Annotated in this window: 54 protein-coding genes (2 of these 54 running past the window's edge); 28 read left to right on the forward strand and 26 right to left on the reverse strand. The window is 60.9% G+C overall.

Features of this window, described 5'->3' with window-relative positions; all coding sequences use genetic code 11:
* A protein-coding gene (locus B3229_RS18950; protein WP_286873362.1) for an MDR family MFS transporter crosses the window boundary here: on the forward strand, positions 1-1,079 show its 3' portion. 388 nt of this gene lie to the left of the window's left edge; 1,079 of the gene's 1,467 nt are visible here — the last part of the coding sequence; its start codon lies off the left edge, out of view; it ends in the stop codon at positions 1,077-1,079.
* A 72-nt stretch (positions 1,080-1,151) separates the two neighbouring features.
* Here B3229_RS18950 and B3229_RS18955 read toward each other — a convergent pair whose 3' ends face one another.
* A complete protein-coding gene (locus B3229_RS18955; RefSeq protein WP_033747186.1) occupies positions 1,152-1,448 on the reverse strand; it encodes a DUF1161 domain-containing protein in 297 nt (98 codons plus the stop codon).
* A gap of 55 nt (positions 1,449-1,503) precedes the next feature.
* Positions 1,504-1,839: a DUF1283 family protein gene (locus B3229_RS18960; protein WP_048786846.1), complete on the reverse strand. Its 336-nt coding sequence runs from the start codon at positions 1,837-1,839 to the stop codon at positions 1,504-1,506.
* 131 nt (positions 1,840-1,970) lie between these two features.
* Here B3229_RS18960 and B3229_RS18965 point away from each other — a divergent pair, with 131 nt between their 5' ends.
* Complete coding sequence (locus tag B3229_RS18965; protein ID WP_075203264.1) at positions 1,971-2,300, forward strand: YnfA family protein; 330 nt, start codon at positions 1,971-1,973, stop codon at positions 2,298-2,300.
* Between the two features lie 35 nt (positions 2,301-2,335).
* On the opposite strand, the gene ydfG is transcribed toward B3229_RS18965, so the two are convergent.
* Positions 2,336-3,082, reverse strand: a complete 747-nt coding sequence (ydfG, locus tag B3229_RS18970) for a bifunctional NADP-dependent 3-hydroxy acid dehydrogenase/3-hydroxypropionate dehydrogenase YdfG (RefSeq protein ID WP_033747192.1) — start codon at positions 3,080-3,082, stop codon at positions 2,336-2,338.
* Between the two features lie 363 nt (positions 3,083-3,445).
* Here ydfG and guaD point away from each other — a divergent pair, with 363 nt between their 5' ends.
* Both guaD and dcp read left to right on the forward strand, forming a co-directional pair.
* The gene (guaD, locus tag B3229_RS18975; protein ID WP_286873366.1) at positions 3,446-4,765 is read left to right on the forward strand and encodes a guanine deaminase; all 1,320 of its coding nucleotides are present in this window, start codon (positions 3,446-3,448) and stop codon (positions 4,763-4,765) included.
* Between the two features lie 60 nt (positions 4,766-4,825).
* Positions 4,826-6,874 carry a peptidyl-dipeptidase Dcp gene (gene dcp, locus B3229_RS18980; protein ID WP_286873369.1) on the forward strand — a complete coding sequence of 683 codons (2,049 nt, stop codon included), beginning with the start codon at positions 4,826-4,828 and terminating at the stop codon, positions 6,872-6,874.
* A gap of 27 nt (positions 6,875-6,901) precedes the next feature.
* Here the strand turns inward: dcp and hpxO are convergent, their stop codons facing one another.
* Positions 6,902-8,059 carry an FAD-dependent urate hydroxylase HpxO gene (hpxO, locus tag B3229_RS18985; RefSeq protein ID WP_286873372.1) on the reverse strand — a complete coding sequence of 386 codons (1,158 nt, stop codon included), beginning with the start codon at positions 8,057-8,059 and terminating at the stop codon, positions 6,902-6,904.
* Positions 8,060-8,339: 280 nt separating this feature from the next.
* On the opposite strand from hpxO, the gene B3229_RS18990 reads away from it, so the two are divergent.
* From B3229_RS18990 to B3229_RS19000, 3 genes are all read left to right on the forward strand, one after another.
* A complete protein-coding gene (locus B3229_RS18990) occupies positions 8,340-8,600 on the forward strand; it encodes a hypothetical protein (protein ID WP_048786855.1) in 261 nt (86 codons plus the stop codon).
* Positions 8,601-8,759: 159 nt separating this feature from the next.
* Positions 8,760-9,089, forward strand: a complete 330-nt coding sequence (locus tag B3229_RS18995; RefSeq protein WP_048786856.1) for an SMR family transporter — start codon at positions 8,760-8,762, stop codon at positions 9,087-9,089.
* 36 nt (positions 9,090-9,125) lie between these two features.
* Positions 9,126-9,671 carry an NUDIX domain-containing protein gene (locus B3229_RS19000; protein WP_286873377.1) on the forward strand — a complete coding sequence of 182 codons (546 nt, stop codon included), beginning with the start codon at positions 9,126-9,128 and terminating at the stop codon, positions 9,669-9,671.
* A gap of 18 nt (positions 9,672-9,689) precedes the next feature.
* Here B3229_RS19000 and B3229_RS19005 read toward each other — a convergent pair whose 3' ends face one another.
* The 5 genes from B3229_RS19005 to B3229_RS19025 form a co-directional block, all read right to left on the reverse strand.
* The gene (locus B3229_RS19005; protein WP_286873380.1) at positions 9,690-10,751 is read right to left on the reverse strand and encodes an NAD(P)H-dependent flavin oxidoreductase; all 1,062 of its coding nucleotides are present in this window, start codon (positions 10,749-10,751) and stop codon (positions 9,690-9,692) included.
* A 312-nt stretch (positions 10,752-11,063) separates the two neighbouring features.
* Positions 11,064-12,080 carry a transketolase family protein gene (locus B3229_RS19010; protein ID WP_048786859.1) on the reverse strand — a complete coding sequence of 339 codons (1,017 nt, stop codon included), beginning with the start codon at positions 12,078-12,080 and terminating at the stop codon, positions 11,064-11,066.
* A gap of 1 nt (position 12,081) precedes the next feature.
* On the reverse strand, positions 12,082-12,921 hold the full coding sequence (locus B3229_RS19015) for a transketolase (RefSeq protein ID WP_286873383.1): 840 nt from the start codon (positions 12,919-12,921) through the stop codon (positions 12,082-12,084).
* A gap of 12 nt (positions 12,922-12,933) precedes the next feature.
* A complete protein-coding gene (locus B3229_RS19020; RefSeq protein WP_286873385.1) occupies positions 12,934-14,232 on the reverse strand; it encodes an MFS transporter in 1,299 nt (432 codons plus the stop codon).
* A 55-nt stretch (positions 14,233-14,287) separates the two neighbouring features.
* Positions 14,288-15,037, reverse strand: a complete 750-nt coding sequence (locus B3229_RS19025) for an SDR family NAD(P)-dependent oxidoreductase (RefSeq protein ID WP_216492726.1) — start codon at positions 15,035-15,037, stop codon at positions 14,288-14,290.
* Between the two features lie 196 nt (positions 15,038-15,233).
* Between B3229_RS19025 and B3229_RS19030 the strand changes: the two genes are divergently transcribed.
* The 3 genes from B3229_RS19030 (at position 15,234) to B3229_RS19040 (ending at position 18,753) form a co-directional block, all read left to right on the forward strand.
* Positions 15,234-16,130 carry a LysR substrate-binding domain-containing protein gene (locus tag B3229_RS19030; RefSeq protein ID WP_048786862.1) on the forward strand — a complete coding sequence of 299 codons (897 nt, stop codon included), beginning with the start codon at positions 15,234-15,236 and terminating at the stop codon, positions 16,128-16,130.
* Between the two features lie 98 nt (positions 16,131-16,228).
* Entirely contained in the window at positions 16,229-18,103 is a 1,875-nt protein-coding gene (locus B3229_RS19035; protein ID WP_286873389.1) for a phospholipase effector Tle1 domain-containing protein, read from the forward strand.
* The gene (locus B3229_RS19040; RefSeq protein ID WP_286873392.1) at positions 18,094-18,753 is read left to right on the forward strand and encodes a DUF2931 family protein; all 660 of its coding nucleotides are present in this window, start codon (positions 18,094-18,096) and stop codon (positions 18,751-18,753) included. Before B3229_RS19035 ends, B3229_RS19040 begins: the two co-directional genes overlap by 10 nt.
* A gap of 98 nt (positions 18,754-18,851) precedes the next feature.
* On the opposite strand, the gene B3229_RS19045 is transcribed toward B3229_RS19040, so the two are convergent.
* Entirely contained in the window at positions 18,852-19,730 is an 879-nt protein-coding gene (locus B3229_RS19045) for a LysR family transcriptional regulator (RefSeq protein ID WP_033790027.1), read from the reverse strand.
* A 253-nt stretch (positions 19,731-19,983) separates the two neighbouring features.
* On the opposite strand from B3229_RS19045, the gene B3229_RS19050 reads away from it, so the two are divergent.
* The 6 genes from B3229_RS19050 (at position 19,984) to B3229_RS19075 (ending at position 27,027) form a co-directional block, all read left to right on the forward strand.
* Positions 19,984-20,442 carry a (2Fe-2S)-binding protein gene (locus B3229_RS19050; protein ID WP_286873397.1) on the forward strand — a complete coding sequence of 153 codons (459 nt, stop codon included), beginning with the start codon at positions 19,984-19,986 and terminating at the stop codon, positions 20,440-20,442.
* Positions 20,439-22,673: a xanthine dehydrogenase family protein molybdopterin-binding subunit gene (locus B3229_RS19055; protein ID WP_286873399.1), complete on the forward strand. Its 2,235-nt coding sequence runs from the start codon at positions 20,439-20,441 to the stop codon at positions 22,671-22,673. Before B3229_RS19050 ends, B3229_RS19055 begins: the two co-directional genes overlap by 4 nt.
* A 25-nt stretch (positions 22,674-22,698) precedes the next feature.
* Complete coding sequence (locus B3229_RS19060; protein WP_286873401.1) at positions 22,699-24,033, forward strand: cytochrome c; 1,335 nt, start codon at positions 22,699-22,701, stop codon at positions 24,031-24,033.
* Positions 24,034-24,180: 147 nt separating this feature from the next.
* On the forward strand, positions 24,181-25,377 hold the full coding sequence (locus B3229_RS19065; RefSeq protein WP_286873404.1) for an MFS transporter: 1,197 nt from the start codon (positions 24,181-24,183) through the stop codon (positions 25,375-25,377).
* Between the two features lie 70 nt (positions 25,378-25,447).
* Positions 25,448-26,464 carry an XdhC family protein gene (locus B3229_RS19070; protein ID WP_286873407.1) on the forward strand — a complete coding sequence of 339 codons (1,017 nt, stop codon included), beginning with the start codon at positions 25,448-25,450 and terminating at the stop codon, positions 26,462-26,464.
* Positions 26,461-27,027, forward strand: coding sequence for a nucleotidyltransferase family protein (locus B3229_RS19075; RefSeq protein WP_286873410.1), 567 nt, complete (start codon positions 26,461-26,463; stop codon positions 27,025-27,027). The genes B3229_RS19070 and B3229_RS19075 overlap by 4 nt, the downstream gene beginning before the upstream one ends.
* A 39-nt stretch (positions 27,028-27,066) precedes the next feature.
* Here the strand turns inward: B3229_RS19075 and B3229_RS19080 are convergent, their stop codons facing one another.
* Entirely contained in the window at positions 27,067-27,825 is a 759-nt protein-coding gene (locus tag B3229_RS19080; RefSeq protein WP_286873413.1) for an SDR family NAD(P)-dependent oxidoreductase, read from the reverse strand.
* Between the two features lie 144 nt (positions 27,826-27,969).
* On the opposite strand from B3229_RS19080, the gene B3229_RS19085 reads away from it, so the two are divergent.
* Both B3229_RS19085 and B3229_RS19090 read left to right on the forward strand, forming a co-directional pair.
* The gene (locus B3229_RS19085; protein WP_048786870.1) at positions 27,970-28,551 is read left to right on the forward strand and encodes a TetR/AcrR family transcriptional regulator; all 582 of its coding nucleotides are present in this window, start codon (positions 27,970-27,972) and stop codon (positions 28,549-28,551) included.
* A gap of 330 nt (positions 28,552-28,881) precedes the next feature.
* Positions 28,882-29,769, forward strand: coding sequence for an Rpn family recombination-promoting nuclease/putative transposase (locus B3229_RS19090; RefSeq protein ID WP_286873417.1), 888 nt, complete (start codon positions 28,882-28,884; stop codon positions 29,767-29,769).
* Positions 29,770-29,815: 46 nt separating this feature from the next.
* Here the strand turns inward: B3229_RS19090 and B3229_RS19095 are convergent, their stop codons facing one another.
* Entirely contained in the window at positions 29,816-30,943 is a 1,128-nt protein-coding gene (locus tag B3229_RS19095; RefSeq protein ID WP_286873420.1) for a lactonase family protein, read from the reverse strand.
* 286 nt (positions 30,944-31,229) lie between these two features.
* On the opposite strand from B3229_RS19095, the gene B3229_RS19100 reads away from it, so the two are divergent.
* Both B3229_RS19100 and B3229_RS19105 read left to right on the forward strand, forming a co-directional pair.
* Positions 31,230-31,970 carry a nitroreductase family protein gene (locus tag B3229_RS19100; protein ID WP_033747240.1) on the forward strand — a complete coding sequence of 247 codons (741 nt, stop codon included), beginning with the start codon at positions 31,230-31,232 and terminating at the stop codon, positions 31,968-31,970.
* 161 nt (positions 31,971-32,131) lie between these two features.
* Complete coding sequence (locus B3229_RS19105) at positions 32,132-33,610, forward strand: catalase (RefSeq protein WP_048786873.1); 1,479 nt, start codon at positions 32,132-32,134, stop codon at positions 33,608-33,610.
* Positions 33,611-33,676: 66 nt separating this feature from the next.
* Here B3229_RS19105 and B3229_RS19110 read toward each other — a convergent pair whose 3' ends face one another.
* Positions 33,677-36,031 carry a membrane-bound PQQ-dependent dehydrogenase, glucose/quinate/shikimate family gene (locus B3229_RS19110; protein WP_048786874.1) on the reverse strand — a complete coding sequence of 785 codons (2,355 nt, stop codon included), beginning with the start codon at positions 36,029-36,031 and terminating at the stop codon, positions 33,677-33,679.
* A gap of 475 nt (positions 36,032-36,506) precedes the next feature.
* Here B3229_RS19110 and B3229_RS19115 point away from each other — a divergent pair, with 475 nt between their 5' ends.
* Positions 36,507-37,826, forward strand: a complete 1,320-nt coding sequence (locus tag B3229_RS19115; protein WP_286873425.1) for an MFS transporter — start codon at positions 36,507-36,509, stop codon at positions 37,824-37,826.
* Positions 37,827-37,840: 14 nt separating this feature from the next.
* On the opposite strand, the gene B3229_RS19120 is transcribed toward B3229_RS19115, so the two are convergent.
* From B3229_RS19120 to B3229_RS19145, 6 genes are all read right to left on the reverse strand, one after another.
* Positions 37,841-38,455 carry a glutathione S-transferase family protein gene (locus tag B3229_RS19120; protein ID WP_286873427.1) on the reverse strand — a complete coding sequence of 205 codons (615 nt, stop codon included), beginning with the start codon at positions 38,453-38,455 and terminating at the stop codon, positions 37,841-37,843.
* Between the two features lie 38 nt (positions 38,456-38,493).
* Entirely contained in the window at positions 38,494-39,123 is a 630-nt protein-coding gene (locus tag B3229_RS19125) for a DapH/DapD/GlmU-related protein (protein ID WP_286873430.1), read from the reverse strand.
* A 658-nt stretch (positions 39,124-39,781) separates the two neighbouring features.
* A complete protein-coding gene (locus B3229_RS19130; RefSeq protein WP_286873433.1) occupies positions 39,782-41,074 on the reverse strand; it encodes a PQQ-dependent sugar dehydrogenase in 1,293 nt (430 codons plus the stop codon).
* A 12-nt stretch (positions 41,075-41,086) separates the two neighbouring features.
* Entirely contained in the window at positions 41,087-41,494 is a 408-nt protein-coding gene (locus tag B3229_RS19135) for a DUF2231 domain-containing protein (RefSeq protein ID WP_048786879.1), read from the reverse strand.
* Positions 41,495-41,622: 128 nt separating this feature from the next.
* Positions 41,623-42,738 (reverse strand): ABC transporter substrate-binding protein, encoded by a 1,116-nt coding sequence (locus B3229_RS19140; protein ID WP_286873438.1) that lies wholly within the window; start codon positions 42,736-42,738, stop codon positions 41,623-41,625.
* Positions 42,739-42,836: 98 nt separating this feature from the next.
* Positions 42,837-43,661, reverse strand: coding sequence for an MBL fold metallo-hydrolase (locus B3229_RS19145; RefSeq protein ID WP_286873440.1), 825 nt, complete (start codon positions 43,659-43,661; stop codon positions 42,837-42,839).
* Between the two features lie 324 nt (positions 43,662-43,985).
* Between B3229_RS19145 and B3229_RS19150 the strand changes: the two genes are divergently transcribed.
* Genes B3229_RS19150 through B3229_RS19175 form a run of 6 tightly spaced genes read left to right on the forward strand, consistent with a single transcriptional unit; the run spans position 43,986 to position 50,365 of the window.
* Complete coding sequence (locus B3229_RS19150) at positions 43,986-45,140, forward strand: mandelate racemase family protein (protein WP_286873442.1); 1,155 nt, start codon at positions 43,986-43,988, stop codon at positions 45,138-45,140.
* A 57-nt stretch (positions 45,141-45,197) separates the two neighbouring features.
* Complete coding sequence (locus B3229_RS19155) at positions 45,198-46,829, forward strand: ABC transporter substrate-binding protein (RefSeq protein ID WP_286873445.1); 1,632 nt, start codon at positions 45,198-45,200, stop codon at positions 46,827-46,829.
* A complete protein-coding gene (locus B3229_RS19160; RefSeq protein WP_286873448.1) occupies positions 46,826-47,851 on the forward strand; it encodes an ABC transporter permease in 1,026 nt (341 codons plus the stop codon). Before B3229_RS19155 ends, B3229_RS19160 begins: the two co-directional genes overlap by 4 nt.
* Complete coding sequence (locus tag B3229_RS19165) at positions 47,848-48,753, forward strand: ABC transporter permease (RefSeq protein ID WP_286873449.1); 906 nt, start codon at positions 47,848-47,850, stop codon at positions 48,751-48,753. The genes B3229_RS19160 and B3229_RS19165 overlap by 4 nt, the downstream gene beginning before the upstream one ends.
* Positions 48,725-49,591: an ABC transporter ATP-binding protein gene (locus B3229_RS19170; RefSeq protein WP_048786904.1), complete on the forward strand. Its 867-nt coding sequence runs from the start codon at positions 48,725-48,727 to the stop codon at positions 49,589-49,591. Before B3229_RS19165 ends, B3229_RS19170 begins: the two co-directional genes overlap by 29 nt.
* Before the next feature lie 9 nt (positions 49,592-49,600).
* Positions 49,601-50,365: an ABC transporter ATP-binding protein gene (locus B3229_RS19175; protein ID WP_286873454.1), complete on the forward strand. Its 765-nt coding sequence runs from the start codon at positions 49,601-49,603 to the stop codon at positions 50,363-50,365.
* Positions 50,366-50,407: 42 nt separating this feature from the next.
* Here B3229_RS19175 and B3229_RS19180 read toward each other — a convergent pair whose 3' ends face one another.
* The gene (locus B3229_RS19180; protein ID WP_048786887.1) at positions 50,408-51,046 is read right to left on the reverse strand and encodes an RpiB/LacA/LacB family sugar-phosphate isomerase; all 639 of its coding nucleotides are present in this window, start codon (positions 51,044-51,046) and stop codon (positions 50,408-50,410) included.
* A 137-nt stretch (positions 51,047-51,183) separates the two neighbouring features.
* Here B3229_RS19180 and B3229_RS19185 point away from each other — a divergent pair, with 137 nt between their 5' ends.
* Positions 51,184-51,513, forward strand: coding sequence for a cupin domain-containing protein (locus B3229_RS19185; protein ID WP_048786888.1), 330 nt, complete (start codon positions 51,184-51,186; stop codon positions 51,511-51,513).
* Between the two features lie 5 nt (positions 51,514-51,518).
* Here B3229_RS19185 and B3229_RS19190 read toward each other — a convergent pair whose 3' ends face one another.
* The 6 genes from B3229_RS19190 to pqqC all read right to left on the reverse strand — a co-directional run.
* Entirely contained in the window at positions 51,519-51,947 is a 429-nt protein-coding gene (locus B3229_RS19190) for a thiol-disulfide oxidoreductase DCC family protein (RefSeq protein ID WP_286873458.1), read from the reverse strand.
* Between the two features lie 165 nt (positions 51,948-52,112).
* Positions 52,113-52,697, reverse strand: a complete 585-nt coding sequence (locus B3229_RS19195; protein ID WP_033789986.1) for a YceI family protein — start codon at positions 52,695-52,697, stop codon at positions 52,113-52,115.
* Positions 52,698-52,813: 116 nt separating this feature from the next.
* Positions 52,814-55,111, reverse strand: a complete 2,298-nt coding sequence (pqqF, locus tag B3229_RS19200; protein ID WP_286873461.1) for a pyrroloquinoline quinone biosynthesis protein PqqF — start codon at positions 55,109-55,111, stop codon at positions 52,814-52,816.
* Positions 55,112-55,113: 2 nt separating this feature from the next.
* Positions 55,114-56,256 (reverse strand): pyrroloquinoline quinone biosynthesis protein PqqE, encoded by a 1,143-nt coding sequence (gene pqqE / locus B3229_RS19205; RefSeq protein ID WP_286873463.1) that lies wholly within the window; start codon positions 56,254-56,256, stop codon positions 55,114-55,116.
* Positions 56,243-56,521, reverse strand: a complete 279-nt coding sequence (gene pqqD, locus B3229_RS19210; RefSeq protein ID WP_286873466.1) for a pyrroloquinoline quinone biosynthesis peptide chaperone PqqD — start codon at positions 56,519-56,521, stop codon at positions 56,243-56,245. Before pqqD ends, pqqE begins: the two co-directional genes overlap by 14 nt.
* 3 nt (positions 56,522-56,524) lie before the next feature.
* On the reverse strand, positions 56,525-56,570 hold the 3' end of the coding sequence (gene pqqC / locus B3229_RS19215) for a pyrroloquinoline-quinone synthase PqqC (RefSeq protein ID WP_286873467.1). 710 nt of this gene lie beyond the right edge of the window; only the last 46 of its 756 coding nucleotides appear in the window; its start codon lies off the right edge, out of view; it ends in the stop codon at positions 56,525-56,527.

The raw sequence follows: 56,570 nt of genomic DNA on the forward strand, positions 1-56,570 counted from the left end.
ATTCGCCGCGCGAGCGCGCCAGCGTGCAGGGCTGGCTCTCCAGCGTCTGGGGCGTGGCGGCGATCGTCGGTCCGCTGACCGGCGCCTGGCTGGTGCAGCACTTTAGCTGGTCGCTGATCTTCTGGGTCAATCTGCCGATAGGGTTAATCAGCATGGCGATGCTGGCGCGCTTTCTGCCGGCCCACTGCGTCGACGAAAAGCCGCAGCCGCTGAACGTCACGGGCAGCCTCTGGCTGACCCTCTGCGTCAGCGCGCTGCTGATGGCGCTGCTGCAGGCGGAGTGGCTCGGCTACTGGCTGGTCGCCTTTCTGATTCTGGCGCTGTTCGCCGGCTGGCAGTTAAAAAGGCATGAGCTGCGCGCCGATGCGCCGCTGTTTCCGCTGGAAATCTGGCGTAGCCGTCTGATTATCGCCGGCAACGCCGGAAATCTGATTATCGGCGCGGCCATGATGGGGATCAGCGCCTTTCTGCCTACCTGGATCCAGGGCATCACCGGCGGCACGCCGCTGCAGGCGGGCAGCGCGCTGGCGATGATGTCGATCGGCTGGCCGCTCGCCAGCACGCTGAGCGGACGGCTGATGCTGCGCACCTCTTACCGTTTTACCGCCCAGCTCGGCGCGCTGCTGCTGGTGGCGGGCAGCGCGTTGCTGCTGCTGCTGCGCGCGGAGAGCGCAATCTGGCAGGCGGGCGCGACCGCCTTTGTTATCGGCACCGGCATGGGGATGACCAGCACCACCTTTCTGGTGTCGGTGCAAAACCATGCGCACTACGATATTCGCGGCATCTGCACCGCGTCGATTATGTTCAGCCGCATGATGGGATCGGCTATCGGCACCGCGCTGATGGGCGCCGTGCTAAACCTGAACCTGGCGCAGCGGCTGCCGCACGCCGCCGATCCGGTGCAGCAGGTTATGTCGGGTCCCTCGCGCGAGGCGCTCTCCAGCGAGACGCTGCGGCATATGGTGCAGGCGATCGCCGCCTCGCTGCACTGGGTATTTGTGGTGGCGCTGGTCATCGCGCTGTTTGCGCTGGGGGTGGCGTGGATGATGCCGCGACAGCGGCCGGAGCAGGCAGAATAGAAAAGGGCGACAGCGTCGCCCTTATTGAGTGCCGACGCGGATGAGATGGCCGGCTTCGTCAGCAGAGTAAGCTTACTGCGCAGGCGCATCCTGCGAGCTGCCTGCGCTGTCTGGCACGCTGCCTTCATCGCCGCGTCCCACGCGCTTATAAACAATTTTCTGTGTGTCGTTTTCGCAATGGCCCACCACCTGGCCGCCCGCCTGGTCGACCTGATCGTTAGGCACGATATCCAGCGAAAAACCCGATTCCGGGACGCCGTTCTGAATAATTTTCTGGCTGATGTCCGCTTTAACGGACTCGCAGGAGGCGTGCGCCAGCATCGGCAGCGCCAGTAAAGTTGCGATTAACATTCCGGTCTGTTTCTTCATCATCTTCTCCTTTAGCGTAGTGAACCTTACTGACTATAGCAGTCCGTAGAAAAAATCAGGGCGCGACCGGTCGGCCGGTGCGGCGATCGAGACAGCGCAGGGTATTGGCTTCCCAGTAAGCGTTAACGTTGTAGCTCTTTTCGCAGGCGTCGCGGGTGTCGAAGGCGCGATCCGCTTTATCGAACTCTTTTTCTACGCGGGTGTTCACCTTATGGCGCAGGTGTTGCGTGTCATTCCATTGCTCTTTGCTCTGGCGCGCGGCTTCATTACTGGCGGCGTTGTTGCCGTCTTCAATAATCAGGCGGCTGGTATTGGCGCTGGCCTGCACGGCGGTCAGCATCGCGCCGCCGGCCAGCAGCGCGGCGAACAGGGTCGGAAACAATTTTTTCATCATCTTTTCCTTCGGTTAATGCCTGGCGCGCAGGGATGGTTCAGGGTTGCGGCAGACAGGGCTTAGTATATCATCGCGCTTTATTTGCTCACCAGTGGTGGGCGATCTGTTTATCTTTGCGAGAGGATCCCATGCTGATCAAAACCGCGTTGCTCTTTTTTCTCACCGCCATCGCAGAGATTGTCGGCTGCTTTTTACCCTGGCTCTGGCTGAAAAAGAACGGCTCCGTCTGGCTGTTATTGCCTGCCGCGCTAAGCCTGACGGCCTTCGTCTGGCTGCTGACTCTGCATCCGGCGGCGAGCGGGCGCGTCTATGCGGCCTACGGCGGCGTTTACGTGCTGACCGCGCTGCTGTGGCTGCGCGTGGTGGACGGCGTAAAGCTCAGCGCATGGGACTGGAGCGGGGCGCTGGTGGCGTTTTGCGGCATGTTAATTATCGTGGCGGGCTGGGGGCGCGCCTGAGAGGAGACCAGCCCGACAGGCTGGCCTCCGGGGCGTCAGGGCTTGTGCACTTTCAGGCCGGCCTGCGTCTGGCTCACCGGCATCATCTCCAGGGTGTTGATATTGACGTGCTTCGGCAGCGTCGCAACCCAGTACACCGCCTCGGTGACATCTTCCGCCGTCAGCGCCGTCGCGCCTTCGTAAACCTTATCCGCTTTTTCATCGTCGCCTTTGAAGCGCACGTTAGAGAATTCTGTGCCGCCGACCAGGCCAGGTTCGATATCGGTTACGCGCAGCGCGGTGCCGTGCAGGTCGGTACGCAGGTTGAGGCTGAACTGGCGCACGAAGGCTTTAGTGGCGCCGTAGACGTTGCCGCCCGCGTAAGGCCAGTTGCCGGCGACGGAGCCGATATTGATAATGTGGCCGACGTCGCGCTCCACCATATCCGGCAGCAGGGCGCGGGTCATAAAGACCAGCCCCTTGGTATTGGTGTCGATCATATTTTCCCAGTCTTCGACGCTGGCGCGATGCGCCGGCTCGATGCCGAGCGCCAGGCCGGCGTTATTGACCAGCACGTCAATATTGCGCCATTCGGCGGGCAGCGAGGCGACCGCTTCCTCGATCGCGGCGCGGTTGCGCACGTCAAGCTGTAGGGTGTAGAGGTTCTCGCCCAGCTCCTCTTTCAGCGCCTGCAGGCGCTCGGCGCGGCGGCCGCTGGCAATCACTTTGTGACCTGTTTCGATGAATCGGCGGGTGATACTTTGACCAAAACCGGCCGTCGCGCCGGTAACAAAAATAATCATCTCACTGTTCCTTAACATGTTTTTCAGTTGACCTGGTTTCACCATACCACTTCAGCGGCGCCGCTGCGCGACAAAAGCGCGCGCGAGCTGTAAAGGCATTTTTCAGGCGTTCCGCTGCGCCATTGTGGCGCGCGCTGCACCAAAGACGGGCAGACGCGCGCGCGTCATCCGCGGCATTTTTTAAGCGCAGTTTGCCTGTCAGAGAGGCAACCGGTTGCGCATACGATACCGTTTTTACCGCCGTGGGAAAAATGCCTTTTTCACATAACATATTGAATAGTCATTGTGTTCTGGCATGCAGGTTGCAATTTAACGTTTTCTTCTGATCGCTAACCCTGTCCGTGCGCGGAATAAAGGAAATGTATGTCATCAACCCTTACGGCCATTCGCGCCAGCTTTTTTGACTTTACCGATGTGGCGCGGCAGCCCGAGGAGATTATGGCGCAGGCGCGCTATATCGACGATGGCGTGCTGCTGCTGGAGGCAGGGCGCATCGTCGGGCTGCATGCCTGGGAAACGCTGCCGCATGCGCCAGACGATGTTATCGATCTGCGCGGCCGCCTGATTGTACCGGGCTTTGTCGACACCCATATTCACTATCCGCAGACCGAGATGATCGGCGCCTACGGCGAGCAGCTGCTTCAGTGGCTCAGCCACTATACCTTTCCGGTGGAAAGCCAGTATCACTGCGCCGATCACGCCGCCGCCATGTCCGCTTTTTTTCTGCAGCAGCTGCTGGCGAACGGCACCACCAGCGCGCTGGTGTTCGGTACGGTGCATCCGCAGTCGGTGGAGGCGCTGTTCAGCGCCGCCGACGCGCTCGCGATGCGGCTGATCGCCGGCAAGGTGATGATGGATCGCCACGCGCCGGAGGCGCTGCTGGAGACGCCGGAGCAGAGCTATGCCGACACGCGGGCGCTGATCGAACGCTGGCACGGGCGCGGTCGGCTCAGCTACGCGCTGACGCCGCGCTTTGCCCCCACTTCGACGCCGGCGCTGCTCGAAAAGGTGCGTCAGCTGCGTCAGGAATATCCCGACGTCTGGCTGCATACTCACCTGAGCGAAAATCCGCAGGAGGTCGCCTGGGTGAAGTCGCTGTTTACGCAGCACGACGGCTATCTTGACGTTTATCATCGCTATCAGCTCACAGGACGACGCAGCCTGTTCGCGCACTGTCTGCATCTGGAGGATCATGAGTGGCAGTGTCTGCATGATACCGATTCTGCCATTGCTTTTTGCCCAACCTCGAACCTGTTTCTCGGCAGCGGGCTGTTTAACCTCAAGCGCAGCTGGCAGCAGCAGGTCAGGATCGGCATCGGCACCGACGTCGGCGCGGGCACCACCTTCAATATGCTGCAGACGCTCGGCGAGGCCTACAAGGTCGGGCAGCTGCAGCAGTATCGGCTCAGCGCGGCGGAGGCGTTCTACCACGCCACGCTTGGCGGCGCGCACGCGCTCGATCTGCACCCGCACATCGGCAACTTCACGCCGGGCAAAGAGGCGGATTTCGTGGTGCTGGATCTGGCCGTCTCGCCGCTGCAGCGGCTGCGCATCAGCAACAGTAAGGATATCTGGGAGCGGCTGTTCGTACTGATGACGCTGGGCGACGATCGCAACATCGCCGAGACCTGGGTTAACGGACGCGCGGTATGGCGGCGCGACGAGGCGAAAGCGCAGAGCTGAGTTGTTGCGAGCGCGGCAACCTGCCAGGATAAATCTTTGCACGGTAATCAGGAGCGAGGCATGAACGTCAGACAAAATCCGTTTTTTCAGGTAAGCACGCTGCCCTGGCAGGCGCCGCCGTTTGATCAGATCCAGGAAGCGGACTTTCTGCCCGCGCTGCTGGCGGGCATCGAGGAGAAGCGCAAAGAGGTGCAGGCGATTGCGCAAAATCCCGAGGCGCCCACCTTCGCCAACACCTTTGAGGCGCTGGAGCGCAGCGGACAGCTGCTTGAACGCGTCAATCTGGTTTTCGGCGCCATGACCTCAGCGAATACCAGCGATTATCTGCAGCAGGTTGATGAAGAGATCGCGCCGCAGCTGACCGCGCTTAATGACGAGATCGTCCTGAACAGCGCGCTGTTCGCCCGTCTTGACGCTGTCTACCAGCAGCGTGAGACGCTGGCGCTCGATCCTGAATCGCTGCGGCTGGTGGAGGTGACCTGGCAGCACTATCAGCTGTCGGGCGCCAGTCTGGAGGAAGAGGCCAAACAGCGGCTCAAGGCGCTCAACCAGCAGGCGGCACGCCTCAGCACGCGCTTTACCAATAAGCTGCTGGCCGCGACCAAAGCGGGCGGGCTGGTGGTGCAGCAGGCCGAGGCGCTGGCGGGCCTGAGTCCGGCCGATCTCGCGGTGGCGCAGGCGGCAGCGCAGGCGCGCGGGCTGGAGAACGCCTGGCTGCTGGTGCTGCAAAATACCACCCAGCAGCCGGCGCTGCAGGCATTGGGTTCGCGCGCGACGCGCCAGGCGCTGTTCGCCGCCTCGGTCGGCCGCAGCGAGAAGGGCGACGAAAACGATACCCGCGCGCTGGTGCTGGAGCTGGCCCAGGTGCGGGCGCAGCAGGCGCAGCTGCTCGGCTTCGCCAGCTTCGCTGAATGGCAGCTGCAGGATCAGATGGCGAAAACCCCCGACGCAGCGTTCGCCTTTATGCGCCATATCGTTCCGGCCGCGCGGGCGCGCGCCGAACGCGAAGCGGCCGCCATCCAGCAGACCATCGACCAGCAGCAGGGCGATTTTACTCTGGCCGCCTGGGACTGGAGCTTCTATGCCGAGCAGGTGCGCAAAGCGCAGTACGATCTCGATGAAAGCGAGATCCGTCCCTATTTCGAACTTAACAACGTGCTGGAGAAAGGGGTGTTCTGGGCGGCGAACCAGCTTTACGGCATTCGCGTCAGCGAGCGTCACGATCTGCCGGTCTACCATCCAGACGTGCGCGTCTATGAGATCTTCGATGTCGACGACGCGCCGCTGGCGCTGTTCTATACCGACTACTTTAAGCGCGACAATAAAGGCGGCGGCGCGTGGATGAGCAATCTCGTTAACCAGTCGAGACTGCTGGCGACGCGGCCGGTGATCTACAACGTCTGCAACTACACCCGACCGCCGGAAGGCGAACCGGCGCTGCTCAGCTGGGACGAGGTAATCACCCTGTTCCATGAGTTCGGCCATACGCTGCATGGGCTGTTCGCCACCCAGCGCTATCCGAGCCTTTCGGGCACCGCCACGCCGCGCGACTTCGTCGAGTTTCCCTCGCAGTTCAACGAGCACTGGGCGAGCGAGCCGCTGGTGTTCCTTAACTATGCGCGTCACTACCAGAGCGGCGAGGCGATGCCGGAGGCGCTGCACCAGAAGATCGTGCGCGCCAGCCGCTTCAACAAAGGCTACGACATGAGCGAGCTGCTGGCTGCCGCGCTGTTGGATCTGCACTGGCACAGCATCAACGCTGGCGAGACGCCGCAGTCGGTAGAGGGTTTTGAGCAGCAGGCGCTGCAGAGCGACAACCTGGCGCTGACGGCCGTGCCGCCGCGCTATCGCTCCAGCTATTTCCAGCATATCTGGGGCGGCGGCTACGCGGCCGGTTATTACGCCTATATCTGGACGCAGATGCTGGCGGACGACGGCTATCAGTGGTTTGTAGAGAATGGCGGGCTGTCGCGCGAGAACGGCGACCGCTTCCGCCAGATGATCCTGTCGCGCGGCAACAGCAGCGATTTGAAGCAGCTCTATGAAAACTGGCGCGGCGGCGAACCGCAGCTTGAGCCGATGCTGAAAAATCGCGGCCTGGCCGACTAATTCTCAGCGGGCGCAATGCCCGCTTTTTTATCCCAGCGGACCGCCCTCAATGGTTTCGCACATGCCTGCCAGCACGCGTTCGCCGGTTTCCTGACGCAGTTCCTGATACCAGGCCGCGGTCGCCGCGGGATCTTTGCCGTGGGTCACATCGCAGCGCTTGCGCGCCTTCAGCACCAGATCGCGGGTACGGCTTACGCGTCGCGCCTCATAGCGCCGCAGCGCATCCGCAATGCCCAGCGAGTGGGCGGCGAGAGAGGCGGCCAGCACCAGCGCATCCTCCATCGCCGCGCAGCCGCCCTGACCAATGTCCGGCGTGGTGCTGTGCGCCGCATCGCCCAGCAGCGCGACGCGGCCGCTGACGAAGCGGCTAAAGGGATCGATATCGTGGATTTCGACGCGGTTGGTGGTGGCTGGATCGATGGCGTCGATAAGGCGCTGTACCGGCTGCGCCCAGCCCTGGAAGTAGCGGCGCAGGTCCGCTTTTACCGTGCTGCGGTCTTCCGCGAGGCCTTTCGGCAAAGGCACGTCAAAAAAGAAGTAGAAGCGGTTGCCGCTCACCGGCATCAGCGAGACGCGTTTGCCTTCGCCGACGAAGGTGGTCCACTGATCGTCGGGCGCCAGCGCCGCATCGATTTCCACCAGGCCGTTCCAGTTGACGTAGCCGGCATAGCGGCGTTCGACTTTTTCGCCCAGCACGCTCTGACGGATAACCGAATGCGCGCCGTCGGCGGCGATCAGCAGATCGCCCTGCGCGGTGGTGCCGTCTTCGAAGAGGGCGGTGACGCCGTGCTCATGCTGTTCGACCTGCGCTACGCGTTTACCGAAGCTGACGCGTTCGCGTCCGTAATTGTCGATCAGCATCGCCTGTAGTTCGGCGCGCGCCACCGGCGAGGGATATTCTCCGACCTGGCGCACCAGCGGTTCCATACTGAAACGCGTCAGGGTCGCGCCGCTGGCGAAATCCTGATAGGCCATAAAGGCCATATTGCCGCTCAGGGCGCGCAGCTGCGCTTTCAGTCCCAGCGCGTTCAGGCACTTCACGCCGTTCGGCCAGACCGAGATTGCGGCGCCCACCGGCTTCATCTCTTTTACCGCTTCAAACACTTCTGTTTCGATGCCCGCTTTTTCCAGCGCGAGCGCCGCGCTCATGCCGCCAATGCCGCCGCCAATTACAATCGCTTTCATATCTTTCTCCTTATCGATGCAGTAGAGGCTGCAACTTTTGTACCAACCCGGCAGCGCGCGTCAGCCGGGCCTTTGACACGTTCAGCGCAGCGAGGGCGCGCCAGCAGCAGGCACTGAAGCTATAGAAATGCTTCATTTTGGTGCTTTGGCGGTCAGGTGAATCTTTTATTTCAGGCTGACAGCTGAAGTGTGACCGCCGGGCGCTTTTACGTGCGCGGCGCAGACGTTTGCCCGTTCGCCAGCCATACTTAGCCGGTATCGGATCCGGGGAGAGTTAAAAATGAAAAGTCGTTACATCATACTGTTGCTCACCGCTTTACTGCTGGGACAGAGCGCTAGCGCTCAGCCGACGGCGTCGTCGGCGCTGTTTAGCGGACGGGCGCCCATCGCTCAGCTGACGCCGGTAGCGGCGAAATGCGACCTCGCCAGCTGTCAGCAGAACTGCTACGTCGAGCGCTCGCACTGCAATACGCGCGGCAACGGCTCCTGCAGCAGCCAGACGCAGATCTGCGTGCAGAACTGCGCCAGCCAGTGCAGATAACGCCCTAAACGGCAAATCAACGGGTTTGCCGTTTATTGATTCAGGTCAAACCGGTCTGCCGCCGTTTCCCTTTCCTGTTGGCCATCGCCTAAAATAGCGCTTTTGTGCTGTCTGAACCGGCGCGGCTGCCGGACAATCTTCGCGCCTTTTAGGGATGTTATGACTTACGTTTATCTGTTTATCGCCATCGTGGCGGAAGTGATCGCGACCAGCAGCCTCAAGGCTTCGGAGTCCTTTACCCGGCTCTGGCCCGCGGTGGTAACGCTGGTGGGTTATGTCATCGCTTTCTATTTCCTGACGCTGGTGCTGCGCACCATGCCGACCGGCATCGCCTACGCGATCTGGTCGGGCGTCGGCATCGTGCTGATTTCCGCCGTCGGCTGGGTAGTGTTCAAGCAGAAGCTCGATCTGCCCGCTATCATCGGCCTCGCGCTGATCATCGCCGGCGTGCTGGTAGTGAATCTTTTTTCCAAAACGGTGGGGCACTAAGGTAGTCTGTTTTACCTTTATCGACGGGAGATAAACGTGAAAAAACAGCTCACCGAGTCGGATATTCATGAAGTGCAGACCCTGCTGCAAAACCCCTGGTTTAGCGTGCGTAAAGCGCGTATCGCACTCAGCGAAGGAGAGCCACGGGATTTCTACGCCGTGCATCATGAGCGTCCTGCGGTCGGCATTGTGGCGATGCAGCAGGAGAAGATCCTGCTGATCCGGCACTATCGTTATCTGATCGATCGCGTGGTGTGGGCCATTCCCTCCGGCGGTGTCGACGTCGATGAGACGCCCGCCTGCGCCGCGCGGCGCGAACTGCAGGAAGAGAGCGGCTATCGCGCCAGCTCCATTAGCGAGCTTATCCGCTACAACCCCTCCTACGGCAGCAGCGATCAGCTGTTTATTACCTTTGTCGCCACCGATCTGGAATTCGTCGGCATGGACGACGATCAGGATGAGGTAATGACCACCGGCTGGTTTACCCGCACCGAAATCCGGCAGCTGATCGCTGACGGCGAGATACCCGACGGGCTGTCGCTGGTGCCGCTGCTGATGCTGCTGGCGGAGCCCGCGCGCTAAAAGGGCGACCGACGCGGGCTACTGCGCCGCGCGATACTCCGCGATCAGAGTGTTAACCAGCTCCGTCGCCGCCATTTCCCGCGCGCGCGGTGCGCCCTGGCCTGCCCACTGCGCGCCAAAGCCGTGCTCGCCCTGCGCCGCAGCCGCGGCGGCGAGCGCTTTGCCCAGCGAATAGGCCAGCGGATAGTCCGGGATCGCCTCCCGCGGCGCGTCGCGCGTCGCGTGGCAAAAGGCGTTGCTCAGGCAGCGCGCCGGCCGGCCGGAAATCGCGGCGGTCATTTCGGTCTCCCTGGCCGCGTCGCTTTTCAGCGCCGCGCGCCAGGCGGCGTTGGCGGCCGACTCGGGGCAGAGTAGAAAGGCTGTTCCCAGCTGTACGCCGGCTGCGCCGAGCTTCATCATCGCGGCGATGTCGCTGCCGTCCATCATGCCGCCTGCGGCGATAACGGGAAGATCGCACGCATTGCGGATTGTCTGTACCAGCGTCCGCGTGTTCATCTGCGCATCCGCCTGTTCAGGATCGAAAATGCCGCGATGGCCGCCCGCCTCAAAACCCTGCGCCACCACGAAATCGATGCCTGCGGCGGCGACCAGGCGCGCTTCCTCAACGGAGGTGGCGCTTGCCAGTGTCACCATACCTTGCTTTTTCAGCCGCTCGATAACCGACTGCTCCGGCAGGCCGAAATGAAAACTTACCGCGGCGGGCGCAGCCTCAAGGAGCGGCTCAAGCAGCGGGGAGGCGGCGTCGAACGTCGGATAGATCTCGGTCAGCGCGGGCGGCGGCGGGGCGCCATACTGCGCAAACAGCGGCGCAAAGCGCTCCAGCCAGGCGCGTTCGCGTTCGGCATTGCGCTGCGGCGGGGCATGACAAAAGAGATTCACGTTTACCGGCGCTGCGGTGAGCTGCCGCAATCGGCTCAGCATGGCGCTGGCCTGCTCCTGGTTTGAGGCGCCCAGGCTGATCGAGCCTAGCGCGCCGGCATTGCTCACCGCAGCGGCCAGTTCGGGAGTAGAGACGCCCGCCATTGGGGCCTGAATTAAAGGAAAGGCTATCCTTAACGCACGGCGGAGTGGATTGTCCATCTTCGCTCTCCTGCTGGTGGAATCGACAGCGGGCAGCATCGCGTCGCTGCGACAGAAACGCAACTGCGGCGCTCAACTCTGCGCGTCAGGCTGCAAAAATTCGACTGGCGTAGCAGCCTGTGCACCGTCGATAAGACAGATAACAGACGCTATAGTGAACAGGGAGAAGATAACGTCTAATTTAGTTACAGCATACATAAAGCTTATCTATAATATCCACCATCAGCATCTGTGCAAATACATCTGGCTCTACAGATAAGACGGCGGGCTTATCCGTCCGGAAGCGCAGGGCTTCCGGATAGTTGCCATCTGTCAGATGCCATGCTCCAGCCACGCCGTAATCTGCGTCACCATTGCCTGAGTCGAAATGCCGTAGCGATCGTGCAGCGTTGGCAGCGCGCCCGCGTCGAGAAAGGCATCGGGCAGGGCGATCTGCCGGAAACGGGGCGTCACGCCGTGGCGCAGCAGCGTTGCCGCGATGGCTTCGCCCAGCCCACCGGTAATCGAGTGGTTTTCCGCCGTAATCACCAGCCGTCCCGCGCTGACCGCTTCGCCGGCCTCGCGCAGTATCGTCGCTTCGTCCAGCGGCTTGATCACCGGCGAGTGCACCACGCCGACCTCAATGCCGCGGCTCTCCAGCTGTTCAGCCGCCTCCAGCGCGCGCATCGTCATTAAGCCGCTGCTGATAATCACCGCATGTTTGCCTGAGCGCAGCCGCTGCGCTTTGCCGTGCTGATAGCGATAGTCATACTTATCCAGCACCAGCGGCACCTTGCCGCGCAGCAGGCGCATATAGACCGGCCCCTGATGGTCGGCGATGGCCGGCACCACCTGGCTGATTTCCCGCGAATCGCAGGGATCGATAATCGTCAGGTTAGGCATGCCGCGAAATATCGCCAGATCCTCGGTCGCCTGATGGCTCGGACCGTAGCCGGTGGTGAGCCCGGGCAGGGCGCAGGCGATTTTCACGTTCAGATTCTCTTCGGCGATCGCCATGCAGATAAAGTCATAGGCGCGGCGCGAGGCGAACACCGCGTAGGTGGTGACGAACGGCGTAAAGCCTTCGCGCGCCATGCCGGCGGCTGCGCTCATCAGCAGCTGCTCCGCCATGCCCATCTGAAAGAAACGGTCAGGAAAGGCGTCGGCGAAGAGGTGCAGATCGGTATATTTACTCAGGTCGGCGGTTAAACCGACGATATCCTGCCGCTGGCGCGCCAGCTCGACCAGCGCATGGCCAAAAGGCGCAGCTTCCGTCGGCTGGCCCTCGGCGGCAATCGAGGCGATCATCGCCGAGGTTGTCAGGCGTTTTTTTACCGTTGAAGTACTCATCTTATTCTCCCTGTTCCAGCGCAGTAAGGGCTTTATCCCACTCATCGGCGTCGACGCGGATAAAATGGGTTTTCTCCCGGGTTTCCAGGAAAGGCACGCCTTTGCCCATTCGGGTATCGCAAATAATTACGCGCGGCTGCGCTTGCGACCAGTCGCGCGCGGCGTCAAAGGCGGCGACCAGCGCATCGATATCGTTGCCGTCCACCCGCTGCGCATACCAGCCGAAAGCCTGCCAGCGCTCGACGATGGGCTCAAACGCCAGAATCTCGCTGCTGTGGCCATCCGCCTGCTGGTTATTGACGTCGATAATCGCAATCAGATTATCGAGCCGCCAGTGTGACGCCGACATGGCGGCCTCCCAGGTCGATCCCTCATTCAGCTCCCCGTCGGAAAGCAGGTTATAGACCCACGACCTCGAGCCCTTACGCTTCAGCCCCAGGCAGGCGCCAACCGCAATGCCCAGGCCGTGGCCGAGCGAGCCGCCGGTGATCTCCATACCGGGCGTATAGGCCGCCATGCCCGACATTGGCAGACGGCTCTCGTCGCTGCCGTAGGTTTCACGCTCCGCTTCGGGAATGACGCCCGCCTCTAGCAACGCCGCATAGAGGGCGATAGCGTAGTGGCCGATAGAGAGATAGAAACGATCGCGACCTTCCCATTCGGGATCCCCGGCGCGATAGTTCAGCGCGTGGAAATAGCTCACGGCGAGCAGATCGGCGGCGCCCAGCGCCTGACCGATATAGCCCTGGCCCTGAACCTGGCCCATCAGCAGCGCATGGCGTCGAATGCGCGTGGCGCGCTGTCGTAGGGTCAGCGGCGCCGACGAAGTAAGGGTATGCATAGAACCTCCTGATTAACGATTAACATCCGCTGCCCGAATACGCAGCACGCAGAGCGCGCCGAGCAGCAGAACCGCAGCGATAAAGTACATGCCCGACGCGGGCGAGCCGGTCAGCGTGGTAATCGAGCCGATAAGCCAGGGCGAAAAAAAGCCGGCGAGATTGGCGATGCAGTTCACCGCCGCGATGCCCGCGGCGGCAGAGACGCCGCCCAGCAGATTGGTCGGCAGCATCCAGAACAGCGACGAGGCGGAGAGAATCCCCGCCGCCGCCAGGCAGAGAAAGAGCAGCGACAGCGTGACGCTGTGGCCCAGCAGGGTCGCCATCGTCAGGCCCGCCATGCCGAGCACCATCGGTACGATAAGGTGCCAGCGCCGCTCGCGATGGCGATCGCCGCTGCGGCCCGCCATCAGCATAAACACGATGGCGCACAGATAGGGCAGACTGGTGAGCAGGCCGATATGCAGCGGCTCGCGGATGCCGGCATTTCTTACCAGCGTCGGCAGCCAGAAGGTCAGGGCGTACTGACCCATCACCACGCAAAAGTAGATCGCCGCCAGCGTCCAGAGGCGTTTGTCCGCCACAAACTCTTTAATAGTGCCGTGATGCGACTTTTGCTGGTTATCCTCATCCAGATCGGCGCGCACCATGCGTTTTTCGCCTTCATCGAGCCAGCTCGCCTGTTCGACGCGATCTTTCAGCACCACCAGCACCACAAACCCCATCAGAATGGTCGGGATCGCCTCCAGCATGAACATCCACTGCCAGCCGGCCCAGCCGTGCGATCCGGCGAAGGTTTCCATAATCCAGCCGGAGAGCGGGCCGCCGATCATGCCGGAAAGCGGAATGGCGACGAACCAGAGCACCGTCATGCGCGCCCGGCGGTGAGCGGGAAACCAGTAGGTGAGATAGAGCAGCAACCCGGGCGCCAGTCCGGCTTCGGCCACGCCTAGCAGGAATCGCAGCAGATAGAACTGCCAGGCAGTCTCGACAAAGGCGAAGGCGCCGGAGATCAGGCCCCAGGTGATCATAATGCGGGCGATCCAGCGGCGCGCGCCGACGCGATGCAGGATCAGGTTGCTGGGCACCTCAAAGAAAAAGTAACCGAGAAAAAAGATCCCGGCGCCGAGGCCGTAGACCGTTTCGCTCAGCGAGAGATCGTCCATCATTTGCAGCTTGGCGAAGCCGACGTTGACGCGATCCAGATAGGCGCAGAGGTAACACAACATTAAGAACGGCATCAGGCGCCAGGCGATTTTGCGATAGGCGCCGTCGCGCGCAGCGACCGCCGCACCGATATTCAGCGTTGTCATGATTATCACTCCGGGAGTGAACCAGCAGCCTGGCTGCTGGAGAAAAGGGGGACGATCAGTGGATCAGCATGCCGCCGTTCACGTCTAAGGTGACGCCGGTGAGGTAGCTGGAGAGATCGCTGGCGAGAAACAGCGCGGCGTGCGCCACGTCGTCAGCGGCGCCGAGACGTCCGAGGGGAATCGAATCAATAATGGCGTGACGGCGCTCGTCGTGCAGCAGTCCGCCGGTGATATCGGTCTGGATCAGGCCGGGCGTCAGGGCGTTGACGCGGATCTGATCCGGCCCGAACTCGCGCGCCATCGCTTTGGTCAGGCCCAGGACGCCCGCCTTCGCGGCGCTGTAGTGCGGACCGCCGAAGATGCCGCCGCCGCGCTGCGCCGATACCGACGAGAGACAGACGATGCTGCCGCCGCCCTGACGCTGCATCACAGGGATCACCGCCTGCGACATCAGCAGCGTGCCGCGCAGGTTGACATCCAGTATACGGTTGTAGTCTTCGAGGCCGATTTCCAACGTTTTCACCGGCTGCGTAATGCCGGCGTTATTCACCAGTACGTCGATGCGGCCATACTCCTTCAGGACCTCAGCGACGGCGCGCTGAATCGCCTCGGCGTCGGTGACGTTGGCCGCAAGGCCCAGATGGCCGGATCCCAGCTCCAGCGCGGTGCGCTGCGCTGCCGCTTCATCAAGATCGAGCACTACCACGCGCGCGCCGTGGTGAGCGAAACAGGCGGCCGTAGCGCGTCCAATACCGCGCTGAGACGCGGCGCCCGTAATAATCGCAACTTTCTCTTTCAGCAACATAACTGACTCCAGATTCTTTTTTTATAGGGTTCGGTATCGCTACCGGCAGGGTTCATCCTCAGCATCAGAAATAGCGCGCAAAGTGGCAATGCAAAAAAATTCATTTGATGCTGAATGAAATTGTTGGTTTGATGCAGTTAACAATTTTCAATGTTTAAAACGGACATAAATCACAAAACCGTGAGCGGGAATAGTTATGGAAAAGCCAGTCAGCCAACTTCCTTCATTAAAATCGCTGCGCGTCTTTGAGGAAGTGGCGCAATCAGGAAACGTGGCGCGCGCGGCGGAAAAATTAAATATCACCCCCTCGGCGGCGAGCCACCAGCTGGCGAAACTGGAAAAAGAGCTGGGCTCGATTCTGTTTCACCGCTCGGCGAAAGGGGTAGCGTTAACCCTGGCGGGCGAGCGCTATTTAGCGGAGATTCGGCCGCTGATCCTCAGCCTGACGCAGGCGACAGCGCGGCTGCGCAATGAGAAAGATCGCAGCGCGCTGCGCATTCACTGCGCGCCCAGTTTTGGGCTGTTATGGCTGCTGCCGCGTATTCATCAGTTTCGCGAAGCGCACCCGGACATACAGGTTTCGCTCTCCTGCTCCTATGAGAACTTATCCTTCAGCCGCGATAATATCGATATTGCGGTGCGCCATGGATTTCCGGAATGGAAGGCGTTTGAAATAAAAACAATTCGCCATGAAAAAATGTCGGTGCTGGCGTCGCCCGACTATCTGGATAAATATCCGCTGCGCTCGCCGGACGAATTAAATAACCACGCGCTGATCCTTTCCGAATCGCCGTTAATTCAGTGGCCGCAGTGGTTCGCCACGCAGCAATTGCCGCAGCCGACTCAGGAGTGGCTGTTTCGCTTCGACCGATCCTATATGAGCCTGGAGGCGGCGATGCTCGGCCACGGGCTGATCTTCGAAAGCGAACTGCTGGCCGCCGACTATCTTCGCAGCGGCAAACTGGTCAGGGTATTTGACGACGCCATGAGCCTGCCGGTCAGCGCCCATCACCTGGTTTATCCGCGCGGCTATGCGCAGTTCCCGCGCGTCAGTTACTTTTTGCAGTGGATTCAGGCGCAGCTGGACGCCTGAGAGATGTGCTATAGCGACAACCAGATGTGTAGATTTTGGTTAAGTCAGCATTAAGGTATGATGCGATGGTTTTATAACCATAGAGTTCATGAGGGATTATGACAACGGGATTTTTTCTGTATCACCTGGATAAAACTACCTGTGGGGGGCGCATACTTTCCGGCGCACCTGACGACACCTATGAAACGGGCGGTGTCGTCAGGCAGCAAGTCAGGGAAGGCGACCCGGTCACCTGTGGGAAACATGAAGGGCGGTTTCGCATATGCGGTGGAATGGGGGATACTTATTCAGTCAATGGTGCAACAAAGGAGTGGGCAGGCTCATTAGATAGCTATAGTTCTTGCCCATGTCGCGCACGGTTCATCCCGTCAGTCCAGACACACACCTACGAAAGCGATTGTAACGCCGGTCGTGTAGCTGAACGGGCAGACACTGCGAAGCGAAAAGCACGGCAGTCAGAACCGGAACAGCGTGCTCAGGCGGCGAAGAAGAAACGGGAAATAACCTTGACCATCGGCGTTTTTTTTGACGGTACAGGAAACAATGCAGCGAATACCGCCGCTCGCCAGGGTGCCTGTACTGGTGAGCATTTCGGGATGAATGATGCAGAGTCTACGTCTGCATTAGAACAGTGTATCCAGCAAAATCACGGGGTAAGCGGTACCGCAGCGGGAAGCTATCTGGGGTATTACAGCAACGTTCACTGGCTCAATACGCTTTACTCTACTGATTTTCCTTCACATGCTGAACAGGGACAGCAAACAATTTATATAGAAGGTATTGGTACGGAAACCAATGCAGGCGACAGCACTTACGGGATGAGCATAGGCCGGGGTGATACTGGCGTGGTGAGAAAAACGGACAAAGCTATTGCGGCATTGGCTTCGGCGATTAAAGACTATTTAGCCAAGCCATCCGAAACTAACGTTATGGTCGTCAGGGAATTACAGTTTGATATTTTTGGCTTCAGCCGCGGTGCAGCGGCGGCACGCCATTTTGCCAACCGAATATTCAGTCAGGATAGCGCTATAGTCACTGCGATTAATGCTGGACTGGATGGCATTGCATTTTCCGGTACGCCTGGCGGTAAAACCCGCTTTCTGGGTATATTCGATACGGTGGCGGCCATCGGCACGCCGGTTAACGGCCTTAATCCCCACAGCGCAGATAGCGGCGATGTCAATCTGGCGCTGCGTCCGGGCGTCGCGGAAAGGGTGTTTCATATCACCGCGCAGCACGAATGCCGGTTCAACTTCGCCCTGAACAGCGTAAAACCGGCGTGGCCGGAGCTGGCTCTGCCCGGCGCGCACTCCGATATCGGCGGCGGTTACAACCCCGACGAGCACGAAGCCTGTTTCCTTACCCGCCCTGTGTTCGAAACGGTGTCGCTTTCTACCCCCGATACGGAAACGCGGGTTTACCAACAGACGTGTGAGCAACTTGAGGTGATGGAGGGCTATCCGGCGATAGCGCCGCTGCTTAATGCGGTGGAGGTGAATATTGATACCTGGCATGACGACAGGATGCCCGCTGACCGTTACGGGGCTTTGCAGAAACGCAGCGCCGCCGCGCTGGTTATCGATCGGCCCACCCGTAACGACTGGTCGAAGGTGGCATTACGGGTCATGCTGGATGCGGCGCAGGATGCAGGCGTCATCTTCGATCCCATTTTGCCAAAAGACAACAATCTGTCGCTTCCGCCTGAACTGAACAGCCTGTGTGAAAAAGCGATAGTAATGGGCCGAGCCGCCCGAAGCGGTCGGCCTGCCATCGGCTTTACTACCCCGGAAATTCTGATGCTGGCTGAAAAATATATCCACTGCTCGGCTAACTGGAACAGCGTGGTAAGAGATGAACAGAAGAGGATCAGCGGCGCGGTCAGGCCGGCAAAACTGGTAATGTTCACCAACCGGCCAGACGAGCGCTGGCAGCGTACGGTTTACGATATGGACGGAAATAAAATATGGAAATAATCCGCGCAGCCTTGCTTCTGCCGTTACTGGCTCTGACTGCCTGCCAGGGAAAATCTTTGCCTGGTAACGTTGCTCAAACCGACACGCCCAAAGAGTGGTGGTTTAATTTTTTTACCCCAAAAGCTTTACCAGCAGTGGTGACGTACGCTGTTGTTCAGGACGCAGATGGTCAGGTTTATGAGTTCAATACGCTCGACAGTACAAGAACGCTTAATGGAGTCGTCGGTGAGTGGAACGATAGCGCACGGACACTTAACGGCCACTGGAATTACGTTAAACGTCCACCCAGGCATATTATTTTTTGTTGGGATTCGATTATCGATAAAAAAGTATATGAGACGGTGCTGACTCTTCCAAAAACCATTGTGGACAAAATGCTCATACCGAGCGACAGGGATTACCAGAAGAGGGATGAGTATTATCATGCTGTGCAAATTGGCCTGGCTCCGGAGGGAAAAGCGGCCGTTTGGGTAAGTGGCGTTGCTCGGGGAGAGCCTAATTATCGCATCATCCCTTCAGTCCAGAAAACCGTATCAGGGGATAAACTGGTTATTTGCAAAGGAATAACGCGATTTTCTCACGGCTATGAGTACGGCAAAGATACGGAGAATTTTATTAAAGGTAAAAAATATCCGTACGGCCTTTGGTGACCCATTTGCTGAACCCAATGGGGTTTTCCTGAGGTCCTTTGCCGCTCATTCGTCGATAGTGAGCTTTACGCGCAATACTTTCTCTTTTTAAGGCAGCGTCAGCCGCGGTATCGGATAGCCTCTACAAAAGCGGCGAAGGCGGAAGAGGTGTTGCGTCGGTTGGGATAGTAAAGGTGATAGCCTTCGAACAGTGGGCTCCAGTCGGCGAGCACTTCAATCAGGCGGCCCGCCTCAATATGGGGCCGCGCCATATGCTCCGGCACACAGGCCAGGCCAATGCCGTCCAGTGCGCCGTTCAGCACATGGATAATGCTGTTGGATAGCAGCGGACCGTTTACCCGAATCGTTAACTTGCGGCCCGCTTTTTCAAACTCCCACGCGTAGACGCTGCCGCCCGGCGAGTGGCGAATATTGATGCAGCGGTGCGCCGTAAGATCCTGCGGAACCACCGGAACCGGATGCGCCTGAAAATAGGCGGGGGTGCCGACCACCGCGAGCCGCCAGTCGGGCCCGAGGCGCACCGCAATCATATCGCGGCTGATCGACTCTCCCAGCCGAATGCCGGCATCGAAACGTTCGGTGACGATATTGGTAAAGCCGTAGTCGATGCAGATTTCCACGCTGATATCGGGATAGCTGGCAAAAAAGGCGGGCAGCGCAGGGCGCAACAGGATCTCGGCGGCATCGTCGGAACAGGTAATGCGTATATTGCCAGCCGGGGTATTGCGTAATTCGCCAATGCGCGCAATTTCGCTGTTGATCTGTTCGAATAACGGCGCCACGGACTGCAATAAACGTTCGCCCGCTTCGGTCGGCGCGACGTTGCGTGTGGTGCGCGCCAGCAGGCGCACGCCGATACGCTCTTCCAGATTGCGAATGGTATGGCTGAGCGCAGACGGACTCACACCCAGGCCTGCCGCTGCTTTGGTAAAACTCTGCTCGCGCGCCACAGCAATAAATGCCTGAATATCATTCATCTTATCCCGTCCTTATTTATGATTTTAATTCACAGAGACTGGAAAATTAGCCTGGTCAGGAGAGGGAATCCAACGCCATTTCGCTAATCGCACAGATCATTAAAACCCGCAATGCGCTGTTAAATGGCGCTGTGCGGGCGTTTCATTAATTAATGAATTTTATTCAGCAGCGTATGCGGTGAGAGCCGGTTAATCATTCCACTCTTCTCTGTAAGGATAGGGCGAAAGCAAAAGCGATTAAGACCGGAGCGTTATGGATATTCAGATAAATAATAAGACCGTTCAGGTCGATGCCGAAGGGGACACGCCGTTACTCTGGGTAATACGCGACGACCTGGGCATGACGGGAACGAAATATGGCTGCGGTCTGGCGCAGTGCGGCGCCTGTTCGGTGATGATCGACGGGCAGGTAGTACGATCCTGCGTGACCCCGATCGATAAAGTCGCCGGAAAGCAGATCACCACCATTGAAGCGATTGAGAGCGACGATGTGGGTAAGCGCGTGGTGGCGGCCTGGGTGAAGCATCAGGTGCCGCAGTGCGGCTACTGCCAGTCGGGACAGGTGATGGCGGCAACCGCGCTGCTCAGGCAGAACGCGCATCCCTCAGACCAGGAGATCGCAGCGGCCATGGTAAATCTTTGCCGCTGCGGCACTTATAACGCCATTAGCGCGGCCATCCACGAGGTGGCGGGCCAGGGAGGCGATCGGTGAGAGAACAGTCCGCATCATCCGAATTTCCCCGCGGCGAAGACCCCGCCAACCTGTCGCGCCGCCGCTTTTTACTGGCGTCGGGCAGCGTAGCGGGGGCGCTGGTGCTGGGCATTGGCCTGCCATTAGGCCAGCCGCGCGCCCAGGCGGCGCAGCAGAGCCTGCCGCCCGGCACGCGCGTGCCCGCCTTTCTTGAGATCCGTCCAGACAGCAGCGTGCGTTTTCTATCACCGTTTATCGAAGGCGGACAGGGGATTTTTACCGCTATGGCGCAGATCGTCGGCGAAGAGCTGGATGCCGATCCCGCCACCTTTATCGTTGAGAACGCACCGGCCGGCGACGAGTACAAGGTCATGGACAGCGGCATGCGCATCACCGGCGGCAGTCAGTCGGTGCGTACCAGCTACACCACCATGCGCCGCCTCGGCGCGCTGGCGCGCCATATGCTGCTGCAGGCGGCGGCAAGCGCGCTGTCAGTGCCGCTCGCCTCGCTGCGCACCGAGCCGGGGAAGGTGATACACGACGCTTCAGGACGGACGCTGACCTACGGCGAGCTGGCCAGCCGCGCGCGCGATCTGCCGGTTCCGCCTGCGGACGCGGTCAGCCTGAAAGATCCCGCGCAGTTCCGCTGGATCGGCAAGCCCGTCAAGCGCCTGGATGCCTGGGAGAAATCAACCGGGCAGGCGGTTTACACCATCGACTGCCGCGTCGACGATATGCTGCATGCGGCGGTGCAGCACGCGCCGCGTTTTGGCATGACGCCGGGCGCATGGCGCAACGAGCCGCAGGTCAGGGCGATGAAGGGCGTGCACTCGGTGCACCGGCTGCCGGACGCGGTGGCGGTGGTCGCCGAGCGTTGGTGGCAGGCGAAACGCGCGGTTGAGGCGCTCCAGGTCGAATGGCTGGCGCCTGCCGACGCTGAGTTAATGCCGCCGGATTTTTCCTCCGACGATTTCGCCCGCACGCTGGCGAACGAACCGGGCGACGGCCAGGAGGCGGAGGTCAAAGGCGACCTGGCTGCGGGCATGTCCGCAGCCAAAACCACTCTCAGCGCCACCTACCACAGTCAGTATCTTAATCATGCTCAGCTGGAGCCGCCTTCGGCGCTGGCGCGCTTTAACGGCGACGGCACGCTGGATCTGTGGATCCCTAACCAGGCGCCGGAGATGTTTCAGGGCGAGGTGGCGAAGCGCACCGGGCTCGACGCCAGCAAAATCCTGATTCACTCCCCGTTGCTGGGCGGATTTTTCGGGCGACACTTTGTTTATGACGGCGCGATGGCCTGGCCGCAGGCGGTTGAGCTGGCAAAGGCGGTCGGCCGTCCGGTTAAGCTGATCTGGAGCCGCGAAGAGGAGTTTCTGCGCGACACCCATCGCCCGATGGCGGCGGTGCGCTTCCGCGCCGGACTGGATAACGAGGGCTATCCGCTGGCGCTGGAAGCGGTCAGCATCTGCGAAGGCCCGACCGAAGGCATCTCCGGCAAACAGGGCGATAAGCTCGATCCCACCGCCACCGAGGGGTTGACCGGCAAATCCTATGACATTCCTCACCTGCGCATCGCGCAGATCTATAAAAAAGGGCCGGTGAAGCTGGGCTATTGGCGTTCGGTCGGCAACTCGATGAACGACTTCCTCTACGAGAGCTTTCTCGACGAGATCGCGGACCACGGCAGGCTCGATCCCTTTGAGCTGCGTCTGCGGCTGCTGAAGGGCAATGCGCGTCTGACGACGCTGCTTCACGCGGTGGCCGATCTCTCTGGCGGCTGGAAACCGGGCCCCTATACCGCCGAAGATGGCAGCCGGCGCGCCCGCGGCGTGGCGATGGCGTCGCCGTTCGGCACCGAGGCGGCGGCGATTGCGGAAGTCTCAATTGAGAACGGGCAGGTTAGGGTGCACCGGATCTGGGAAGCGATTGATCCCGGCAGCATCGTTAATCCGGCCATCGTCGAGGCTCAGGTCAACGGCGCGGTCGCGCTGGGGCTGTCGCAGGTTCTGCTGGAAGAGGCGCAGTTTGAGAAGGGGCAGCCCGTAGCGCGTAATTTCGATCTCTATCCGATCCTGCCAGCGTCGCGCATGGCGCAGGTCGAGGTACGCATTATCGAGAGCGGCGCCCAAATGGGTGGCATCGGCGAACCGCCGCTGCCCGCCGTGCCGCCCGCGGTGGCGAATGCGGTCTCCAGACTGACCGGTCAGCGTATCCGCTCTATGCCGCTTTCACGCTACAACTTTACCTGAGCCGCAGGTTCGTAAGGAAAACATCATGACCAGGAAAAGGCTCTGCCTGCTGCTGATTACAGCGCTCACTATCGTGGTGGGCGCGCTGCTGTGGATGCTGCGTACGCCAGCGTCGCCTTTCGACAATGAAGCGAACGCCGGGACCGCCGTGCCGCCGGATCTTATTCAGCGCGGCGAATATGTCGCGCGTCTGAGCGACTGCGTCGCCTGCCACACTACGCCGGAGAATGCGCCGTTTTCCGGCGGTCTGGCGATGGCGACGCCGGTCGGGAAAATCTATACCACCAATATTACGCCCGACCGTGAGAGCGGTATTGGCCGCTATTCGCTGGCTGACTTCGATCGCGCGGTGCGTCAGGGCGTGGCGCAGGACGGACATCGGCTCTATCCGGCTATGCCGTTTCCCTCTTATCAGAAGCTGAGCGATGAGGATATCCGGGCGCTCTATGCTTTTATGATGCACGGCGTGCAGCCCGCTTCACGGCAAAATCAGCCGTCAGAGATCCCCTGGCCGCTCAATATGCGCTGGCCGCTGGCGCTGTGGCGCGCCGCCTTCGCCAGCGGCGAACCCTGGCAGATGGTGGCGAACCGCGACGCGCTCTGGAACCGCGGCGCCTACCTGGTGGAGGGCCCCGGCCACTGCGGCAGTTGCCATACGCCGCGCGGCCTGGCCTTCAACGAAAAAGCGCTGGATGCGCGCAGCCCGGACTATCTGGCGGGCGCGCTGCTTGACGGCTGGTATGCGCCCAGCCTGCGCGGCGATGCCAGCACCGGGATAAGCCGCTGGAGCGAAGAGGAGGTGGTAACCTTCCTGAAAACCGGACGCAACGCCCACGGCGTGGTGTTCGGCTCGATGACGGATGCGTTCAACAACTCCACCCAGTTTATGCGTGACGACGATCTGCGCGCCATCGCGCACTACCTCAAGTCGCTGCCGCCGGGCAGCAACGACAGCGGCAACGGCTGGCATTACGCGGCGAGAAGCGAACAGGGCGCGCGCCACCCCGGCGAGCAGACCTTTATCGCGCGCTGCAGTAGCTGCCATGGCGCCGACGGACGCGGGCAGGCGCCCTGGATCCCGCCGCTGGCAGGCGCCACCTCGATGCAGGTCGATGCCGCTTCGGCGATCAATATCGTGCTGAACGGCTCCGCCCGCGTGGTCGCCAACGGCGTGCCGGACGCCTATCGGATGCCGCCATACCGCAAACAGCTTTCCGATCGTGAGGCAGCGGACGTGCTCAACTATATTCGCTCTTCCTGGGGCAACAGCGGGGCGCAGACAGAGACGAAAGCGGTAGCGGAGATGCGTCAGCACACCGATCCCGCCAGCAGCAACCCCATTATTTTGCAGATGCGTTAGGCCATACCGAGGGGCGCTACCTGGTTTTAGCACGGCGCTCCTCGTCTATTACTGAATTTTATTCACAATTACATCCCGTTTATCCAGGTTAATTCATGCCGGCAGTTTGGGTAGCATCTTACGGCATTGAAACTTATGGATTAACGTATGACGACTATGACAACACACTCCGCCTCGCGTCACCACGCTGCCTGGGGCGCTATCTTCTCTATGGCGCTTGGCGTGGTGGTGCTGATCGCCTCGGAATTTATGCCCGTCAGTCTGTTGACGCCGGTGGCGCAGGATCTGGGCATCAGCCAGGGGCAGGCGGGCCAGGCGATCTCCGTCAGCGGTTTTTTCGCGGTGCTGACCAGCCTGCTTAATACGCCGTTAACCGGTCGTTTCGACCGTAAAAAAGTGCTGATCGCCTTTACGCTTTTACTGACAATTTCCGGCCTGACTGTCACATTCGCGCCAGACGGACTAGTTTTTATTGTCGGACGCGCGCTGCTCGGCGTGGCGATCGGCGGATTCTGGTCGATGTCGACGGCGACCATTATGCGCCTCGCGCCGCCGCATGCCGTGGCGAAAGGGTTGGCGCTGATTAACGGCGGCAACGCGCTGGCGGCCACCGTCGCCGCGCCGCTGGGGAGTTTTCTCGGCCAGTATATCGGCTGGCGCGGGGCGTTTTTTATCGTCGTGCCGCTGGCCGTCGGCGCCTTTATCTGGCAGTGGCGCGCGATTCCGTCGCTGCCTGCGCAGGGCGACAACCACACCGCGAATCCGCTGCGTCTGCTTGGCTTGCCGCACGTCGCGGCAGGCATGGCCGCGCTGCTGACGCTGTTTATGGGGCAGTTTGCGATTTTCACCTATCTGCGCCCGTTTATGGAGTCGGTCACGGGAGCCAGCGTCAGCGAGCTTTCGTGTATGTTGCTGCTGTTGGGCGCAGCGGGTCTGCTGGGAACCTGGTCGGTTGGCCTGCTGCTGCAGCGACATCTGTTTCGCTGGCTGATCCTGATCCCGCTGGCGATGGCAGCGCTGGCTGCGCTGCTGATCTGGCAGGGACATTCGCTGCTGATAACGGGCGCGCTGTTAGCCGCGTGGGGCCTGATCTCCACGCCTGCGCCAGTCGCATGGGGGCTATGGCTGAGCAGGGCGCTGCCGGAAAACGCGGAGGCGGGCGGCGGCCTGATGGTAGCGGTGATCCAGCTGGCGATCACCCTGGGCGCGGCGCTGGGCGGCGAACTGTTTGACGCAGTGGGTTGGTGGAGTCCCTTCGCCTTTGGCCTGGCGCTGCTAATTATCTCGGCTATCTTTGCCGTGCTGGCGAGCCGCCGCGATCGTCACCGACATGCCGTACGCTAAGGCGGCATTGTCGACTTAATTACCGCCAGGGCAAGCGCTCTGGCTTAACCGTTGCCGGAGGCACCAGGTCATGCACAACCTTGATATGCAGGTATTAAAAGCAGGATTGCAGTGGGTTGACGCGCATGAGGTATGGCTCTGTACGGTGCTCTCTACCTATGGATCGTCGCCGCGTCCGCCCGGCGCGATGATGATGATCCGCAAAGGGGGGCATCACTGCGGTTCGCTTTCAGGCGGCTGCGTTGAAGAGAGTTTTATCGAACGCATCGATCGCAACGCCTTCCCGGCCGCCAGCCAGGTGGTGCGCTACGGCGAAGGCGGATTTGAGCCGGACAGGGCGCTGCCGTGCGGCGGCGTACTCGATATTCTGGTGGAAAAGCTGTCGCCTGGCGCTGAGAGTCGCGCCTATTTGCAGAAAATGCACGATGCGCTGGTCGCCGCCACGGCGGTGAAAAAGAAAATTATTCTGCCGCATCCCTGTCATGCGCTGGAGCCGGCTGCCTATACCAACAGCACGCTGACGTACCGCGACGGCGCCGCCATTACCCTGACGCTCTCCACCGCGCCCAGGCTGGTTATCGGCGGGCTTTCCAGCGTCGCGGTGTTCTGCGCCAATTTTGCCGTCGCGCTCGGCTTCGAAACCATCGTGTGCGAACACCGGGACGACGCGCTGGCGAATATGGCCGCTCTGCTGGACGCGAACGTCAGGCTGATTAAGCAGTTTCCCGCCGTTTATCTGGAGCGGGAAGGTTGCCATGCCGGGACAGCGATCCTGTCGCTTACCCACGATCCGCGCATTGACGATCTCACCATGATGGAAGCGGTCAATCTGCCGGCGTTCTATATCGGCGCGATGGGATCGAAAAAGAACAGCCTGAGAAGAAAAGCGCGGCTGGGAGAGTATGGCGATTTGCTGCCTGAGCAGATTAGCCGCATTCACGCCCCAGTCGGGCTCGATATCGGCAGTAAAACGCCGTCGGAGATCGCGCTGTCGGTGATGGCGGACATCGTGCGCTACAAAAACGGCTGCGTAGCGGCGGTTGAGCCGACTCAGGCAGAGCCGTGGGAGCAGGGAAGTTTGATATGAGAATCGCCATTCTGGTGATGGCGGCCGGCTTCAGCCGCCGCTTTAAAGCGAGCGGCGGAGAGCATAAGCTGCTCGCCTCGCTGAACGGCAAGCCGGTTTTGCAGCACACGCTGGATCATGCCGTTGCCACAGGGCTCGACGTTTTCGTGGTGACGCGGCCGGAAGATACGGCAATCCATGCCCTGATTCCCGCTGGCCGAGCGGTTATCTGCCGCAGCGCGGGCATCGGGGATTCGATCGCCGCGGGCGTAAGCGCCACAGCAGAGTACGACGGCTGGCTGATTACGCTGGGCGATATGCCGTTTTTAAGCGTGGAAAGCCTGCTGGCCGTGGCGGATGCGCTGCATCGCGCGCCGCTGGTTCGCGCAGAAGTCGAAGGCGTGCCTGGACATCCGGTGGGGTTTCAGCGCGCGTTCTTTTCCGCGCTCGCCAGTCTGAGCGGTGACAGCGGCGCACGCGCGGTGCTCAACAGCGCGCCGTGTCAGGCGGTGATGTTGGCGGATAAGGGGTGCGTGCTGGATATTGATACCCGTTCAGATCTTCAGCGCGGCTTAGGGCTGTAACGCATCAGCCGGAGAGTTTTCCGGCTGAGAAGGGGGTTATTAAATACTCAGGCCGCCCGCAATATCTATAACGCCGCCGGTGATATAGCCGCCTTGCGGACCCGCCAGGAAAGTGACCATAGCGGCGACTTCTTCCAGCGTGGCGATACGGCGAATAGGATGGAGATCCATCAGCGATTCCGGCACCGTTTCTCCAAGCGCCTCACGCGACATTTCCGTCGGCATCACGCCGGGCTGAATAACGTTGACCGTAATGTTTTTTGCGCCAAGATCCCGCGCCACGCCTTTTGCATAGCCCACAATAGCCGCTTTGGTACCGGCATAGTCGGCGACGCCAGCAAAGGGAACATGGCCGCCCAGCAGCGAGCCGATAAAGATAATCCTGCCTTCCGGCGACAGTACCTGCGCAGCGGCGCGGGTTACGGCAACAGGCCCCATGACGTTAGTGCGCCATTGCCGATCGAGATTTTCGGTATCAAGCTCCGGATCGTCCACTGTTTTGCCCTGAACCGCGATAGCCGCGTTATTCACCAGAATATCGAGCTGGCCGAGCTGAGCAAGCACCTCCTTGATCAGCGGTTGAGCGGCGCCCGTGTCGGCCTGATCGCTCTGAATAGCGACGGCGCGTACCCCTTTAGCCCGCAATTTTCCCACCACGGCCTCTGCTTTTGCGCTGGACGCCACATAGGTAATCGCCACATCCGCACCCTGATCGGCCAGCTGCCCGGCGATTTCCGCGCCCAGACCGCGCGATCCGCCGGTCACCAGCGCCACTTTACCCGTTAACGATTGCTGCATGACAACACTCCTTCCTTAAATAAGTTGCCCGGTTAGGGGGAGTTTGATATTTCATAACGACCATTACGTAATGAACGTTATGTAATTAGACTTATGCCGTCAAGAGATTTAATATCGATCGTTATGAAATTTTGAGGTCAGGTAATGGGACGTCATCGCGAATTCGATGTAGATAAGGCGCTGGATGCAGCGCTGGGCGTGTTCTGGAGCAAAGGGTATGAGGGCACGTCCTACTCAGATTTAACCAAAGCAACCGGCGTGGAGCGTCCGGCGCTGTATTCCGCCTTCGGTAATAAAGAGGCGCTGTTTCTGCGTGCGCTGGATCGTTACTACGCTCATTATCTCGATTTCTTGCCCGCCGCGCTGGCGCAGCCATCCGCGAAAGCAGCAGCGGCCTACGTGCTGCGCGCCGCAGCGGATTTGCATACCCGGTATCCGGAGCACACCGGCTGTTTGGGCATCAACGGTGCGCTGGCGTGTTCCGACGATGCGCAGTCGATACAGCGAGCGCTGATTGCTGCGCGCGAAGAGGGAGAAACAAAGCTGCGCGAACGGTTCGAGCGGGCGAAAGAGGAAGGCGATTTGCCGCCGGACGCAGACAGCGCGGCGTTAGCTGCCTATGTGTGCGCCGTATTGCACGGCATGGCTATCCAGGCCAAAGCGGGATTCGGCCGCGAGAAGCTTGAAGGGATCATTAATCAGGTGTTAGCTGGCTGGCCAGCGTAAAAGGAAGCGTTTCTCGGATAAGGCAAAATCAGGCTGTAACCCGGGATTATAGGCATGATGGTTTAGGTGCACATAATGTATATTATGTTAAATAAGATATCACTGATGGTCAGGGCTACGGTTGCTCTCCCTCCCTTTTCTCTTCTTATAACTTAAACACCGCAATCTGCCACAGCGCCATTCGGCATGTCGACTATTGTCCTGATAAAGCGCCAAACCCTGTCGGCGCGTAGATTTTGCGAGACGCCTCGGCTGCTGCGCTTTTCCCACTTTCGCACGCTAAAGGCGACTGCTAAGGTCTGGCAGACCAAAAGCTGTCGAGACTTCAGGATGAAGCGAACTTGCACGCCGCATGATGCGGTCTTTAAAACCTTTCTGGCGCACCCGAGAACCGCTCGCGACTTTTTAACCCTGCATCTGCCGCCTGAGCTGCTGGCGATATGTGACCTGTCGACGCTGAAGCTGGAGTCCGGCAGCTTTGTCGAAGATGATTTGCGTCCTTACTACAGCGATGTGCTTTACTCCCTGAAAACGCGCGCCGGCGATGGCTATTTGCAGGTGGTAATCGAGCATCAAAGCTCTCCGGATAAGCATATGGCCTTTCGCCTGATGCGCTACGCTATTGCCGCGATGCAGCGCCATCTTGATGCCGGACATAGCAAATTGCCGCTGGTGATCCCTGTTCTTTTCTACCAAGGCAAACGCAGCCCATATCCCTACTCTTTGCGCTGGCTCGATCTCTTCCGGGAAGCTGAACACGCTGCTGCGCTCTATAATGGTCATTTTCCATTGGTTGATGTAACTATTATCCCCGATGAGGAGATTATGCAGCACCGCAGCATGGCGGCGCTTACCCTGCTGCAAAAGCATATTCGCCAGCGCGATTTAACAAGCCTGATCGCGCGTCTGGCAACCCTGATGCAGACCGAATTTATGACCGGACAGCAAGCAACGTCGCTGGTAAACTATATGCTTCAGGTCGGCGAAACGCCGGATATGGAACTCACGCTTAGCGAACTGGCGCGTCATGCGCCGCAGCATAAGGAGACATTCGTGACCATTGCAGAACAGCTTGAACAGCGAGGCATGGAGAAAGGCAAGCGTGAAGCCTGCCTGGAAATGGCCAGAAACATGCTTAAAAACGGTCTGGATCGCGCTTTAGTGATGAAAATTACCGGCCTGACCGAAAAAGATTTACAGCAAATCCAGCGCGGCTAACCGTCAATAAGAACCGCCGCTTTAGGCGGTTCTTATTGTGTGCCCGCTACTGCTTAAAGCTGACGATACTCACCCAGTTTGCATCCTTGCCGACCGGCGCTTCGGCGACCCTTTGCAGCTCCCCGCTCTCTTTAGCAATGCCATAGCTGCCAATCACCGCGCTCTTCTCGCCGCTGGCGATCAGCCAGCGCCCGTCCGGCGTAATCGCTATGCCGCGCGGCTGCTTCTCAACCGGCCAGCTGTTGATCAGCTGCAGCTTTCCATCCTGCTGGCTGATGCGATAGCCCGTTACCGTGCTGCTGGTCCGCTCCGTGACGTAGAGAAAGCGCCCGTCAGGCGTAATTTTGATATCGGCCGCCCAGATGCGCGGCGTGGTGTCGCTGTAGCTGGCGGTGCGCTCCACGCCGTGCTGCAGCTGATATTTCTGCGCGACCGCGCTGGGATAGTCAGCGACCTTTGTCAGCGCGCCATCCGGCTGCCGCGCGAACTGCACGATGGCGCCGCTCATTTCGCCAACGTTATAAAGGAAGCGGTTATCCGGCGAAAGCGCCGAGTGCCGCGGTCCATTTTTCTCCGCCGTGGCGACGAAACCGTCGCCCAGCGGCGTCAGCTGGCCATCCTGGTGCAGCGCCAGCTGCAGAACGCGATCGGTGCCCAGCACGCCAACGTAGGCAGAGCGATTCGTCGCATCAACAATCACCGAATGCGCAGCGTGACCGGCCTCTACCTCAGATACGAAAGGCGTTGCCACCTTCCCGCCTGCGCCGAGGCGATAAACATGCACAAGGCCGCTATCATAGGAAGCCGCCAGCAAAAAGCGCCCTTGCCTGTCCAGGCTGATATAGGGATAGCTTGCGGCGGCGGCGCTCTCTGACGCTGGCGTCAGCGCCCCGGTTTTGCCGTTGATGGACCAGCTGACCAGCCGCATCGGCTTGCTGCGCACGGCGGCGAAAAGCGTCTGTTGATCCGGGCTAATCGCCATCGGCATCACCTTGCCGCCCGCCGACGTTTCGCCGAGGCGCTTCAGCGCGCCGGTTCGATCGTTTAAAACATAGCGCGCGATAGTGCCATCTTCCGCCGCCGACACGTAGACAAAGGTCTGCGCCAGCAGCGGACCGCTAAAGGCCATACCCAGCAGGAGGATCGACCGGCGCAGCGCCAGAGTAGTATTCATTTGTCACCTCAGTAGGTTGAGAGTTGCCGCTTCAGGTATACGCAGCCGGACGCGGCGTGGTTATGTGTAGCTGCCTGAGGCCTGTTGTGGGCTTGCCCAAAACACCAGCGCATTCATATTGTTACATGGTTGTTATGTTTTACCATTTATTCAGAAATGTGTGCTGGCTCACTGCCGGTTCGCCCGCTAATCCTCTGAAGAACCACAGGTTGCCGCGAATGACCAATGCGGTTAAATCTGGCCCTGCCCGAACCTGCTACTCTTAGCCTCCACATCTGGAGGATCCATGAATTCACTAATTGACATTTTTACCAGCCATAAAAGCGAACGTAGCTTTACCGAGCAGCCGATTGACGACGCGATTCTGGATCGCATTATCAGCACCGCCTACCGCGCGCCGACCTCGGTCAACTCGCAGCAGGTTTCTGTGGTGGTGACCCGCGATGCGGCGAAGCGTAAGGAGATCTCCCAAATCGCTGGCGGCCAGCCGTGGATCGCCAAAGCGCCGGTGTTTCTGACCTTCGTTCTGGATATGCATAAATCGCGCGTGGCGATGGAGGCGATTGGCCGCGAGCAGATCGCGCAGCAGAGTATCGAGAGTATCGTTTCCGGCGCCACCGATGTGGGCATCGCGCTGGGCTCGGTGATGGCCGCCGCACGCGCGGAAGGTCTCGGCATCGTGCCGATTGGCGGTATCCGCCGCGATCCTGAGGCGCTGATTAGCCTGCTGGAGCTGCCGGAATATACCTTCCCGGTCGCCGGCGTGGTGATTGGCTATGTCGATGAGCCGTCGCACCAGAAACCGCGCCTGCCGCTGGAAACCTTCCGCCATGAAGAGGCCTACCGCACCGCCGGGCTGGAGGAGAAAATCGCCGCCTACAATCAGGAGATGGTGCAGCACTGGCAGAACATCGGCCGTTCCGACGGCGAAAGCTGGAGCGAAAGCGTCAGCGGCTATTACCAGAACATCTACTTCCCGCACGTGCTGGGCGCGCTGAAAAAACAGGGCTTCGGCAACGACAAGTAACACCCGCCGCGCTCAGGCAGCTTGCCTGAGCGTCGCCCTCTTCTTCGCTCACTCTTTTTTTGCCCTCCGCCTTTCACAATCATCAGCATTCTGCTACGGCAGACGCGCGATTCTTAACTACGCTTAATGGTTGCTATATCCCTATAAAAATGGAGAGAACCATGAGCAATGATGAGCGTAAACCGACAACTACGGATGCCGGGATTCCCGTTGCCAGCGACGAGCATTCGCTGTCGGTCGGCCCCGACGGCCCGCTGGTATTGCACGATCACTATCTCATTGAGCAGATGGCGAATTTCAACCGTGAACGCATCCCGGAGCGTCAGCCGCACGCTAAAGGCAGCGGCGCGTTCGGCTACTTTATCGTGACCGATGACGTCAGCAAATATACCAAAGCCGCGGTGTTCCAGCCCGGCACGCGCACCGACGTGCTGCTGCGCTTCTCAACCGTGGCGGGCGAACGCGGCAGCCCAGATACCTGGCGCGATCCGCGCGGTTTCGCCCTGAAGTTCTACACCACCGAAGGCAACTACGACATGGTGGGCAATAACACGCCGGTCTTCTTTATTCGCGATCCGATGAAGTTCCAGCACTTTATCCGCTCGCAAAAACGCCGCGCCGACAACAACCTGCGCGATAACGATATGCAGTGGGACTTCTGGACGCTGTCGCCGGAATCGTCGCATCAGGTCACCTGGCTGATGGGCGATCGCGGCATCCCGAAAACCTGGCGCCATATGAACGGCTATTCCAGCCACACCTATATGTGGGTGAACGCCGAGGGCGAGAAATTCTGGGTGAAATATCATTTTCACACCGACCAGGGCATCGAGTTCCTGACGCAGGAAGAGGCCGATACCCTTGCCGGGAAAGATATCGACCACCATACGCGCGATCTCTACTTCTCTATCAAGGAAGGCAACTTCCCGAGCTGGACGCTCTATATGCAGATCATGCCGTTCGCCGAGGCGGAAACCTACCGCTATAACCCGTTCGATCTGACCAAAGTGTGGCCGCACGGCGACTATCCGCTGATTAAAGTGGGCAAGCTGGTGCTGGACCGCAACCCGACCGACAACCATGCGCAGATCGAACAGGCGGCCTTCGAGCCGAACAACCTGGTGCCGGGCATCGGCCTTAGCCCGGACAAGATGCTGCTGGGACGCGTCTTCTCCTATGCGGACGCGCACCGCCACCGCCTTGGCGTCAACTACAAGCAGATCCCGGTCAACGCGCCGCAGTCGCCGGTCAACAGCTACAGCAAAGATGGCGCGATGCGTATTCACCCGGTTTCCGATCCGGTCTATGCGCCGAACAGCAAAGGCGGCCCGGCGGCGGACGGCGAGCGTTACCCGACCGACTCCACCTGGCAGGCCAGCGGCGAGATGGTGCGCGCGCCCTATACGCTGCGCGAGGATGACGACGATTTCGGCCAGGCGAATACGCTGATCAATAAAGTGATGGACGATGCGGCGCGCGAGCGGCTGGTCGGCAACGTGAGCGGCCATCTGCTTAACGGCGTAGAGGAGCCGGTGCTGTCGCGCGCGTTTGAGTACTGGCGCAATATCGATCAGGCGATTGGCGACCGAATCGCGCTGCGGGTGCTGGAAGAGCGTTCGAAACGGCAGGCTCAGCCGTAATTCAGCGCAAAAAAAAGCGCCCAACCGGGCGCTTTATCTTTTTCTGCGCGAAACGCATGGGTTCCGTTATTTCAGACGGAACGCCACCACGCTGTCGCCGCTCTTGGTGCCGAGCGAACCGTGGCCGCCCGCGGCAATCACCACATACTGCTTGCCATCTTTACCCATAAAGGTCGACGGCGTGGCCTGCGCGCCCGCGCTCAGCTCGGTCTGCCACAGCAGCGCGCCGGTAGTGCTGTCATAGGCGCGGAAGAAGTTATCCGCCGTCGCGCCGTGGAACACTACGTCGCCCGCCGTCACCAGCGGACCGCCGTGCGCCACCATCCCCATCGGGAAGCCAATCGGGAAGCGGCCCGGCAGGAATGAGGTATTGAGGTTTTTGGTGGTGCCGATGCGGCGCAGCCATTCGGTCTTGCCGGTTTTCAGATCGACGCCCACCATACGGCCCCACGGCGGCGCGATACAGGGTATGCCCAGCTCTGACGCGAACTGCTGAATATGGATGGCGTAATCGCCGTGGAAGTTTTCATTCCAGTAAGGCGAGCCATCTTTGGTGAACATGCGCTCGGTCGCGGTCGCTGGCGTACGCTTGATCAGGTTATACTTATAGGCCAGACGCACCGGCGCGGCGATCAGCAGCTGACGTTCCGGATCAACCGCCACCGACCCCCAGTTAAATACGCCGATATTGCCCGGGAAAATCAGCGAGCCCTTCTCGGTCGCCGGCGTCCACGGATTGCCGTCGTAGCGCAGCTCGCGGAAGCCGATACGGCAGCTCATCTGGTCGAACGGCGAAATGCCCCACATCGCTTTTTCCGTCAGCGGCTGCGGAATAAAGTTCAGGCTGGAGACCGGCTGCGTAGCGGCGAACTTCTCGCCCGCGACGCCGCCTTCGGTCGAGACCTTCACCTGATTAACCGGATAGATCGGCTGGCCGGTCAGGCGATTGAGCACGAACAGGTTGCCGGTTTTGGTCGGCAGGATCACTGCCGGCTGCTGGCTGCCCTGATAGTCAATATCCACCAGCGACGGCTGAGACGGGTTATCGCGGTCCCAGAGATCGTGGTTGGCGCTCTGATAACGCCATTTAAAGGCGCCAGTTTTCAGATCCAGCGCCACCAGCGCATCGCGGAATTTCTCCGTGTTGCTGTTGGGATCGCGCTCGATGCCCACTTCATCCGGCGAGGCGTTGCCGAACGGCACATAGACCAGGCCGTTTTTCAGGTCGGCGCTCAGCGTCGCCCAGGCCACCGGGGTGTCCTGCGGATAGGTCGCATCCGCCGCAATCGGCTGGGTCGCCTCCGGCTGAGCCGGATCGAAGTTCCACACCAGACGGCCGGTAACGGCGTCGTAGGCGCGGATGACGCCGGACGGGTTGCCGCGGTTAAAGCCGTTGTCCATCACCGAGCCGCCGACAATCACCAGATTGCCCGCTACCAGCGGCGCAGAGGTTTGCATCAGCGCATGCGGACGCACTTCGCCCATATTGGCATGCAGATCGACCACGCCGTTCTGACCGAAATCAGCGCACGGCTTGCCGCTGTCGGCATCCAGCGCCACCAGCTTCGCATCGGTGGTCGCGTTGTAGATACGCTTGCGGCAGAGCGCAGGCTGCGCTGCGCTGCTGTCAGCCGCCGGATTACCGGCGTCATAGAAGCTGACGCCGCGACAGGTCTGGTGCTGCTGCATATAGGAGCGATCCTGCGGCGGCGCATATTTCCATTTCACCGCGCCGGTTTCCGGATCGAGCGCGTGCACCTCGTTATGCGGCGTACAGAAGTAGAGCATGCCGTTCGCCTTCAGCGGCGTCGCCTCAAAGGTGTATTCGGTCGCGTCGTCGCTCTGACGCAGATCGCCGGTGTGGTAGGTCCAGGCGACCTCAAGATCTTTCACGTTATCTTTGGTGATCTGATTCAGCGAAGAGAAGCGCAGCGCATTGGTGGAGCCGCCGTAGGCTGTCCAGTCGTTGCCCGCGCCGGTCGAGGCGGACGGCGTGCGCGCATTGGTAATGGTTCCCTGCTGCGGCAACGGATCGTAAAAGCAGAGGCCGATCACCAGGGCGATCATCACCACCACCGTGGTGCCGAGGAAAGGATGGAACGTGCGCTGGGTCAGCGGGCGCACCACCCAGGGCAGCGCCAGCCAGACGCCGAACAGACCGAACAGGTCGCCGCGCGGGATCCACTGCCATTTGTCAAAGCCCGCTTCCCAGATAATCCAGAACAGCGTGATCCACATCAGCAGCGCGTAAAGCGTCAAGGCACTGCGTTTATTCAGAAACAGCAGTATCGCGGTGAGCAGTAAGCCTGCGGCCATCAGCGCATAGAACGCGCTGCCCCCCAGCAGCAATAGCTTCCCGCCCATATACAGCATCGCCACGGCGACAATCGCCATCACGATACTGGTTAGCTTATTAACCATGATCCTTCTTTTCCTCATTCAAGGGACGAAATAAAATAAATACACATAACTTCAACGTTATTTTAACTTAGGTAAATTTTTGGTAAAAACACAATATCTTGCGAGTCTTTAGCCTGGCTAACGGATTTACGACGGCCAAAAGCGAAGCAGGCTCACTGTGTAGAGACCCTGTCGGGTGCAACAGGACGCGATGGTACGATACGGCTAATCAGTTACCTGGCTTTACCGCATCTTTTGTTCAAACCGCTGACAAATAACACACATAAATTTAACGTGGCGGCGCTTTATCAGGCTGACTTTCCCTCTGTTGTCGCAGTCGTCGTCGCTTTACTGCACCTTAATGATGCGCAGGCGAACCATTAGCCTGTTAATTTGATGCCTGCCGCGCGTACAACGCCCGGTTAACGCGCCAGTTCACATTCCGGCACCGATCTTGCTTCTCCCTTGCAGACCCTATTTATGCAGGAGAGGCATTATGCAGCCGAGTCGCTATCGTTACGTTATCTTTTCCATGCTGTTCTTTGTCGCGTTGATCAACTACATCGATCGCGGCGCGCTGTCGTTTGCCGCTAACGCCATCTCTCAGGAGTATCAGTTCAGTAAAGTGCAGCTGGGCGCGGTGCTGGGCTATTTCGGTTTCGGCTATCTGTTCGGATCGCTGTGCGGCGGATTCCTTGCGGACCGGCTCGGCACGCGCAAGGTCTGGCTGATGGCGGGCATACTCTGGTCGCTGCTGGAGATCGCCACCGCCTGGGCTGGCGATCTGGGCATGGCGCTGTTTGGCGGTTCGGCGATTATGGGCTTCGCCGCCCTGCGCATCTTATTCGGCTTCTCTGAAGGCCCGGCTTACGCGCTGATGAACAAAGCCATCGCCCACTGGGCGCCGGATAACGAGCGTGGCTTCGCGCTGAGCATCGGCCTGCTCTCCACGCAGGTAGGATCGCTGCTGACCGCGCCAATTGCAGTCGGCCTGCTGCTGCTGACCCATGACTGGCGTATGATGTTTATTCTGCTGGGCCTCTTCTCGCTGCTGGCGATGCTGCTGTTTGCGCGCACCTTCGGCGACGCCCCGGAACAGCACCCTGCGGCGAACGCGGCGGAGCGCGCGCTGATCCGCGACGGTCAGCGTCAGGAGGCGCACGCCGATACGCCGCTGCCCTGGTGGCGCTTCTTCACCAGCCGCACCCTGGTGTGCAATGCCCTCGGCTACTTCTCCTTTCTCTATATCACCTTTACGCTGGTGACCTGGCTGCCGAAATATCTGCAGGACAGCTTCCATTACGATCTCCATTCGCTCTGGTACGTAGCGATGATCCCCTGGAGCGGCGCCTGCCTTACCGTGCTGCTCGGCGGCCGACTCGCCGATCGCCTGCTGGCGCGCTTCAATAATCTGCGCGTGGCGCGCAACCTGTTCGCCGCCGTGACGCTGCTGGGCACCGCCTGTTGTTTTATGGCCATTCCGTACGCCGGCTCGGCAACGGCGATTATTGCGCTGATGACGCTGGGCAACGCGCTCAACGCCATGGTGAACAACGTTTACTGGTCTGTGGTGATCGACGTGACGCCGAAAGCCTCAGTCGGCGCCTTTAGCGGCATGACGCTGGCGATCGCCAACCTTGCCGCCATCGTCTCGCCAATGCTGTGCGGCTGGCTGGCGGAGTACTACGGCTACAATGCGATGTTTACCGTCACCGCCGTTATTGCGCTGGGCAGCATGCTGGCGATGACCCTGCTGCAGCCGGAGAAACCGCTTCAGCCGCACCGCGCCGCCGGCGTGGCGCAGCAGGCGCTGTAACCTCTGGCGGCGCGCTACAGCTGGTTGCGCGCCACCACGCTCTGCAGCGCTTTCTGCGCCTTAACGCGCTGCGCAATCCCCCACAGCTTCGGCGCGCAGGCCTGGAACCAGGCCTCGCGCGGCTGCCAGCGCACCAGCAACGGCAGATAGGCATCAAGCAGCGTGATGTTATCCCCCAGCAGAAAGGCGCTGTCGCCGAGTTGCGATTCGAGCCAGCGATAGGCCGCTTCGCGGTGGGCGTCGGTGCTCTGTTTTAGCTCCTGCGCCCCTGCGGCGGTCCAGCGCTGCGGATAGTCGCCGTAGGTAAAGGTGGGATAGACGGCAGCGACCAGCCACACCAGCCAGTGGTAAAAACGCATGCGCTGCGGATCGCCGGGCGGCGGGATCAGCGCAGGATGGCGATCCGCCAGCATCAGCGCAATGGCGGCGCTCTCCGTCAGCACCGCGCCATCCTCGCTTTGTAAGGTCGGCACCTGCCCCAGCGGGTTAAGCGCCAGCAGCCGATCGCGCGCCTCGCCCGGCTGGTCGAAGCCGGAGACATCTACCCAATGATAGGGTTCGCCGCAGAGCTCAAACATCAGCTCGCTGATGGCCGAGCCCCAGCCCGGTGCGCCATAGAGCGTGAACATAGCGCTCTCCTTTCATGGTTGCGATGCGGTAAGTGTAGTCAGCCGTGACGATCGCAGAAGCGCGCGATGTCGCCGGACTGAAAATCAGCCAGGTTCGCCATCAGCTTCTCCAGCGGCCACTCCCACCAGGCGATCTGCCGCAGGCGCGTGGCGATAGCGGGCGTAAAGCGCATACGGATCGGTTTCGCCGGCACGCCGCCCACGATGCTGTAGGGCGCGACATCTTTCGTCACCACCGCGCCCGCCGCCAGCACCGCGCCGTCGCCGACCGTAACGCCCGGCAGCACAATTACGCCGTGGCCAATCCAGACGTCGTGGCCGATGATAACGCGCGCGGCGCGGCGGTCGGCGAAAAAGCCGCTGTCGCGCGCCGCGCTGGCGTCGTAATACTCCGGGCAGTAGGTAAAGCGATGCTGCGAAGCGCGATCCATCGGGTGATTGGGCGCGCCAAGGCGCACATGGTTGGCGATAGCGGTAAAGCGGCCGATCTGCGTGTCCGCCACGTGGCACTGTTCGCCGATATAGGAGAAGTCGCCCAGGGTGCTGTATTCGAGGTAGCTGTGCGCCAGGATTTCGCACTGCTGCCCGATGGTGGTGTCGCGCAGGCGTACGCTGCTGTCGATAAAGGTCTGCTGCAGTCGGGCGGAAGAGAGAGCATGCAAAGACATAGTAGCCTCGTCTGGTCGGATGTCTGGATAAGCAGCGCGCGCGGCGCGGCGGAAACAGCGCTGACGGTAACGGGCGAAGATGACAGGCGGAAGACAGCAAGGTTGCGGCGAGCGTGTCATGGCGGCGGGAGGACGCGACGAAAAAGGCGGAGTGGTCAGCTCCGCCTTTATTCAAGTTCCGGCTAGTGATCCTGGCCGGTCAGTTGCAAAAGGGCAACGATGATCTGCAAGATGATCCGGATAAGATCCAGAATCAATCTAATCAGTTCCATCACTTTCCTTCTCCTTCAACAGGAGCGCGCTATTCGGCTACCGAGGCTTTGACTCTACCCGCCGGGCGCCTAAGCACATCTTGTGGAGAGCGCTGAGCGGCACTCATTGCTAAAGCCACAGGCCAGCACCACCTGATGCCTGCCGGGATTTTCAAAACCGTGCCCCTGGGAGCGGCCAGTCAGCAAGTCGGCTCTGCTTCGCGCTCAACACCTGTATAACCATACAGTATTTTGGCGAAACTTGAAATATTTCTCCGCGCTATTTAGAATCGCAGGTGTGGAGAGTGCTGAGCACCTCGTTCGCGGCGCGGTCACCAGCCGTTAAGCGAACAAAAAAGAAAGGATTTGGCCGTGACGCCAAATCCTTTTTTTATGCCTGTGAAAAACTACTTCGCGCTGACGCGCCACACCGTGTTGCCGGCGTCATCCGCAATCAGCAGCCCGCCCTGGCGATCGGCGGCCAGTCCGACCGGCAAACCTCTTACCTGCTTCTGATCGTCGGTCAGGAATCCCGTCACCACCGGCTGCGGCAATCCGACCGGCTTGCCGTTTTCAAATTTCACCCACACCACCTGATAGCCGTTAAGCGGCGTACGGTTCCAGCTGCCGTGCTCGCTGACGAAGGCGCCGCCGCGATACTGCGGCATATTGTCCGCCTGGTAGAAGAACAGCCCCAGCGGCGCGACGTGCGAGCTGAGCGCATAGTCCGGCTTAATCGCCTTCTCCACCAGATCGGGACGCTGCGGCTGCGCGCGCGTATCCACATGCTGACCGAAATAGCTGTAAGGCCAGCCGTAAAAGCCGTTCTCCTGCACCGACGTCATATAGTCAGGCACCAGATCGGAGCCGATCTCGTCGCGCTCGTTGACGATGGCCCACAGCCGGTTGCTCTGCGGCTCCCACTGCAGGCCGGTCGGGTTACGCAGCCCGGTGGCGTAAACGCGCGTCGCGCCGCTGGCGGCGTCCACTTCCAGCACCGCGGCGCGATGGTATTCCGCGCCGATGCCGTTCTCGGTGATGTTGCTGTTAGAACCGATGCCGACATAGAGTTTGCTGCCGTCCGGGCTGGCGACCAGCGCTTTGGTCCAGTGGTGGTTAATTGGCCCGCCGGGCAGATCGGTCACCAGCTGAGGCGGCGTGCGGATCTCGGTTTGCCCTTCCTGATAGGGAAATTTCACCAGGCTGTCGGCGTTGGCGACATAAAGCGTATTGCCGATCAGCTGCATGCCGAACGGCGAAAAAAGGTTCTCGATAAAGACGTGCTGCTCCCATTTGCCGTTCACGTTGCGCAGCAGCGTGATGCGGTTGCCGCCCTCGCCGCCTTTGCCTGAGGCTTTCTGCACGATGCCCATAATCAGCTGCTTGGGACGCGTGGTGGGTTTGGCCGGACCGTTAGACTCCGCCACCAGCACGTCGCCGTTCGGCAGCGTCAGCACCTGACGCGGATGTTTGAGATTTTCCGCGATCTTCTCGATTTTCAGCCCCTGCGCCACTTTCGGCATCTCGCCCTGCTTCCACGGCACTCCTTCCGGCACCTGCATCGGCGGCATAAAGAAGTTTTTCGCCTCAGGCAGCTCCGGATTCGGCCCGGTCTGCTTCTGCGGATCGAGCTGCGCGCCGCTGTCGCAGCCTGCGAGCAGCGCGGTCAGCGCCATCGCGATAAGCGTTTGCTTTTTCATCGGTGCTTCTCCTTAAGCCGTGCGCTGACGCAGCGCGAGTTGAACATTGGCGATCAGCATCAGCGCCACCACGAGGGTCGACAGGATAACGCCGGACGGCACCACGGCGTAAGCGTCGCGGCTGTGAACGAAGGCGTTAACGATCGCCAGCAGGATCGCCACCAGTGTAAGCCAGAAATGCACCTTTTCCGCGCGGCGGCTGCCGCGGAACAGATCAATCAGGGCGATAAGACGCGGAAGAATGGCGATGACCAGCCCGATGGCGATAAGCCAGCTGGCGGCGTGCGTCCACTCCACGACGTAACTGTTAAGGTAAATAATGTCGAAAATCCATGCCGCCACGAAAAAGCCGAGCGGCACAGGTTCGAACAGCGTGTAAAGCGCCACGGCGAAAGCCGATCGTCCCGAAGTTCTGGTCATTATCCTCTCCCTATCATTGAGCGTTACAGCGCGTAAAACGCGCTGCGCCTGTAAAATATTAGTAAATATGAAGAAAGATGACGGAAAGATTCAGGCGATAACGCGGCGTCCCTGCCGCGCTGCGGCGACTAACGCTTGTCGGCAGGCAGGGTTACCCAGTAACCAGGCTGGTAAGGCAGCGGTAAAAATTTCTCATGAAAGGCACGGAACGTCGCGTCCGGATCGAGATCGGCGAAGAGATCGGGATGCAGCCACTTCGCCAGCGCCTGAATAGCGACGAACTGATAAGGACTGTCATAGAACTGATGCCAGATGGCGTGCGCGTGGCCGTTATGCGCCACCGGCAGGGTTTTAAAGGCGTCGCGCATCATCAGCATCTGCAGGCGCTTTTCCGCCTCCTTTACGTCGGCGCCCGGCCCGACCCCGACCCACTTGCCGACGGTGTTGTAGTTTTTCCAGTTCGCGCCGGTCACCACCACCACGTCAGGACGGCTGGCGATAATTTGCTCGGGGTTGAGGGTGCCGAAGGTGCCGGGAATAAGATCTTTCGCGATGTTGCTGCCGCCCGCAATCTCCACCATCTGCCCAAAGTTTTCATTGCCGAACGACATGCAGCACTCGTCGGTGTAGCCGCCAGCGCGGTCGATCATCACTTTGGGACGCGCGCCGTGAAACTCTTTCAGCCGCGCGGTGACTCGCTCAATCTGCTGACGGCGAAAATCGATAATCGCCTGCGCGCGTTCCGGCTTATTCAGCAGCTCGCCCATGATGCGAATGCTTTTTTCCGCGTTGACCATCGGCGCTTCGCGGAAGTCAATAAACACCACCGGGATGCCGACCGCCTGTAGCTTCTCAATCAGCTTGCCTTCGTCGGTCGCCGCTTTTGATTCCAGGTTCATCAGCACCAGATCGGGCTTCAGCGTCAGCGCCTGCTCGACGTTGAAGGTGCCGTCTTTGGCGCCGCCGAAGGTCGGCAGCGTTTTAATCTGCGGATAGCGCTTTTCATACGCCTGATAGCCGTCCCAGTCGGCCTTATGAAAATCGTCACGCCAGCCCACCACCCGCTGAAAGGGCGCGTCAGTGTCGAAGGCCGCCAGCAGATAGATCTGCCGTCCCTCGCCCAGAATAATGCGTTTCGACTCGGCGGCGACTTCAACCTGACGCCCCGCCACATCGGTGATGGTTTTGGCCGCAGCCGTTCCCGCGATGCACAACAACCCCAGCGCTAACATCCATTTTTTCATTGAATTAACCCATTCAAACGATAATGATAATTATTTATGTAAAGCGCCGTTACTATTACGCAAAATGGGTTGCAGGAAAAGAGGCTGAGAAAAATCTTTTACCGGCTGTCGAGCAGGCCCAGCTCGCGCCGGTCATGGCTGCAGAACAGCGTCACCTGCGCGTCGGTTTGCAGGGAGAGCGCGCGCAGCCGCTGCTGGTTGGTGCGCCAGGCGTCGCGATCGCTGCACATCATCCACTGGTAGAAGCGCAGGCCTGGCGTGCAGTGCCGCTCTGCCTGCCGCATCTCCTCGCGGTAGAACCAGGCGTCGCCGCCGTGCAGCAGCCAGCCGTCGCCCTGCCGCACCGCGATGCCCGCATGGCCCAGCGTGTGCCCGGGCAGCGGCACCAGCAGCACCTCGTCGTTGAGATCGTCAAGCGCCCTCACCGCATCGAAGCCGAACCAGCGTTCGCCGCCGGCGGCGTAGCCGCGCCAGCCGCTGTGGTTGCCCCACTGCTGCGGCCGGAAGCGCTGCCGCTGCAGCCAGCTCTGGCGCTGCGGCGCGGTATCCAGCTCCCGCTGCAGCAGATGCACGCGCGCCTGCGGAAAGTCGCTGATGCCGCCCGCGTGATCGAAGTCGAGGTGCGTCAGGATGATATGGCGCACATCCTCCGGCTTAAAGCCGAGATCGACGATCTGCTGCCAGGCGCTGAGCCTGCGGTCGAACTGAATATTGTTGAACAGCCGGAAAAAGCCCGACAGCCGGCCGCGATGCGCCATATCCTGCAGGCCGATGCCGGTATCCACCAGCACCAGCCCGTGCGCGTCGGTTTCCAGCGGCAGACAGTGACAGCTGAGGTGCGCCAGCGGCGAGCGGCTGAATCCGTCGTAGAGCGCGCCGCCGAAGGGACACATACAGCCGCAGTTGAGGTGATGAACGCGCATGGTTTCCTCCTTGCCTTTCGCCGTAGCGGTCAAAAAGCCGGTTAATGATGAACGGGTTAATTAAACAATAATGGTCAGCCCTGCCGCATCTGCAAGCGTGAGCGGCACAATCAGCCGCGCATTTTCCGGTGCGGCCTTGCTCACAAAGTGGCCAGGCTTCGTGAATCTGTTCACATCAGCCTGTGCGGCTGCCCTAATTTACGGCTGCATTTACCTCGCTTTGGCTAATGCGTAAACAATCTGTGAACGCTAGATTACGAAATGAAACGCCGTTTTACTTTTATTTCACATTCAGCGAGAGCCGTCGCATAAGGAGCCTGTGCCGTGAAGATCAGCGCCATTGAAGTCACCCAGTTTACTTATCCCAGCAGGCGTCATGCCGACAGCGCCGGACACTCTCATCCCGGCGACGAAACCGAGGCGCAGATGGCGCTGCTGACGCTGACCACCGAGGACGGCCACAGCGGCTACGCCTTCGCGCCGCCGGAGGTGATCCGCCCGCACGTGGTCAACGCCTTCTTCCGCAAGGTGCTGATCGGACAGAACGCCATGGATCGCGAACGGCTGTGGCAGGATCTGGCGCACTGGCAGCGCGGCAGCGCGCATCAGCTTACCGAGCGCGCTCTTTCCGCCGTCGAGCAGGCGCTGTGGGATCTTATCGGCCGCCGGCTGCAGCAGCCGGTGCACAAACTGCTCGGCGGCTATCGCGAACGGGTGCCCGCCTACGGCAGCACCATGTGCGGCGACGAGCTGCCTGGCGGGCTGGCGACGCCGGACGACTATGCGCGCTTCGCCGAAACGCTCGTGGCGCGCGGCTATAAAGCGATCAAGCTTCACACCTGGATGCCGCCGGTGGCGTTCGCTCCCAGCCCGCAGATGGATATAAACGCCTGCGCCGCGGTGCGCGAAGCGGTCGGCCCGGATATCGCCCTGATGCTGGACGGCTACCACTGGTACAGCCGCAGCGAGGCGCTCACTATCGGCAAGGCGCTGGAGAAGCTCAACTTCAGCTGGTTCGAAGAGCCGATGGAAGAAGAGAGCATGGCCTCCTACGCCTGGCTGGCGGAAAACCTCAGCATCGACGTGCTGGGGCCGGAGAGCCTCGGCGGCAAGCATCACAGCCGCGCCGACTGGGTGCGCGCCGGCGCTTGCGACATTTTGCGCGCCGGCGCCAACGGCGTCGGCGGCATCGCCGCCACCATGAAGGTCGCCAGCCTGGCGGAGGCATTCGGCATGGACTGCGAGGTGCACGGCAACGGCGCGGCCAGCCTGGCGGTGGTCGGGGCGATCCGCAACTGCCGCTGGTACGAGCGCGGCCTGCTGCACCCTTTTCTCGACTATGAGCAGCCGCCGGCTTACCTCAACAGCCTGATCGATCCGATGGATGATGACGGTTATGTGCAGCTGCCGACCCGGCCTGGCCTGGGCGAAGACATTAACTTCAGCTGGATTGAGACCCATACGCTGAACCGCTGGTAACGCTGAGAGAGAAGTACAGCAAACAACTATAAACCTCTGACCTGCTGGACTTACTTTATGACTATTCGCACCCGCTGCGGCGCGTGGCTCGCCACGCTGCTGCTGCTGGCGGGCAGCGCATCGCTTCAGGCGAATACGCCTGACGACCAGCTGATCGTCGGCATGAATATGAACAATCTGCTTACGCTCGATCCCGCCGCTATGACCGGCAACGAAGTGGTCGGCATCGTGGTTAACCTCTATGACGGGCTGGTGGAGCTCGATCCGCAGCAGCTGACGCGCGTGCGCCCGGCGCTGGCGGAGAGCTGGCGCATCAGCCCGGACAACAGCACGCTGACCTTTCGGCTGCGCGACGGCGTGCGCTTTCACTCCGGCAATGCGCTGACCAGCGCCGACGCCGTCTGGTCGATGCGTCGCGTGCTGCACCTCAACCTGGCGCAGGCGTCGGTGTGGAAATCCTACGGCTTCAGCAGGGCCAACGTCGACGAGATGATCGCCGCCCCTGACGCGCGCACCCTGGTTATCCGTTTGCCAAAGCCCAACGATCCTTTGCTGGTGCTCTACTCGCTCGCCGCGCTCGGCAGCATGGTGGTGCTCGACAGCAAAACCGTGCAGGCGCATGCCGTCAACAACGACTGGGGCAATCGCTGGCTTACCACCCATGAGGCGGGATCCGGCCCGTTCCGGCTGGACGGCTGGCAGGCGAAAGATGTGCTGACCATGAGCCGCGCGCCGGACTACTGGCGCGGTACCGCGAAGATGCAGCGCGTGGTGTTTCGTCACCTGCAGGAGTCGCAGACCCTGCGCCTGATGATGGAGAAAGGCGATCTCGATATCGCCAGCAATATGGCGATCCCGGACGTGCGCGCCCTGCGTAACGATCCCGATCTCAGCATCGACAGCGTGCAGCGCGGCACCCTCTACTACCTGGCGATGAGCATGAAAGACGCCCATTTCGCCAACCCGAAGGTGCGCGAGGCGCTGCGCTATCTGGTGGACTATCAGGGGATCAATAAAACGCTGATGGCAGGCTACGGCGTGCTGCATCAGCGGCCTATCCAGGCCGGCATGCCCGCGACGCTGCCCGATCCCGGCTACCGGCTGGATATTGCGCGCGCCCGGACGCTGCTGGCGGAGGCGGGTTACCCCGACGGCTTCGACACCACGCTGCGCGTGCTGGCGGATCAGCCCTTTCTTAACGTTGCTATCGCCATCCAGTCGACGCTGATGCAGGCGGGGATCCGCGCGCGCATTATCACCGGCACCGGCAACCAGATCTATGGCGCGATGCGCGACCGGCAGTTCGGGCTGCTGGTAGGACGCGGCGGCAGCGGCGTCGAGCCGCATCCCCACTCCAGCCTGCGCTCGCTGGTCTACAACCCGGACAACGCCGACAGCGCGCGGCTGACCAACTTTCAGGGCTGGCGCACCAGCTTCTACGACGCGCAGCTCAACAGCATGATCGATCGGGCGCTGACGGAGCGCGACGCCGCGAAACAGCAACAGGCCTATTTCGCCATCCAGCAGCGCTATGACCAGCTGATCCCGGCGCTGATGCCGATTTCCCAGATGGTCGACTCGGTGGTGGTCAACAACCGCGTGCAGGCTTATCAGCCGCACCCGTCCGCCACTACCTTTTTACGCGACGTCTGGAAAACGCCAGAGAGCCTGGCAGGAGGCACGCCATGATCGCCGCTCTTCCGCAGCTGCGCCGCGTCAGCAAACGCGCGACGCAGGTTTTTATCACCCTGTTCGGCCTGCTGCTGCTGACTTTTTTTATCGGCCGCGTGATGCCGCTCGATCCGGTGCTGGCGATCGTCGGCCCGGACGCCGATCACGCCACCTGGCAGCAGGTCTACCACCAGCTCGGCTTCGACAAGCCGCTGTGGGCGCAGTTCGGCATTTATCTGAACGGGCTGCTGCACGGCGATCTCGGCCATGCGCTGCTGACCGGCCAGCCCGTCAGCCAGGATATTCTGCGCGTCTTTCCCGCTACGCTGGAGCTGGCGACCCTGGCGATCGTGATCGGCGCCGGACTCGGCGTGCCGCTTGGCGTTATCGCCGCGGCGCGGCGCAACGGCGCGATTGATTATGCGGTGCGCGTGGTGAGCCTTGCGGGCTACTCCACGCCAATCTTCTGGGTCGGCATGATCGGTCTGCTGCTCTTCTATGCCCATCTGGGCTGGGTCGGCGGCGCGGGCCGCGTCGATTTCAGTCTCGACGGCGTGGTGCCGCGTCGCACCGGCCTGATGCTGGTGGACGCGCTGCTGGCGGGCAACGCCACGGTTTTCTGGAACGCGCTGAACCATCTGGTGCTGCCCGCGTCGCTGCTCGGCTTTCACTCCCTCGCCTATATCAGCCGCATGACGCGCAGCTTTATGCTGGCGCAGCTGTCGCAGGAGTTTATTCTCACGGCGCGCGTTAAGGGGCTGACGGAGTGGCAGGTGATCTGGCAGCACGCCTTTCGCAATATTCTGGTGCAGCTGCTGACGGTGGTGGCGCTCGCCTACGGTTCGCTGCTGGAGGGCGCGGTGCTGATCGAAACGGTCTTCTCCTGGCCAGGCTTCGGCTCCTATCTGACCGGCAGTCTGATGCTGGGCGATATGAACGCGGTAATGGGCTGCGTGCTGGTGGTCGGGCTGATTTTCGTGCTGCTTAATCTGCTCTCCGACCTGCTCTATCAGGTATTTGATCCGAGGACCAAAGTATGACGCTATCGATCGAGACGCCGCCGGTCGGCAGAGCGCGCGAACGGCTGGCGCGCTGTCAGCGCTCCGCCCTGCGCGCCGGCCATTTTCTGCTGCGCATGGCCTGCAATCCGCTGACCGCTATCGGCGGCGGCATCGTGCTGCTGCTCTGCCTGACGGCGCTGTTCGCGCCCTGGATCGCCCCTTATCATCCGCTGGTGCAGGATCTCGACAACGCCCTCAGCCCGCCGGGCGCGCAGCACTGGTTCGGCACCGATGAGTTTGGCCGCGATATCTTTAGCCGCCTGGTATGGGGCGCACGCATTACGCTCTATATCGTGCTGCTGGTGTCGGTCACCGTCGGTCCGCTCGGGCTGCTGCTGGGCGTCGCCGCCGGCTACTTCGGCGGCAAGGTGGACGCGGCGCTGATGCGCATTACCGATATTTTTATCTCTTTTCCCAGCCTGGTGCTGGCCCTGGCGTTCGTCGCCGCGCTCGGCCCCGGCCTGGAGCATGTGGTGATCGCCATTACCCTTACCGCCTGGCCGCCCATCGCGCGGCTGGCGCGCGCCGAGACCCTGTCGCTGCGCCAGGCGGACTTTATCTCCGCGGTGCGGCTGCAGGGCGCGTCGCCGCTGCGCGTGCTGTGGCACCATATCGTGCCGCTCTGTCTGCCGTCGGTGATTATCCGCATCACCATGAATATGGCGGGCATTATCCTCACCGCCGCCGGGCTCGGCTTTCTCGGCCTCGGCTCGCAGCCGCCCGCGCCGGAATGGGGCGCGATGATCGCCAGCGGCCGTACCTACATGCTGGAGTGCTGGTGGGTGGTGACCGTGCCGGGCCTGGCGATCCTGATTAACAGCCTGGCGTTCAACTTCTTAGGAGATGGCCTACGTGACCTGCTCGATCCCCGCAGTGAGTAACGGCGCGCCGTTGCTGGACGTGCACGATCTGCGCGTCGATTTTGTTAACGGACGTCACAGCACCCCGGCGGTGCGCGGCGTCTCCTTTCAGCTCGGTCGGGAAAAACTGGCCATCGTCGGCGAGTCTGGCTCAGGCAAATCCACCGTGGGCCGCGCCCTGCTGCAGCTGCATCCGGCGAAGGCGCGCATCGAGGCGGCGCGCATGCAGTTCGGCGAGATCGATCTGCTGCGCGCCAGCCCGGCGCAGATGCGCGCCATCCGCGGCAGGCGCATCTCGATGATTATGCAGGACCCGAAATATTCCCTTAATCCGGTGGTGCGCGTCGGCGAGCAGATCGCCGAGGCCTGGCGCAGCCACCATCGCGGCCAGCACGCCGCCGCGAAAAAGCGCGCGCTGGAGATGCTGGAGGTGGTGCGCATTCGCGAGCCTGAACGCCTTTATCAGCGCTATCCCCATGAGATTTCCGGCGGCCAGGGCCAGCGCGTGATGATCGCCATGATGCTGATCACCGAGCCGGAGCTGGTCATCGCCGATGAGCCGACCTCCGCGCTCGACGTCTCGGTTCGCCTGCAAATTCTGGCGCTGCTGGATGAGCTGGTGAAGGCGCGCGGGCTGGGGCTGATCTTTATCAGCCACGACATTAGCCTGGTGCGCAGCTTCTGCGACCGCGTGCTGGTGATGTACGCCGGGCGCGTGGTGGAATCGCTGGCGGCGGGCGATCTCGATCGCGCGCGCCATCCCTATACGCAGGGCCTGCTGGCGGCGCTGCCGGATATCGACCAGCGCCGCAGCCGTCTGCCGGTGCTGCAACGCCAGGCCAGCTGGCTGAACGATTAAGGAGCGCGCATGATCGCTGTTGAGAATCTTAACCTGAGTTTCGGCGAAGAGACGGCCCGAACTCAGGTGCTGTTCGACGTCTCGTTGAAGATTAACGAAGGGGAAATCTTCGGCCTGGTGGGCGAGTCCGGCTCGGGTAAAACCACGGTGCTGAAGTGCCTGGCGGGGCTGATTACCCACTGGCATGGCGCGCTGGCGATAGACGGAGAGCCTCTCGGGCGCCGCATCGACCGTGCGCGCTGCAGACAGGTGCAGATGGTGTTTCAGGATCCTTACGGCTCGCTGCATCCGCGCCACTCCATCGGCGATATTCTGGAGGAGCCGCTGCTGATCCATGGCATCGGCCAGCGGCAGGCGCGCGTGGTGGCGATGCTGGAGAAGGTCGGGCTGAATCGCGCCTGGCTGACGCGCTATCCGCATCAGCTTTCCGGCGGTCAGCGCCAGCGCGTCGCCATCGCGCGCGCCCTGATTCTGGAGCCGCGCGTGCTGCTGCTGGATGAGCCGACCTCGGCGCTCGACGTCTCGGTGCAGGCGGAAATTCTTAACCTGCTGAGCGATCTGCAGCAGCAGGCGAATCTCACCTACCTGATGGTCACGCATGATTTAGGCGTGGTGGCGCATCTCTGCCATCGCGTGGCGGTGATGCAGCAAGGACGCGTGCTGGAGACGCTCGACGTGCCGACGCTGGTGGCCGATTGCGCGGCGATGCCCTATACGCGCATGCTGGTAGAGGCGAGCCGTCACTACAATCCGGCGCTGGCGAGAGAGATGTAGGAGAAGAGAGACGCGCGGCGAAGGCCGCGCGCCAGGAAGGCGTTACTGCGTAATCTGACGCACGAAGTCGGCGATTTCCGGCACCTGGCCATGCTCGAACAGGCAGTGCTGCAGACGCGGGCCGCTGAGCGCGGTGCGCACCAGCTCCGGATCGAGCGCGCGCAGCGTATCGAGATAGTTCTCTTTCAGCATTGCCGCTTTGACCTGATTCAGAATGCCGGCGTTACGCACCTGCGGCTCTTTACGCTCAGGCGGATAGCCCAGTCCTTTTTCGCCGGTGAAGGCTTTTTCAAAAATAAAGCGCAAATTCAGCTCCGCGCCCCAGCCAAAGCCTTTGGCGAACGGCAGCGACAGCGCGTTGCCGTTGTTGATCTGGGCGAACAGATAGGCGTCCGCCGGATCGATGCAGTAGCCGCACACCACGCCCGGATGCAGGTTAAGGGACATTAAGGCGCCCTGTCCGGTGCCGCAGCCGGCGATAACGAAGTCGACCGCTTTGCTGTTAAGCAGCACGCTGGCCATGATGCCGAGGTGAATATAGGTCAGATGGTGATCCTGTTCGTCGCTCATGCCGACGTTAAAGACCTGATGGCCCAACGGCTGCGCCACGTTTTCCAGCTCCTTGTGCACGACGGCATTTTTAGCGGCCTGGCTGTTTTCCATCATTAATGCGATTTTCATGATCTGCCCTTAAGTATTTATGAAACACCGTTTCATTTTAATCAAAAGCGGCTAAAGTGCATGAATTAATCACGCGCTATGGCGTGAGGCATATCACAAAAACGGCAGTCGAAGCCTGATTCAAATGAGGAGACAACATGTTTGTATATCGATCGCAGACGCAGCCTGAAACAGCAGGCAATGGCGTAACGCGGCGCGTGCTGGCGCACGGCGGCACCATGATGGCGGTGGAAGTGACCTTTGAACAGGGGGCGGTCGGTCCCCTGCATCATCATCCTCACGAGCAGCTGACCTGGGTGCTCAGCGGACGTTTCGCCTTTACCATCGACGGCGTCACCCAGGAGGTCGGCGCAGGCGACACGCTCTATAAAGGGCCCAACGTAGTGCACGGCTGCATCTGCCTCGAGGCGGGCACGCTGCTGGATACCTTTACCCCGCAGCGTGAAGATTTTTTGTCGCCAGGCTAAGCGCTTCAGGCGTGCAGGAAACGTCCCGGGAAATCAGAGGGGACGGGATGCTGCTTTTCGTAGCGGCCAAACAGCCGGTAGCGATTTAGCGCAATGCGGTTATAGAAAAAGTCGCTGATAAAATGGGGGATCAGCAGGCCTGGCAGCGACAGCACTCCCCATGGAAAAGGCAGCAGCCGCATTACGCGTAAAATGGCCTGCGCGCGGATCCAGTGACGATCGCCGTCAATCAGCACAATGGTGCGGATATTTTCATCGGGCAGGCCGGCAAAGCGCAGCAGCGCCTTGCCCTCTTCGCTCTGTACTGCCGCAAACCGGATGCGTCGGGAGAGCTTCAGGCGCAGCAAGAGATTGACCCAGCTGTTACAAATTTTGCAGACGCCGTCATAAAGCACGACCTTTTCGCCGGGTTTAAGAAAGGGTGGCTGTGGCATAATTTCTCCTTAATTTAATGACGGACAGGATAGTTAAGTACGGTCATTAATTGCGCAGGCGTCAAGCAAAAAGCGGATATAAAAAAACCGGCCTGGTGGCCGGTTTAGTTTTAACTCTGCTAATACAGGAAGTTAATTAATATATCGTATCGGAAAGGCTGCGGATTATTTCGCGTAAGCTTCGGTTGAAATCGTCAGCGTCACGTCGTCACCGACGGCCGGCACATATTTATCCAGCTTAAAGTCAGAACGCTTGATGGTGCCGGTGGCATCAAAGCCGATCGCCTGCTTCTTCACCATCGGATGCTCGCCCTGCTTGTTCAGCGTGGCGTGCAGCGTTACCGGTTTAGTGATGCCTTTCAGCGTCAGGTTGCCTTCCACGTCGAATTTATTATCGCCCTTCGCGGTCACTTTGGTGCTGTGGAAAGTCGCGGTGGGATATTTCGCTGTATCAAAGTACTCCGCGCCCTTGAACTCTTTGGTCAGCGCAGGAACATGGCTGTCGATGCCGGTAATCGGCAGGGTCACGTTAACGCGCGAAGCGGCTGGGTTTTCACTGTCGAACACCAGCGTTCCTTTTGTGTCAGGAATGTCAGCGGTGGGATGTGAAAAACCGAAGTGGGTCCAGGTAACAATCACTGAAGTATGCGCAGGGTCAAGCTCATACTGTTGAGCGGCAGCCTGAGAAAGCGGTACATAGAGGGCAGTAGCGGCCAGCAGCGGCAGCGCGAGACGTTTGATATTTTTCACTTTAGGTTCCTTTTAAAACAGCCGAATCCATTTGAGTGTCCCCTAAACGACCCCGCAGATATAGTGAAGAGTTTTGGTCTTAATTTTCAAATAAATTCAGCAATATCCTGGCGTGATTATTGCGAAACAGCGTGACGCGACTCCACGACGACCCCGCGCGGCCAGCAGTGAAGAAGCTGAGCCTGCGCCTGTTGCAGCTGCGTCGGCGTCAGCGCGGCAAGCGACGCCCTTTCGAGATCGCGTAGTCCGCCCTCCTGACGCAGCCCAAGCTGCAGCGCCGCCGTCGCGTCGGGCACGGCGTCAAGCTGGGCGCAAAGGCGCGCGCGCAACGCGTCAAGCGCGGCGGCATCATCGGGGATCTGCAGCTGCTGCAGGAAAAGGCGGCACGCTTCCAGCAGCGCGGCGGGCGCCACGTCCGGCGACTGCAGGGCAAACAGCACGCCGTCGCGATCGACGCAGCGGTGATAGCGGCAGCTGACGACGTAGCCGATCTGCTGCTCAACGCGCAGGCGCTGGAAAAAGCGCGGCTCCATCAGCAGCGCCAGCGCGCGCAGCGCCGCCAGCGAGATCGCCGGCGGGCAAGGCAAAAACAGCAGCAGCGCGCCGTCGCGGCTCTGATGCGCCACCGTCAGCCGTTTGCCCTGCTCTGGCTCTGCGCCATCGACGTGGGCCACGCCCGCCAGCGGCGCCAGCCATCGCGCGATAACAGCATGCTGCTGCGGCGAACCGCCGTAGAGCGCCGCGCGCCAGCCGCCCGCCCAGGCAGAAGCGGCAACCGCCTGCGGCAGCCGACGCAGCAGTTCGCGGATCGCCACATCATCCGGCGGCGGCTCGTCTTGCAGGTTTTCGTCAAGGCGTAACGCATCGGGCAGCGACGCCAGCCAGGCCTCGCCGCCCGGCGGCAGCTGCGCCTCCAGCAGCCAGACGCCCTGACTCTCCCGCCAGCTTGCCGCGCCGCCCTGATGACGCAGCAGCGCAAAAAGCGGGCGCAGACGGCGTTCGATAGCCGCCGCCTGCGCGAGGGTGAGCGTGGTGAAAAAAGCCGGGCGCAGCATCAGGGTGGCCGGCGGCTCGCCGGGCGCCAGATGCAGCAGCGGCGCGGACGCCGCGGGCGGTGCCAGGTCGGCAGGCGGCTGCGCCAGCGGGTAAAACTGCAGGGGCGGCAGCGACTCGTCAACGCGCGCGGGCGTCCAGGGCTGTAGCTCCAGGTTAAACCCCTGCGTCCCGGTCGCCGTGCCCTGCACGTCGGCCGCGCTCCACAGCCGCGCCTGCGGCGCCTCTGTAAGCTGGTGCAGCAGCGGCGTAAAACCGGCTGTTTCTGCGGGCGGCGGGAATCCAAATGCCCGCTCGCGCAGCTGATCGAGCGGCGTCAACGCGTTAAAGCGCCGCTGCGCCTGGCGCAGGTAATGGTGCTGCTGCTCCGGCGAGCTCTGCGCCAGCGCGCGCAGCACCTGCGGATACCAGGCGCAGATGGCGTCGGGCCGATCCGTTTCTATCTGCAGCGCCAGCCAGCCGCCTGCGCTATCGAGATTCAGCCAGGCAAACTCAAGCCGCTGCGCCCAGCCGTGCTGGCGCAGGCTGTGCATCGCGCCGCCCGGCGCCTCATCCTGTAGAAATTCGCGAATCAAAGTGACGTTGTCACGAATGGCCGCTATCTCACCGCGTAGCGCGACGGCGATCCACAGCTCTCCCGCGCCCTGCGTCTTCAGCGCAATATCCGCCTCTGCGGCGAAGCGCATTTCAGTGGGCTGCGGCGCGCTTTCGCCTGCGGGCAACGCTTCGCCGAACGCATGCGCGATCTGCGCCAGCGCCTCCAGCGGCTGCGGCCCCTGCAGCCATAGCTGCATCTGGCCCGCCAGAAAGAAACGCTGATGGAACTGGTGCAGCGCCTGCTTAAGCGCGCCAACGTCGTCGCCGAAGGCGTCGCGGCTGCCGATATGAAAGCGCTGAAAAACCGCGGGTGCGCTGACGCGCGTGTTGAGCGCCGCTTCCCGTCTGGAGGGGGTATGCTGCTGGATCAACCGATATTCGGCATCGATCACCGCCGCTTCCTGGGCGATCGCCTCGGGCGCGAACTGCGGCGCGGCCAGCATATCCGCCAGCCGCGCCGCGCCTGCGTCGAGCAGCTTCGGCTCGGTTTCGAAAAACCAGGCGCTGCTGCGCGCCAGCGTGGTGGCGTTGAGCCGCCCGCCTGCGGCCTGTATCCAGGGCATCAGGCGCGCATCTCCCTGAAACAGGGCGCTGTCGCTGAACAGCAGATGCTCCAGCAGATGCGCCAGCCCGGGCCAGGCGTCGGGTTCATCGTGGCTACCCGCCGCCACCTGCGCCAGCGCGGCCGCCTGCCGCGCGTCGGGCTGATGGATCAGCGTGACGCGCAGGCCGTTGCGCAGCCGCAGCTGACGCGTCTCCATCATAATTAAAAGGTCCGGGTTTTGTAGATAAGCTGCGAATTGGCGCGGTTGCGGAACTGCAGCTGCCCGATTTTCACGTCGCTGCATGCCGCTTCGCGTCTCGCCTCGAGGATCACGTCGTGGTGCGGCGACTTGCTGCACACCGGATCCGTATTATCGGCGTTGCCGGTCAGCATAAAGGCCTGGCAGCGGCAGCCGCCGAAGTCTTTCTCTTTCTCGTCGCACGAGCGGCAGGGTTCCGGCATCCAGTCGAAGCCGCGATAGCGGTTGAAGCCGAAAGAGCGATACCAGATATCCTCCAGCGGCTGTTCCAGCACCGACGGGAACTGCACCGGCAGCTGACGCGCGCTGTGGCACGGCAGCGCGGTGCCCTCTGGCGTGACGCTGAGGAAAATCGCGCCCCAGCCGCCCATACAGGGCTTGGGACGCTCCTCATAATAGTCCGGCGTGACGAACAGCAGATTGGTCAGGTTGCCGCTGCCGCTCATGCGTTCGCGATAGCGGCTGACGACCGCTTCCGCCTGCGCAATCTGCTCGCGCGTCGGCAGTAGCCCCTGGCGGTTAAGCTGTGCCCAGCCGTAGAACTGGCAGGTCGCCAGCTCAACATCGTCCGCTTCCAGCTCAATGCAGAGGTCGATAATCTTGTCGATCTGATCAATATTGTGACGGTGTAACACAAAGTTCAGCACCATCGGGTAGCCGTGCTTCTTCACCGCGCGCGCCATCTCCAGCTTCTGCTGGAAGGCTTTTTTCGATCCCGCCAGCGCGGCGTTAAGCGTCTCATCGCTCGCCTGGAAGCTGATCTGGATATGGTCCAGGCCCGCCTCGGCGAAGGCGTCGAGTTTTTTCTCGGTCAGGCCGATACCGGAGGTGATCAGGTTGGTATAGAAGCCGAGATCGCGCGCGGCGCGGATCAGCTCCGGCAGATCTTTACGCGTCAGGGGTTCGCCGCCCGAAAAGCCGAGCTGAACGCTGCCCATGGCGCGCGCCTGGCGGAACACCTCAATCCACTGCTCGGTGGTCAGCTCTTTCTCCTGCTGCGCGAAGTCGAGCGGATTGGAGCAGTAAGGACACTGCAGCGGACAGCGGTAGGTCAGCTCCGCCAGCAGCCAGAGCGGCGGATTGACGGCGGGTTTATTCTGGGTCACGAAGCATTATCCACTTTTGTTCATACGCCGCGCGCAGAAACTCTCTGACATCGTCGCCGACGCCGCCCGCTTCCGGGAAGCGCGCGTCGAGCCCGGCGATAATCGCGCTTACGCTCTCTTTGCCGTTGACCTGTTCCAGGATAGCGGCGGCGGTTTCATTCAGCTTCGCCATACCTTCCGGATAGAGCACGACGTGGCTCTCCTGCGCGGCTTCCCACTGCATGCGATAGCCGCGGCGGAACGCGGGAATGGAGTTGTCATTCATGTGTTATACCAGCCTTGTCGTGTGCCAGGCCGCCTTGGCGGTGACCGTA

Origin of the sequence: Pantoea sp. UBA5035, from assembly GCF_002415245.1 — a bacterium.
GTDB lineage: Bacteria > Pseudomonadota > Gammaproteobacteria > Enterobacterales > Enterobacteriaceae > Pantoea > Pantoea septica.

Bases quoted from the DNA above. Each gene is read 5' to 3' on its own strand.
- B3229_RS19155 (WP_286873445.1), top strand. From the start codon at position 45,198: ATGACTATTCGCACCCGCTGCGGCGCGTGGCTCGCCACGCTGCTGCTG.
- B3229_RS19090 (WP_286873417.1), top strand. From the start codon at position 28,882: ATGAAGCGAACTTGCACGCCGCATGATGCGGTCTTTAAAACCTTTCTG.
- ydfG (WP_033747192.1), bottom strand. From the start codon at position 3,082: ATGATTATTTTTGTTACCGGCGCGACGGCCGGTTTTGGTCAAAGTATC.
- B3229_RS19035 (WP_286873389.1), top strand. From the start codon at position 16,229: ATGACAACGGGATTTTTTCTGTATCACCTGGATAAAACTACCTGTGGG.
- B3229_RS19040 (WP_286873392.1), top strand. From the start codon at position 18,094: ATGGAAATAATCCGCGCAGCCTTGCTTCTGCCGTTACTGGCTCTGACT.
- B3229_RS19175 (WP_286873454.1), top strand. From the start codon at position 49,601: ATGATCGCTGTTGAGAATCTTAACCTGAGTTTCGGCGAAGAGACGGCC.
- dcp (WP_286873369.1), top strand. From the start codon at position 4,826: ATGAACGTCAGACAAAATCCGTTTTTTCAGGTAAGCACGCTGCCCTGG.
- B3229_RS19050 (WP_286873397.1), top strand. From the start codon at position 19,984: ATGGATATTCAGATAAATAATAAGACCGTTCAGGTCGATGCCGAAGGG.
- B3229_RS19030 (WP_048786862.1), top strand. From the start codon at position 15,234: ATGGAAAAGCCAGTCAGCCAACTTCCTTCATTAAAATCGCTGCGCGTC.
- B3229_RS18960 (WP_048786846.1), bottom strand. From the start codon at position 1,839: ATGAAAAAATTGTTTCCGACCCTGTTCGCCGCGCTGCTGGCCGGCGGC.
- B3229_RS19085 (WP_048786870.1), top strand. From the start codon at position 27,970: ATGGGACGTCATCGCGAATTCGATGTAGATAAGGCGCTGGATGCAGCG.
- B3229_RS19020 (WP_286873385.1), bottom strand. From the start codon at position 14,232: ATGACAACGCTGAATATCGGTGCGGCGGTCGCTGCGCGCGACGGCGCC.
- hpxO (WP_286873372.1), bottom strand. From the start codon at position 8,059: ATGAAAGCGATTGTAATTGGCGGCGGCATTGGCGGCATGAGCGCGGCG.
- B3229_RS19140 (WP_286873438.1), bottom strand. From the start codon at position 42,738: ATGAAAAAATGGATGTTAGCGCTGGGGTTGTTGTGCATCGCGGGAACG.
- B3229_RS18995 (WP_048786856.1), top strand. From the start codon at position 8,760: ATGACTTACGTTTATCTGTTTATCGCCATCGTGGCGGAAGTGATCGCG.
- B3229_RS19185 (WP_048786888.1), top strand. From the start codon at position 51,184: ATGTTTGTATATCGATCGCAGACGCAGCCTGAAACAGCAGGCAATGGC.
- B3229_RS19160 (WP_286873448.1), top strand. From the start codon at position 46,826: ATGATCGCCGCTCTTCCGCAGCTGCGCCGCGTCAGCAAACGCGCGACG.
- B3229_RS19070 (WP_286873407.1), top strand. From the start codon at position 25,448: ATGCACAACCTTGATATGCAGGTATTAAAAGCAGGATTGCAGTGGGTT.
- B3229_RS19165 (WP_286873449.1), top strand. From the start codon at position 47,848: ATGACGCTATCGATCGAGACGCCGCCGGTCGGCAGAGCGCGCGAACGG.
- B3229_RS18990 (WP_048786855.1), top strand. From the start codon at position 8,340: ATGAAAAGTCGTTACATCATACTGTTGCTCACCGCTTTACTGCTGGGA.
- B3229_RS19105 (WP_048786873.1), top strand. From the start codon at position 32,132: ATGAGCAATGATGAGCGTAAACCGACAACTACGGATGCCGGGATTCCC.
- pqqF (WP_286873461.1), bottom strand. From the start codon at position 55,111: ATGATGGAGACGCGTCAGCTGCGGCTGCGCAACGGCCTGCGCGTCACG.
- B3229_RS19060 (WP_286873401.1), top strand. From the start codon at position 22,699: ATGACCAGGAAAAGGCTCTGCCTGCTGCTGATTACAGCGCTCACTATC.
- B3229_RS19075 (WP_286873410.1), top strand. From the start codon at position 26,461: ATGAGAATCGCCATTCTGGTGATGGCGGCCGGCTTCAGCCGCCGCTTT.
- B3229_RS19065 (WP_286873404.1), top strand. From the start codon at position 24,181: ATGACGACTATGACAACACACTCCGCCTCGCGTCACCACGCTGCCTGG.
- B3229_RS19120 (WP_286873427.1), bottom strand. From the start codon at position 38,455: ATGTTCACGCTCTATGGCGCACCGGGCTGGGGCTCGGCCATCAGCGAG.
- B3229_RS19145 (WP_286873440.1), bottom strand. From the start codon at position 43,661: ATGCGCGTTCATCACCTCAACTGCGGCTGTATGTGTCCCTTCGGCGGC.
- B3229_RS18965 (WP_075203264.1), top strand. From the start codon at position 1,971: ATGCTGATCAAAACCGCGTTGCTCTTTTTTCTCACCGCCATCGCAGAG.
- B3229_RS19005 (WP_286873380.1), bottom strand. From the start codon at position 10,751: ATGGACAATCCACTCCGCCGTGCGTTAAGGATAGCCTTTCCTTTAATT.
- guaD (WP_286873366.1), top strand. From the start codon at position 3,446: ATGTCATCAACCCTTACGGCCATTCGCGCCAGCTTTTTTGACTTTACC.
- B3229_RS19100 (WP_033747240.1), top strand. From the start codon at position 31,230: ATGAATTCACTAATTGACATTTTTACCAGCCATAAAAGCGAACGTAGC.
- B3229_RS19125 (WP_286873430.1), bottom strand. From the start codon at position 39,123: ATGTCTTTGCATGCTCTCTCTTCCGCCCGACTGCAGCAGACCTTTATC.
- B3229_RS19190 (WP_286873458.1), bottom strand. From the start codon at position 51,947: ATGCCACAGCCACCCTTTCTTAAACCCGGCGAAAAGGTCGTGCTTTAT.
- B3229_RS19080 (WP_286873413.1), bottom strand. From the start codon at position 27,825: ATGCAGCAATCGTTAACGGGTAAAGTGGCGCTGGTGACCGGCGGATCG.
- B3229_RS19110 (WP_048786874.1), bottom strand. From the start codon at position 36,031: ATGGTTAATAAGCTAACCAGTATCGTGATGGCGATTGTCGCCGTGGCG.
- B3229_RS19025 (WP_216492726.1), bottom strand. From the start codon at position 15,037: ATGTTGCTGAAAGAGAAAGTTGCGATTATTACGGGCGCCGCGTCTCAG.
- B3229_RS18955 (WP_033747186.1), bottom strand. From the start codon at position 1,448: ATGAAGAAACAGACCGGAATGTTAATCGCAACTTTACTGGCGCTGCCG.
- B3229_RS19015 (WP_286873383.1), bottom strand. From the start codon at position 12,921: ATGCATACCCTTACTTCGTCGGCGCCGCTGACCCTACGACAGCGCGCC.
- pqqD (WP_286873466.1), bottom strand. From the start codon at position 56,521: ATGAATGACAACTCCATTCCCGCGTTCCGCCGCGGCTATCGCATGCAG.
- B3229_RS19130 (WP_286873433.1), bottom strand. From the start codon at position 41,074: ATGAAAAAGCAAACGCTTATCGCGATGGCGCTGACCGCGCTGCTCGCA.
- B3229_RS19180 (WP_048786887.1), bottom strand. From the start codon at position 51,046: ATGAAAATCGCATTAATGATGGAAAACAGCCAGGCCGCTAAAAATGCC.
- B3229_RS19135 (WP_048786879.1), bottom strand. From the start codon at position 41,494: ATGACCAGAACTTCGGGACGATCGGCTTTCGCCGTGGCGCTTTACACG.
- B3229_RS19010 (WP_048786859.1), bottom strand. From the start codon at position 12,080: ATGAGTACTTCAACGGTAAAAAAACGCCTGACAACCTCGGCGATGATC.
- B3229_RS19045 (WP_033790027.1), bottom strand. From the start codon at position 19,730: ATGAATGATATTCAGGCATTTATTGCTGTGGCGCGCGAGCAGAGTTTT.
- B3229_RS19095 (WP_286873420.1), bottom strand. From the start codon at position 30,943: ATGAATACTACTCTGGCGCTGCGCCGGTCGATCCTCCTGCTGGGTATG.
- B3229_RS19115 (WP_286873425.1), top strand. From the start codon at position 36,507: ATGCAGCCGAGTCGCTATCGTTACGTTATCTTTTCCATGCTGTTCTTT.